Genomic DNA, 56,447 nt, shown 5'->3' with positions numbered 1-56,447 from the left:
CTTTTTCAATTCAGCCTTATAATAATCCGCTGCTTGCTGCATCACCTCCTGCAAACCCGGGATAACCTTAGCCCTCACCGCGTCCTCTGGGCGTGACTCCTGCGGCACGATCATGCCAACAGACTTCGCAAGCTCATGCACCGCTTCTACAAAACTGATGCCTTGATACTCCATCACAAAGCCCAGTGCGGAACCATGTGCACCGCAGCCAAAACAGTGATAAAACTGCTTGGTAGGACTCACGGTAAAAGACGGGGATTTTTCGTTATGGAACGGGCAACATGCAGAGTAATTGGCTCCCGCCTTCTTCAAGGGCACGCTACGGTCAATCACATCGACGATGTCGACGCGATTGAGCAACTCTTGAATAAAGGAATCAGGAATCATGAGTGAAAATAATAGCGCAAAAAAGCAAAAAAGGAGCTCGAAGCTCCCTTTTCAATACAACCGGGCAATTAGGTTCACGCAGCAAGCTTGGACTTGATTAATCCTGAAATCTTGCCCATATCGGCACGCCCAACCACCTTAGGCTTAATCGCCGCCATCACCTTACTCATATCCTTAATGCTGGCAGCTCCGGTTTCAGCAATAACACTATCAAGAATAGCATCCACCTCTTCGTCGGATAACGCTGCTGGCAGATACTCCTTCAAGACAGTGACTTCAAACTTCTCGACATCAGCCAGATCATGGCGATTGGCAGCTTCGTACTGCGTGATGGAATCACGGCGTTGCTTGAGCATCTTTTCGATCGCTTCAATTACTTGACCATCATCCAACTCAATACGCTCATCCACCTCACGCTGCTTGATCGCCGCCTGCAAAAGGCGAATAGCCCCGAGACGTGCACTATCTTTTGCACGCATCGCGGCTTTCATATCCTCGGCAACTTTTGCCTTAATTGTCACAGCAGTACTACCTAACGCTTAGTAAAGCTTGGTTGGCAGAGTCTGGCTGCGGATACGACGGTAATGACGCTTAACAGCAGCAGCAGCCTTACGCTTGCGCTCCCATGTTGGCTTTTCATAGAACTCGCGAGCGCGCAAGTCAGTCAGAAGGCCTGTTTTTTCAATCATGCGCTTGAAACGGCGCAGAGCCACGTCAAACGGCTCGTTCTCTTTTACACGTACGCTAGACATTTAAATCACTTTACCTTTGAGAAAGGGTGAAAAAGTTTGCTATTCTAGCGCCTCATTATTGTTTTATCAACATTATCCTGAAACTTATGTTAATTCTCGGCATCGAATCTTCCTGCGACGAAACCGGGCTTGCCCTGTACGACACGGAGCAAGGCTTGCTGGCACATGCATTGCACTCCCAAATCGATATGCATGCGGCTTATGGCGGCGTAGTACCAGAACTCGCTTCACGCGACCATATTCGCAGAGCCCTACCCCTGACACAACACGTCCTGGAAAAAGCCGGTAAATCACTCGCCGATGTAGACGGCATCGCCTACACGCAAGGCCCTGGCCTATCCGGTGCATTATTGGTCGGCACCAGCATTGCCGAATCCCTGGCCTTCAGTCTCAATGTGCCAACCATAGGCGTACACCATCTTGAAGGGCACTTGCTTGCCCCCTTACTTGAGCCTAACCCACCCGCATTTCCTTTTGTCGCCTTGTTAGTTTCAGGAGGCCACACTCAATTAATGCGCGTTTCCGCGATTGGTGATTATGAATTGTTGGGCGATACCTTAGATGATGCCGCAGGTGAAGCTTTCGACAAAACAGCCAAACTGCTGGGCCTCAGCTACCCTGGCGGCCCAGCAGTTTCAAAGCTTGCCAGCCTAGGACAACCCGGCACATACCAATTACCTCGCCCCATGCTCAATAGCGCAGATCTCAATTTCAGCTTCAGCGGTTTAAAAACCGCCGTACTTACACTCGTTAACCAACACAACCATACATTGGACGATGCCGCACGCGCCAATATTGCTCACGAATTTCAAGAAGCAGTCACCGAAGTGCTTACCAAAAAATGTATGAACGCATTACACAAAACCGGGCTAAAGCAATTGATTGTCTCAGGTGGCGTAGGTGCCAATGCGCGCCTGCGTGAACGCTTGAACATGGCAGCCAAGCGCAGGCAATATCAAGTGCACTATCCAAGGCTGGAGTTCTGCACTGACAATGGCGCTATGATCGCCTTTGCTGGCGCGATGCGGATGCAACACGCCAAGCAAACCGACCACAGCTTCACAGTCAGGCCACGATGGGATTTGGCAGAATTGACCAAGCCTTAAGCAAGCGAATCAAGGCTTTTTACTAAAACCAGATTCTGTACCGTCAAGCAATTTGCGGATATTGCTGCGATGGCGCCAAATCAGTAGAAGGGACAACACAAATACCACAATGATATATCCAACCTGAGTCAGCAACAGCCAGGCGAATCCTGGTGCCAAGGCCGCCGCCGTCAATGCCGCGAGCGATGAAAAGTGCGTCAAGGCGAACACCGCAACCCAGCTCAACAAAGCCAGCCCAGCCAATAATGGCGAGAATGCAAGCAAGACGCCCAAAGCAGTCGCCACCCCCTTGCCGCCCTTGAAACGATAGAACACTGGATACAAATGACCCAGAAATACCGCGAGGGCAATCCAGCAGATTACATCTGCCGGCAATGCATAATATTGCGCCAGCCAAACCGGCAACCAGCCTTTAGCCGCATCCCCGAGCAATGTTAGTAACGCTGCGAGCTTCTTGCCACTGCGCAATACGTTGGTTGCACCTGGGTTACCAGAACCGACAGTACGTGGATCAGGCAAACCAAAGGCCTTGCTCACCAATATGCCAAAAGAAATTGAGCCGAGAAGATAAGCGGCGATGACGAAAACTGCGTTATTCATGAAGATTGGATTAAAATTGAATTGCAGTATTCTATCAGCCCTCAAGCTCTAACGCAGGATCCCAGCCTTTATGGACATTATTTTTCTCAGCGAAGTCAAAGTTGAAACTCATTTGGGCGTGCCTGATTGGGAGCGGCTGGTCGCACAAACGATCATTCTCGACATTGAAATCGCCATGCCGCACAGCCACTCGTGCCAGACTGACGACATTACAGACACCATAGACTATGGCGTTGTGGTCTCTCGCATCCGAGAAACACTCACATCAAAGTCATTCAAGCTGGTCGAAGCACTGGCAGAACATATCTGCCAGCTCATCATGGGAGAATTCGGTGCACCATGGGTCAAATTACGCGTTGCCAAGCCAGGCATCTTACCGGGGTTGAAGGCGTTGGGAGTGGTAATAGAGCGCGGCAATCAGCACCCCTCTTAGCCTCGAGGGTGGTGCACCTGATGCAGCTGCTTCAAGCGCTCACGCGCAACATGGGTATAAATCTGCGTAGTAGAGATGTCGGCATGGCCCAGTAGCATCTGCACTACGCGCAGGTCGGCGCCGTGGTTGAGGAGATGGGTAGCAAAGGCATGGCGCAATACGTGGGGTGACAAGGAAACCTTGATGCCAGCAATAGCGGCATACCGCTTGATCAAATACCAAAAAGCTTGACGTGTCATGCCTTCGCCACGCTGGGTTACAAACAAGTGATCACTCAACCGCTGCTGCAGAATTGCCGGGCGCGCTTCTGCAAGATAGCGCGACAACCACTCCACCGCCTGTTCACCCAAGGGCACCAACCGGGTTTTGCTGCCTTTACCGGTAATACGCACCACCCCATCGGTTAAGCTAAGCTCTGTCACCTGCATACCAACTAGTTCCGAAACTCGTAAACCTGTGGCATACAAGGTTTCCAGCATGGCACGATCACGCAGACCAAGGTGCGTATTGTAGTCGGGGGAGTTGATGAGTTGCTCTACATCGTCCTCACTCAAGCTCTTAGGCAATGAGCGTGGTAATTTGGGCGACTCGAGGTGAAGACTGGGATCTACATTAATATGCGATTCCCGCAGGGCAAAACGATAAAAACGCCGTAGGCTAGCCACTAGGCGACTGATACTGCGCGGCTTGCTTTGGGGAAAGCGCAACGCAATAAAACCCTGGATATCCTCAGGCCCCGCTTGCAGCATGACTTTACCTTTATCCTGTTGCAGCCAAGTAGCAAATGCAGCAAGGTCTTGGCGGTAACTAGCCAGGGTGTTTTTTGCCAAGCCATCCTCCAGCCACAAATGGTCCAGAAAATGATCAAGCAGCGCCTCAGTAGTATCCATCGGCTTGCTCATGCTGCAACAACCAGCGTTTGATCTCCAGGCCTTTGGCATCGCCTTGCATGAAACCACCCAAGCCGCTCTTGGCAACAATACGATGACACGGAACCACCAAAGTCAGGTGGTTGGCACCGCAAACATTGGCAACTGCCCGCGGACCAGATCGTACACGCTCCGCAAGTTCACTATACGTCCACACTTTCCCCAGCGGAATCTCAACCATCGCCTGCCACACACGCTTCTGGAACAAGGTGCCTTGCAATAAGTAAGGAAAATCCAGCGGTACGGTCGCATCTTGTAAATATTGTGCAACCTGGCGAGCAACCTGCTGAACAAAAGGGTTGTCGCTACAAGATGCTGGCAACTCCATAGAGAGCAGGCGCATTCCCGTCACGTAGTCATTCGAGACATCAATACCTATTGCTCCGAATGGCGCTGCCACGACAGCATCAAAAGCGGGCTCTGACTTTGGTTTCATAGCAAGATCATAGAGGAAAATAGCGAGGTAGATAAAACTCGGCATCAAGAAAATAAAAAAGCCCCGAAAACCGGGGCTTTTTTGAACTACGAAAAACCAGACGCTTATTCTGCGCTGTTGGTTTCCTTGTTGCGCAGTTGCAGCTTTTCCTTGATACGTGCGGACTTACCGGAACGCTCACGCAAGTAATACAGCTTGCTACGGCGTACGTCACCACGGCGCTTCACTTCAATGCTAGCGATCAGTGGAGAGTAAGTTTGGAAAGTACGCTCTACGCCTTCACCAGAGGAGATTTTGCGCACGATGAATGAGGAGTTCAAACCGCGGTTGCGGATTGCGATCACAACGCCTTCGTATGCCTGCACACGCTTACGTGTACCTTCAACTACGTTAACACCCACCACAACAGTGTCACCGGGAGCGAAATCAGGGATGGTTTTGCCAAGACGGGCAATTTCTTCCTGTTCCAGTTGCTTGATGATATCAGCCATTTCTTGCTTCCTTTTAGTTATGGGAGTCTTGTTCCTGCTCTATTTCATTGAGCAGCCGAGATTCCTCTTTCGTCAACGACCTTGCGGCCAATAAATCCGGGCGTCTTGCCCGAGTTCGCGCCAGCGATTGTTTCAACCGCCAGCGCTTGATCTTTGCATGGTTACCGGAGAGCAATACTTCCGGCACCTTTTGCCCCGCATACTCCTCGGGGCGCGTGTAATGCGGGCAATCCAGCAATCCATCAGCAAAAGAATCTTCCTCTGCCGAGCCAGCATCACCCAAACTGCCAGGCAACTGCCTGATGATCGAGTCCAGTATCACCATGGCAGGAATTTCACCACCAGACAACACATAGTCCCCGATAGAGTATTCTTCATCGATCAGGGTAGACAGCAATCGCTCATCTACACCTTCATAACGACTAGCCAATAAAATCAGGCCCGGCACATCTTTCAACTGCATCACATGCTCATGCTTGAGCGGAATACCTTGTGGCGAGAGGTGAATCACTTTAGGATTTTCGACCCCACGCAATTGCTGCCTTGCCTTGGCCGCAGCGATCGCCTTTTCCAATGGCTCTGCCAGCATCACCATACCAGGTCCACCGCCATAAGGCCTATCGTCAATGGTACGATAATTATCTGTCGTGAAATCTCGGGGATTCCACAAAGCCAACTCATAAATCTTGCGTTCTTGTGCCCGGGAACTAATACCAAACTTGGTCAGCGCGTCAAACATTTCCGGGAACAACGTCACCACGTCAAACTGCGTGGCAGGCTTTTCCTGCGCCTGATCAGCATCGCTCAAAATTCAGCATCCCAATCCACCAGCATGGTCTTAGCGACTACATCCACCTCAAGCACGACCTGCCCGACAAACGGCACCAAACGCTCCCGATCACCCTTGACCACTAACACATCATTAGCACCAGTCGCGAATACATCGGCAATCTGACCGAAATCGACACCAGACTGATTACGCACTTGCAAGCCAATCAGGTCAGACCAGTAATACTCGCCCTCATCTGGCTCAGGTAATTCGTCTCGGCGTACCGCGACATGCATACCCTTGCAAGCGAAAGCCTGGTCACGGTCATCGACGCCTTCCAGCTTGACCAGCAGGAGATCGTTATGGACCTTGGCCTTTTCTACTTCATATGACTGCCATTGCTCAGGATATTTTGGATCAGCACGTCCCAGCAACCAGCGATCATAGTCAAACAGGCTATCGATATACTCGGTATCTGGCTGGACTTTTACCCAACCATAAACGCCATAAGGGGCGACGATGCGCCCCATAATGACTAATTCACTCACAGCTTGCTAATAACCGCTTGCACAGCGGTCCTTAAATTAAGCAGACTTTTGAGCTTGCTTAACCAAGCGGGCTACGCTCTCAGACAACTGAGCACCGTTGCTACGCCAGTGAGCGATACGCTCGCTGTTCAGACGCAGGCCTTCTTGGCCTTCTTTCGCGAGTGGGTTGTAGAAACCAACACGCTCAATGAAGCGACCATCACGACGGTTACGGGAATCAGCTACAACAACGCTGTAAAAAGGAGCTTTCTTCGCGCCACCGCGGGCGAGACGAATAATCACCATAATCTTGTTCTCTTTGGATTGGACTGAAAGGCGCGGATTTTACGTTATTTTTTATAGTCTTGGCAAGTCCATCATGCAGTTTTTGCTGTCGATGCATAACGCGTGGGATCAGCCAAGCCTGCTGCAATAAAGCCCTGACGCCGTAATCGGCAAGAATCGCACACACCACATGCATGTCCTTGCGCATCTGCCTGGTAGCAAGAAACAGTGATGCCATAATCAAGCCCTAGTGCAGTCCCCTGCTTCACGATTTGCGCCTTGGTCATTTCGATCAATGGCGCGTGGATGCTGATTGTACGGCCTTCAACAGCACTCTTGGTTGCAAGATTAGCCATGGCCTGGAAAGCACGAACGTATTCACCGCGACAATCCGGGTAACCAGAATAATCCAAGGCATTGACACCAATGAAAATATCACGCGCATCCAGTACCTCTGCCCAAGCCAACGCAAGCGACAACATAATGGTATTGCGCGCAGGTACATAAGTTACGGGGATCCCCTCCGCTGGTGCCTCAGGTACGGCAATTGAGGCATCGGTCAAGGCAGAGCCACCAAAAATCGATAGATCAAGCTTGACCGTTCGGTGCATGACAGCCCCCAGCGCCTGGGTAACACGCTCAGCCGCATCAAGCTCGGCGCGATGGCGCTGCTGGTAATCAAGACTCAAGCAATAGGCTTCATAGCCTTGACTGCGGGCAATCGCCAGCACAGTGGCCGAATCCAAGCCACCTGACAATAGCACGACGGCTTTTTTGCTCATGACGTTAATTCCTCAAGAATGGCTACCGAGTGGTAACCAGCTTTGATTATTTTCCCGGGGTCTCGCCCCAGAGAATTTTGTGCAACTGCACTTGCATACGCACTGGCAATTTATCTGCCAACACCCAGTCAGCAAGCTCTGCAGGCTTCACTTGGCTGTAAACCGGTGAAAAAATAACGGGACATTTCTCGTTGAGCGCATGTTCGGCCAGCAATTGCTTGGCCCACTCATAATCTGCTCGACTACAGAGCACGATCTTGATTTCATCATTAGGCTTGAGGCGAGAGAGATTATCCCAGTGATTTTTGGCGAGCTCGCCTGAATCTGGCGTTTTAATGTCCAGAATCACCGCCACGCGCTCATCAACACCATCCGTGGCGATCGCACCACCGGTTTCTAGCGAAACTTCATACCCAGCGTCACACAGTCGCTTTAACAGCTCCAGACAGCCTTTCTTTTGCGCCAGAGGCTCGCCCCCGGTCACACAGACATAGTGCGCACCGTAGCTGGCCACCTGTTCAAGGATAGCATCCAGTGTCATGTTGCTACCGCCCTTGAAGGCATACTCGGTATCACAATAGACGCAGCGCATCGGGCACCCAGTAAGGCGCACAAAAACGGTAGGCAGGCCTACACGCGATGACTCCCCTTGCAGGGAGTAAAAAATCTCATGAATACGTAACACAGGAAACTATCTGGACTTGATTGAGTCCAGCACATTCAGGCGTCGCTTGGCACTCGGCGCCAATTCGTGGCTGGGAAATTTCTCCAATAAACCACGCAAGGTTTTCTTGGCACCATCCACATCAGAAAGCTGGATCTGGCTATTGGCAATACTAAACAAGGCATCTGGCACCTTGTCGCTATTCGGAAACTGCGAAATCAGTTTCTGCTGGGTGCTAATGGAAGCCTTGTAGTTCTTCAATGAAAACTGGGCACTACCCAAGCCAAGCAATGCCTCTGCCGTCAGAGATGAGCCAGGATAGGCTTGCAGGAACTTGTTATAAGCGTCAAATGCCTCCTTGAATTTTCCAGATGCACTGAGCGCCTTGGCCGCATCCAGATCACGCGCTTCAGGATTGCCAGCACTACCACCATTCGAGGCAGGGGCTGCCCCCTCATCTGAACCAGCCTGCGCATGTGCAGATACACCGCCCTCTTCCAGCTTGCGTAAGCGCCCGTCAGTATCAGCATACAAATCACGCTGACGCTGCTGGGTATTGTCTACATTGTGATTGACCACCTCAAGATCACCCCTAAGGCGGCTAATTTCCTGATTGAGCCTATCTATTTGCCCCATCAGGTCCAGCATACCTTGGCTTTTTGCTTCCAAGGCCTGCTGGCTTTTCTTCAGCTCCGCTAATGCAGCTTGCGTTTCCTGGTGCTGGGTTTGTACCTGCTGTTGCAGATCTGCAATCTTTTTTCTTGCTTCATCATCCCCAAATAGCGCAGCCTGCGCGAGAAGAGGCAGAGAAAGAAAACCGACGACAACCAACACCAGTAAACGCTGCATCATGAATTACTCGCCTTGATATTGAAGTTCTACACGGCGATCTTGCTGCCAGCAAGTTTCGTCAGCGCAAGCAGCGTTAGCCTTTTCCTTGCCGAAGCTGACAGTCTCGATCTGTGCATCTTGTACGCCCAGCAGGTTCAACACCTTCTTGACGGCAACAGCACGGCGTTGACCCAAGGACAAGTTGTATTCACGTGTACCACGATCATCGGTATTACCTTGCAGGAACACCTTGGCATCACCATGTGAGCTCAGGTATTGCGCATGTGCCTCGATCAATGGGCGGAACTCTGCCTTGATCGCATCGCTGTCAAAGTCGAAATATACGTTGCGCTTGGACAAGATGTTGTTAGGATCCTTCAGCGGGTTGCTGGACAGAGAAGAGTCAGATACGCCACTGGTAGCAGAACCACTGGAGCTGCTGCTTTGTGTTGTAGCTGGACTCTTATCTTCAACAGCCGCTTGTGGAGTTTCTTTCACTGCCTTGCTTGAGCAAGCTGCCAACATCGCTGCGAGCAATACACTGATCACGATATTCTTGTTCACTTTGTTCTCTCCTTTAAATTATCTAAAGACACACATCAACTGTTACATCACTACAAACTTGCCTGTTGTTACAAAAACACCCGACGTACGCATAACGGCTATTTTCACAAAAACTTGCTTGTTATTCTTTACATCACCCTACTGGTTGATAATCGGCCCCCAAGCAGGCTCACGCACATCACCACCACTTTCGCTCAAACGCTGCTTGACGCGGCCATCAGCAGACACCGCGGCCAAGGCACCACGTCCACCGATGCGAGTAGCATGCAACAACATGCGGCCATTAGGCGCAAAACTGGGAGACTCATCCTTAGGGCCGTCGCTCAACACCTGCACCTGACCAGACTGGAGATCCTGTATCGCGACCTTAAACAGCCCGGCATCACGGCGGATATAAGCAAGAGACTTGCCATCTGGCGAAATACGCGGACTCACCACATAACCGCCCTCAAACGTCATGCGACTGGCATCGCCACCAGTGGCGGGCATACGGTAAATTTGCGGGCTACCGCCACGATCAGATGTGAAATAGATATAGCGTCCATCAGGCGACCAAGTAGGTTCTGTATCAATCGCAGTAGTGCGGGTCAACTGCTGCAAACCAGTGCCATCGGCATTGATGCTATATACCTGTGAATTGGCTGCATGCGTCAATACAATCGCCAGCTTCTTGCCATCAGGTGACCAGGATGGCGCACTGTTATTGCCCTTGAAATTGGCCAATACGGTGCGCTGACCGGAGACCAGTGACTGCACATAAACAATAGGCTTCTTCTTTTCAAAAGAAACATAAGCCAGCCTGCTACCTTCAGGCGACCACACCGGAGAAATGATAGGCTCGACAGAGGAAACTACGGTCTGCGGGTTATACCCATCAGAATCCGCGACTTGCAAGGCATAACGCCCGGCAGACTTGCTGACATAGGCAATACGGGTGGCAAACACACCCTGCTCACCTGTCAGTTTCTGGTAGATCACATCAGCAATCTTGTGCGCTGTCAGGCGCAGTTGGGCTGGCGTAATGTTGTACTCCATGCCCACCAATTGGTTTTGCTTGTAAACATCAAGCAGACGGAAAGACACCTTAAGACGATTGTCTGGTAATACTTCGACTTTACCTATCGTCAATGCCTGCGCCTGGATAGCTGCCCAATCAGAATAGCTCACTTGGCTGATATCGCTAGGCTGATTAGCAACACCACGTGTTTCCAGCACTCGAAACAAGCCGCTGCGCCGCAAATCGGCACTAATCACATTGGCAATCGTGTCTTGCTGGGCAGGGAGATTACCCTGCTGTGCAAACGGCACGATGGCAATCGGGATCTGCTGTGCTGCACCACCGACAATTTCCACCGTCAAGGCCGCATGCGCGCCATGGGTGAGACCAAATGACAGGAGAAAAACTAAGGGACTGAGAAATAAGCGTAATTTATTCATGAGGGTTTAGGGCGATAAAATAATGCAAAGTTCCCCGATAGCTAAGCGCACATTCTATCAAACTCCCGCCACATCTTGCCATGGGGCTCGACAAAACAATGCTTTCCAGCCGTCAATGATGTAACTATCAACTGATATGTGCTAACAATTCACACTTCCGCATCACAAAAGCAGCCAGCACCTCATCAGCCGCAATGATTAACCATCCTCATTAGGGCGGAATTTGAGCCTGAGATCGCGGAATCGCGAGAATAGTTCGGACTGAGCAGGGACAGGCAAAGGCTGAGCCTGCAATATTGCCCGCTCAATCGCCTCATCACAAGCTGGCAAGCCGCTGCTCTTCAATATGCGCGGCACACCAATAACCTCTCCCGTCGGCATCAGGCTAATGCCCACTTCCAACTCAGGCTTGCCCGTGCCACATAGCTGGCGGTTGACATTGCGCTTGATCTTGTCGCGAATCTGACCCAAGTATTTATCTATTTCACTCTGATTCACCACATTATCACCAGATTGAGTAGGCCCTTGTTTTTTAGCTGCCGCAGGCTGGGCGCTTTCTTCCAGTAATTGTTGCTGTAACTTCTTCAGCTCATCCAGCTTGACCTTATCCTCTTTCTTCGGCTCAGGCTTTACCGGTTCTGGCTTCTTTGGTTCAGGCTTGGGCTCCGGCTTTTTTGGTTCAGGTTTTTTTTCCGGCTTCACCACCTTTTTCTCGGGCTCCTTTTTTACCTGGATTTCAGCTTCAGGTTGAGGCTCTGGTGCTGGCTCGGGCTTTGGTTCAGGCTTAGGCTCTGGTTTGGGTTCCGGTTTTGGTGGCTCAGGAGTCGGCTGTGGCTGTGGTGGTTTAGTCACCGGCTGGGCAACAGGCAAGTTTTCCCAAAGTTCAACTTGTGCGACAGTCACTGGCTGATGAGTCTTCCAATCGAAAGACACAAACAACGCCCCCAGCAATAACAGATGGGTGAGCAGTGAAAGTGCCGCAGCGCGGACCTTGTAAGGATTTTTATTACGTGGCTTCATGCATCAATTGGCTGGCTTGAGCAACAACCCCACCTTGTACTGCTTGAGACTGTCCATCAAAGTCACCACCTTGTCATACTGGACATTCTTGTCAGCAGCGATCACGATCGCCCGATCAGGCGTTTGCTCGATTTGTGTCTTGACGGCAAACAGTAGCTCATCGCGCTGCAACACCTTGCCATCAAGCTCGGCACGACCATCCGCCTTGACAGTAATCACAACAGGGGCAGCCGCCTGCTTGAGGGCCTGGCCCACTTGGGGCAACTCGACCACCCCTGGATTAGTCATGGGCGCAGTCACCATAAAAATCACCAACAGCACCAACATCACGTCAATGTACGGCACGACGTTAATCTGGTTCATCAGGCGGCGTGATTTGCGACGACTCATCACACCCTCCTTAAGCCTTGCGTTGCAGGATATTGGTGAACTCTTCGATAAAACTCTCGTAGCGTACGGCCAAACGATCCACAGATGCCGTGAAGCGGTTATAGGCAATCACGGCAGGGATGGCAGCAAACAGGCCGATGGCCGTCGCCACCAATGCCTCGGCAATACCGGGTGCAACATGCGACAAGGTGGCCTGCGCCATATTGGACAACCCGCGGAAAGCATTCATGATGCCCCAGACCGTGCCCAGCAAACCGATGTACGGGCTGACAGAGCCAACAGATGCCAAGAATGGCAGGTGAGAATCCAGATCATCCATTTCGCGATTGTAAGCAGCGCGCATTGCCCGACGCGCACCCTCGGTGACATCGCTCACCTCCAGGCCGGATTGCCGCTTAAGGCGGGCATAATCCTTGAAGCCAGCCTCAAAAATGCTGGCCATACCCTGCGTGCTACGGCGACCGGAATTCACGCTTTCATAAAGCTGGTTGAGATCGCCACCCTTCCAGAACACACGCTCAAACTCTTCCGCATCACGATCAGCACTGCGAATAGCAAAAAACTTGATGAAGATATACCACCAAGAAATTAGCGATGTCAGCACCAGAATAGCCATCACCAACTGGGCGGGCACACTGGCACCCGCAATCAGCGAGATAAACGACATGTCTTCAGTAGGATTCATTCAAGCTCCATTGGGTTTGATCATGTAGACTGATCACTCAGGATCAATCATGTTGCGTACAACAGCCGGAATAATGACCGGCCTGAATTGTTCAGCATCAATACAGACGATATCAACCGTGGCCTCAGTCAGCAATTCATCGCCACGATAGATTTTCTGTTCAAATGTCATGAGACTGCGCCTAAAGTCCTTGAGTCGCGTCACGACTGCCAGCACATCATCAAAACGCGCGGGGCGGCGGTATTGTAGCGCAAGGCTACGCACCACGAACAAGACCCCAAGATCATCTCTTAGTTCCGCCTGCCCAAACCCCAGGCTACGCAAGAACTCGGTGCGCGCACGCTCCATGAACTTAAGGTAATTCGAGTGATAAACCACGCCACCACTATCGGTATCTTCGTAGTAGACACGAACCGGCCAACGGAACTCCCGGCTTGAACTCATTGCTGCCAAAGCTCTCCCGTGCCCAATTTTCCTGGCACTGCCAAACCGAAATGCTGATAAGCCTGCTGGGTGGCAATGCGCCCACGCGGAGTACGCATCAGGTAGCCTTGCTGGATGAGATACGGCTCAAGTACATCCTCGATAGTATCGCGCTCTTCGCCGATCGCCGCGGCGAGGTTATCCAGCCCCACCGGCCCACCATCGAATTTTTCCAGCACAGCCAACAACAGTTTGCGGTCCATCACATCAAAACCAAGCTTGTCGACATCCAGCATTTTCAATGCGGCATCGGCAATATCTGCACTCACGATGCCATCAGATTTCACCTGGGCATAGTCACGCACACGGCGCAAAAGCCGATTGGCGATACGTGGCGTACCACGCGAACGCCGGGCAATTTCCAACGCCCCCTGCTGCTGCATGGATACCTCAAGCAAGCCAGCAGAGCGATGTACGATGCGTGCTAGCTCTTCTGCCGTATAAAATTCTAGGCGCGAGACGATACCGAAACGGTCACGCAAAGGATTGGTCAGCATCCCTGCACGAGTAGTCGCCCCCACCAGCGTAAAGGGAGGTAAATCCAGGCGCACCGAACGCGCTGCTGGCCCTTCACCTATCATGATATCGAGGCGGTAATCCTCCATCGCCGGATAAAGAATCTCCTCGACCACTGGCGACAAACGGTGAATTTCATCAATGAAGAGCACATCATTGGGCTCAAGATTGGTCAGCAGTGCGGCTAGATCACCTGCTCGCTCAAGCACTGGGCCAGAGGTCTGGCGCATATTGACGCCCATTTCCTTCGCGATGATGTGCGCCAAGGTGGTCTTGCCCAGGCCAGGCGGGCCAAACAGCAGCACATGATCCAGCGCCTCGGAGCGCCCGCGTGCAGCGTTAATGAAGATTTCAAGCTGGCCGCGCGCCTTTTCCTGCCCGACATATTCGTCGAGCACCTTGGGGCGCAATGCGCGCTCCAGCGCTTCTTCCTGCGTGCCTTGGGTAGAGGGGGCGATTAAGCGGTCAGTTTCTATCATCAGGTGAAATATGGGTATACGTCAGATCAGTAGCTAATTGGCTATTGACATAATATCTGCATGATACAGAAAACCACGCAAGACTTCCCGCTTCATGATGAGCATAGGTGCCACTAGCTCTTAGCCAGCGACTTGAGGGCAAGCTTGATGCCTTCAGTCACCGAGGTATCAGCAGGCAATTGCTTCACGGCTGCCAACGCTTCGCGCTCGTTGTAACCTAGCGCCAGCAGGGCATTGAGCACGTCTCCACTGGCTGATTTAGCCTGATTCACACCGGCCAACGCAGCTCCGCCATCAATAGAAAACTTGTCCTTGAGTTCCAGCAGCAGGCGCTCGGCTGTTTTCTTGCCTATGCCAGGCACCTTGGTCAGCAACCCGGTTTCCTGCAAAGCCACGGCCTGAGCAAGATCATCAACAGAAAGGCCGCTAAGGATAGCAAGCGCTGACTTTGCTCCTATACCATTCACCTTGAGCAATTGTCGGAAAGTTGCACGCTCTTGCTCAGAACCAAAGCCATACAACAGTTGCGCATCCTCACGCACGATGAACTGGGTCAATAACACGACTTTTTCACCCGTGGCTGGCAGGTTATAGAAAGTACTCATGGGCACTTCGCATTCATAACCTACGCCATGACAATCAATCACCACCTGCGGTGGGGTTTTCTCAATCAGGATACCGCTTAATCTTGCAATCATATTAACCTGCCACCCTTTACCCTGAATCCTGCCGTTGCCAATTTACCCAAGCCCTGCCCACCATGTGCATGACAAATCGCACAAGCCAACGCATCTGCCGAATCTGGTCGGGGCAGGCCAGGCAGATTGAGCAAACGCTTGACCATCTCCTGCACCTGATCCTTCGCGGCATGGCCATTGCCAACCACGGATTGCTTGACTTGCAAGGCCGTGTATTCCGCCACCGGTAGATTCTGCAACACCAGCGCACTGATCGCAGCACCGCGCGCCTGGCCTAGCAACAAGGTGGACTGGGGATTAACGTTGACAAACACTTTCTCAATGGCAGCCTGCTGCGGCTGGTAGCTGGCGATCACTTCGGCAATGCTATCAAGGATGATCTTGAGCCGGGTTGGCAAATCCTCGATTTCACTGCCTTTGCCAGTAGTCGTCTTGATGGTGCCACTCGCAATATAGGCAAGCTTCTCGCCGGTTTTTTCAATCACTCCGAATCCCGTCAAGCGCAGGCCGGGGTCGATACCGAGGATGCGCGTTGTCATTACTCCTCGATCACGGCAGTCGTGTAGACATCCTGCACGTCATCGAGATCTTCCAGTGCATCCAGCAGCTTCTGCATCTTGGCACCGTCTTCACCACTAAATACGGTTTCGTTATCCGGCTTCATCGTCACTTCAGCCAATACCGGCTTCAGACCTGCCGCTTCCAATGCCTCTTTCACCGCTGTGAAGTCACCAGGTGAAGTAATCACTTCGATGCTGCCATCCTCATCTGCCACCACATCTTCCGCACCGGCTTCCAGTGCGGCTTCCATCACTTGATCTTCGCTAGTACCTGGCTCAAACACCAACACGCCGCAGTGCTTGAACATGAAAGAAACAGAACCATCAGTGCCGAGATTGCCGCCGTTTTTGCTCAAGGCATGACGCACATCAGCGACTGCGCGCTGCTTGTTATCGGTCAGGCAGTCAATAATGATGGCAGCGCCACCAATACCATAACCTTCATAACGGATTTCTTCGTAGTTGACGCCCTCAAGCTCGCCAGTACCACGCTTGATCGCCCGCGTGATGTTATCGGCAGGCATGTTCTGCTCCTTGGCTTCTGCCACGGCAGCGCGCAAGCGCGGATTGAAATTGAGATCACCGCCCGAGAGGCGCGCAGATACAGTGATTTCCTTGATCAGCTTGGTGAAAATCTTGCCACGCTTAGCATCCTGGCGACCTTTACGGTGCTGGATGTTGGCCCATTTGGAATGCCCTGCCATGTGTAAAATCCTTTGATTGCGAATTGTGCAAAAAACCTGACGGATTTTACCATAGAGGACTGGGTGAAAATAAGACATGCACAGCCCACTGATGCAGGCTGTGGATTGATTTAATCCTGACCCATGGCAGGGTCAACCTCTTTCTTGCGAGTCATACTCTGCAAAGAAATAATCAACAAGGCCGCGCCTATCAACAACATTCCCACCACCTCGCCATGGCTAGGCTCTTCGCCGAGTTGCATCCAGGCCGCGAGCACACCAATCACAGGCGCCAGCAGCGAAGTCATACTGGCAATACCGGCAGGCAAGTGCTGCAGGGCATAGAGCCAAAGCAGCCAGGCCAAGGCATTACACAGCACGGCATTGAATAGCACAGCGCCAATGAAGTTCATGCTCCAGTCTATCGGCGGAGCCGGCACGATAAAGGCGATCGCCACCAAGGGCAACGAGCCAAACAGCATCTGCCAGGCAGTGAGCGACATCAGGTCAAGGTCTGGCACCCGATGGTGCAACTTTTTGGCCACAATCACCGAGATTGCCCAGAATACCCCACCCAGTATCGCCAGCATCATGCTGAAAAGGTCAGCACCAAGATGCAGGGGGTCAAGGATAAACAGCAAGCCCATTACCGAAAATAGCGCCGCCAGCCACTGAATACCGCGGATTTTCTCACCCAACAATGGCCAGGCCAACACCATGACCCAGAACGGCATGGTGTAAGTCAGCACGGCTGTCTTGCCTGCTCCGCCTTCGACCAAGGCCCAGATGATCAGGCCTGTAAAGCCACAGGTCTGTAATACCCCAAGCCAGATCAGGGTGGGAAGCTCGCGGGGCTTGAGTGGCTTGCGCATCAATATCAGCAGCGCAAACAAGCACATGGCACCATAAAAAGTACGCATGGCACCAAACTGGAAAGCACCCGCATAATCCAGCGCATGCTTCATCACCACCCAGTTATAGCCCCACAGGATCGCCAGCAGCAGCAATGCTGCAAAGGCCTTCACCGTGGTCGAGGTTCCCGCGTTCATGTCGATTCCTGGCCCAGGGCCTTAAGTTAAGCTTTAATTCCAGATATGGCTGAATAGCTTCCAGTTGCCATCTGCCTGCTTCTTGTAAAGCAAATGCACATTACCATTGAAGCTCTGACGATTGCCTTGCGCATCAATGACGGCAGCACTCCAGTGACCACGCTGGAATGCCAGGTTGGCATCAGCCCCAGCCTCTAGCAACTCCAGCTTGTGATCAATGATGCCTTGGGCAATAGAGGTTTTCCAGAAACCCAACAGCGCTTCCTTGCCGGTAATTTGCGCCGCACCAGCAGGCAATACAGTTGCTGCATCATCGTAGAAAGATGTGACCAATGCATGATCCTTGGCATTAAAAGCGGCATCCCATGCTTGGTTAAGCTGCTGGGCCGTCGCCTTGAAATCGTTATTCGACATCGTGATTCCTTTATGGTCTAAAAATTAATTCCAGGTATGCGTGAGGATTTTCCAGCTACCGTCATCCTGCTTTTTGTAGAGGATATGCAAATTGCCGCTGAATTGTTGTGGTTCGCTATCTGCACTCTTAAGCACTGCGCTCCACTTGCCACGCTGGTACAACGTGTTACCAACAATACCGGTTTCGACATTGGTGATCTGGTGTTCAGCAAATCCCTTCGCAAACAAGCCGGACCAGAAATCAGCAATCGCCTTACTCCCTGTTACCTGCTCACCACCGGCAGGCAGCAAGCTGCCATTGGCATCGTAATAAGTCGCCAAAGTACCGGCAGAAGCTTGGGCAAACGCCTCATCCCATGCGCCATTAAGCTTATTGACGATGGCCTTGGCCTCTTCCTCGTTAGGCTTGGCATTGCATTGATACACTGCAACCGCAGCGACACTAACCAACGCCAGCAATACCACTGCCACTATCACCTTGCTGATCTTCATGATGGTGCTCCTCTCTTGAATAATATTGATATAAATACACTTACACTAACGCTGCCCCACTATTTGGCAACATCAAACGCCGCTATACCGACATTTAACTTGTGCAGAATGTCGTTAAGCACTGCCCGCTCTGCCTCACTCACGCCAGCCATACAATGCCGTAGACGCGTGTAATAATCCGGCATGACCTGATCCAGCTTCTCCTGCCCTTGCGCAGTCAGGCGTATCGATACCCGCCTGCGATCATCCGTATCGAAAATACGTTCAACCAGGCTATCGCGCTCCAGACCATCGAGCAAGCCAGTCATGGTGGCACGACTTACTCCCGCTTTTTCCGCCAGTACCGAAGGCAATGAAACTCCCTGGTCTTCGCGCATGAGCAAGATAAGCACCCACCAGCGCCCTTGCAGTAAACCATGCTGACTGAGACAAGCATCCAAAGCCAGTGAAAGATCACTAGCTACTCTTAATAAATGCAAAAAGGACGATACTGCACTGACATCCGCTTCTGGATAACGTGCAGAAAATTTATCAAGCACCGCTTGGCTGGGGAGGTCTCTAAGTTGCAACATGATTAGTCGAATTATAATTAGCCAGCTAATTATGTCAATCAAATCCAATACTATTCGGCACCTTCATGCCAGAGCAACCTGATGCCTGCACTGACATTCTGTTGCTGGCTCAACCATTTAACCCTGCATCAATAAGGTGTATATTGATCCCACGCCAATAAGAAAACGTAAGGAGGAGCCAACATGAAAACCGTGAGGCAAGTTCTGGAAACCAAAGGCAGCACCATTTATTCAGTATCACCAGAGAGCCTGGTTTATGACGCTTTGCTACTCATGGCTGAGCATCATATCGGCGCATTAGTCGTCATGCAGCGTGACAAAATGGTGGGTATCTTTTCCGAGCGTGATTACGCGCGTGAGGTAGTCATCAAGGGTAAAACATCCAAGACCACGACAGTAGGCGACATTATGTCAGTGCAACTCATCACGGTCAGTCCAGATGATACGGTTGACCACTGCATGAACCTGATGTCAGGCAAACGCATTCGCCATTTGCCAGTATTGGAGAATGATCAATTGATCGGGCTGCTCTCCATCGGCGATCTGGTAAAGGAAACCATTGCTTATCAAGAGTTCCTGATCAAACAATTGGAAAGTTATATCCAAAGTTAGCGATGGCTGCGCCCACCTAAGGGTGGACGCAGGCATTAACTGGATGTGTTCTGGCCTTCCCAAGCATTGTGCCCAGGATTTGCCGCAGCCTCCTCGGTTTCACGCATCAAGGTACGTTGCAAATCTTGCCGTGCACGTACGGTGTAAGACACCACCTGCTGCATATCGGTGTGGATAGGATGCACATCCCGCATCATTTTTTCATCACCCTGACGGAAGCGCCAAGCCTTGCCATAGGCATCGAACGGAGAATAGCCCATTTCCCGCAATGCCTTTTCTCCCAGGTGCACGGCACTCAGGAAAGTCTCCCGCACACAATCAATGCCGAGATCCATATAGTCGAAGGCATAGGTCCGGTTACGTGCACGCGCCAGGATTTTCACATCGGGATAGTATTCGCGCACATAACGTGCAGTCTCCAAGGCTTCCTCCGCGTCATCTATTGCCAATATCAACAATTTTGCGCGCGCAATGCCTGCAGCCCTCAAGACATCAGGCCGCGTAATGTCGCCGTAATATGCGCGATAGCCAAAACCACGCATCAACTCGATCTGGTTAGGGTCGTGCTCAATCACGGTAGGCTCTACGCCAACACTGGTCAACAGCCGGGTTATCACCTGCCCCACACGACCAAAACCCGCCACAATGACTGGACGTTCCTGGTCAAACTCGTCATGCCGCCCATCCTTGCGTCGCTGCTGCAAGCGACGTCGATATACCGCGTGAAACCCTAGCAACAGCAAAGGAGTGGTGACCATAGATACCGCCACCACTGAATTCAGCAATGCACCGTGTTCATAACGAATCACCTTGGCATCCAGTGCCGCGCCAAAGATCACAAAGGCAAACTCGCCGATCTGCGACAAAGTCACGGCAAACATGAGCCCTCCGGCATTATCCAGCTTGAATGCCTTGGCAAGACCGAACAGCAACAGCAACTTGAAAAGCACAAACCCCAGCGCCAAACCAATCACCAGCCCCGGCTGCTGCAACACCAAATCAAGGTTGACGGACATGCCCACCGAAATAAAGAACAACCCCAACAGCAGTCCCTTGAAAGGCTCTATATCCAACTCCAGTTCTTGCCGATACTCGGAATCCGCCAGCAAGACACCCGCAATGAAAGCGCCCAAGGCCATGGAAAGGCCAACCAACGTCATCAGGATGGAAACGCCAATAATGAGAAACAAGGCGAAGGCAATGAAAATCTCGCGCAACCCTGTGTTGGCGACGTACCGCAACACTGGTCGCAGCAGGTATTGCCCACCCAGCACAAGCAGTACAACCAAGGATACCGCCTTGAGAATGGCGAGCCAGTCCATGTGCACACCATGCGCAGTGTGAGCGCCCGGTGCGATCACCAGCAACAGGATCATGATAGGAATGACCGCAAGATCCTGGAATAACAGCACCGAGAACGCAGAGCGTCCAGACGGACGATTCAACGCCCCCTGTTCAGCAAGCACCTGCATGGCAATCGCCGTCGACGACATGGCTACCCCCATACCGACCACCAACGACAAGCGCCAATCCAAACCGAAAGCAATGCCAGCGGCATACACCAGCGCTGCGGTGATCACGACCTGCAAGCCACCCATGCCAAAAATCGGCATGCGCAAGGTCATCAACTTATCAGGCTCGATCTCCAGGCCGATCAAGAACAACATCATGACCACGCCAAATTCAGAAAAATGCATGACCGACTCGGTATCTGCCACCAAAGACAAGCCCCAAGGGCCGATCACGATGCCAGCAAACAGGTAGCCCAGCACAGAACCAAGCCCGATTCGCCGAAAAATAGGCACAGCCAGCACAGCAGCACCAAGGTAGATGGCACTTTCGAGCAACAAGGAGGGAATATGTACTTCAGCCATCAGGATGCCTCTAGCTTTGTATTGGCAGCTACCAAATACTCAGCCTCCTCCACCTGGAGGCTATCAACCTGCGGCGGTCTATTTGCCTCGGTTAGTTGCATCAACCATGCCGCATAATGAGCAGCATGCTCACGCAATGCCTCATCGCTCAAAGTATCTGCCGCCTGGGTCAGGAACGGCTGTAGATAGCGCATGTTGCATAACCGTGCTGTCTGCTCGAATGGCCGCAACAGCTCGGCGATGGAAAAGCAATTGTATCCACGCCTCTGATAAACGATTTCCGAACCGCCAGTGGAAACCACCTGCACCCAGGCCTTCCCTGTCAGCTTGGTGGCATGATCACCATATGCCCAGCCGTAACTCAGCACAGAGTCGAACCAGCTCTTGAGCAAGGCTGGGCAGGAATACCAATACATCGGATGCTGAAACACCAGCACATCGTGCTCATCGACCAGAGCCTGCTCGTGCTGCACATCAATCATCTGCTCTGGGTAGCGCGCATAAAGATCATGCACTTTAACGCCATCACATTGCCACGCCGACTCCAGCAAAGCGCGATTCACGCGAGAGCTTTCCAGCGCCGGATGCGCCACGATCACCAGCACACGCTGTTTCAAGGCTTATTCACCAATAATCTTGACCAAGACGCGCTTGTTGCGACGCCCATCGAACTCACCGTAAAAAATCTGTTCCCACGGGCCAAAGTCCAGCTGCCCGTCAGTCACTGCCACGACTACTTCACGTCCCATCACCTGGCGCTTCATATGCGCATCGGCATTATCTTCGCCAGTATCATTGTGGCGATAATTGCGAATAGGCTCATGCGGTGCAAGGCGTTCCAGCCATTCGCGGTAGTCATGATGCAAACCGGATTCATCGTCATTGATAAAGACGCTGGCAGTAATGTGCATGGCATTCACCAACACCATCCCTTCCCTGACGCCGCTCTCGCGCAAACAGGCCTCGACTTCGTGTGTAATGTTGATAAATGCCACGCGCGAAGGCGCATTGAACCACAGCTCTTTACGGTAACTTTTCATGGGTTTTGCCTTTAAAAATAGTAAGCCGGGAAATTATAGCCTGCCGCTGTTGTCATTGAGTGGTCTACCAGCATTTTTGCAATTACCGCGGATTTCAGTTAAAAGTAACCGATCGATTATTTTCGTTATCTATTCCATTTCATCAGTAAGGAGAAACAAGTGAGTGACAAGATTTTCATGCGCGTCGGTGAGGCCCTAGTAGCGGGAGGCCCTCCAGGGACGGCAGCAGAGCCTGAAGTCATCATAGGCGAGATGGACGGCCCTATGGGGACAGCCTTCGGCACGTTGCTCGGCGACCAAGTGAAAGGCCACTCCCGTGTACTTGCCATCCTCAACACCGACATTATGGTCCGCCCTGCCACCATCATGGTTAGCAAGGTCACCGTCAAGAACGAGCGCTATACCAACATCCTCATGGGCACCGTGCAAGCCGCGATCGCCAATGGTGTGCTGGATGCGGTGCGTAATGGCGACATCCCTAAGGAAAAAGCCAATGACCTCGGCATCATCGTCTCGGTCTGGCTCAACCCTATCGTGGTCGAACAAGACAACCTGGATCACAAGATCCTGTTTGATATCCACCGCAAGGCCACAGCCAACGCCATCCACAAGGCAATGAGCAACAAGCCGGATATCGACTGGCTGCTGGAAAACCAGGAGAAGATCGTCCACAAATATTTCCAGATGGGCCTGGACGGCAAAATATAAATAGCAAGAGGCAATTGTCATCCCCCATGCTATAAAGAACGCATCGGCAAGACTGAGATTGCCGATGCAATACCAGTCTTGTCACTGGCACTACCCTCAACAAAGGATGCTATGGCTGCAGCAAGTTTTCAGGTAGAGCAAACACCCCAGGGCGCAAAACGCATTGCCCTGCATGGTCAATGGTCCTTGCGCGACCTAGATAATGACTTTTCCCAGTTACGCCGGGCGCTCAAACCGTACTTTGCCGATGCCAAGATGCAGTGGGACCTGACCCAGGTCGAACAGCTGGATACCGCTGGTGCAGCAGTCTTATGGAATGGTTGGCAAGGCCAACTGGAAAACCGCGTTACGCTGACTGAAGAACAAGCCACCTTATTTGATACTTTGGCCAGCATTGCGGCCAAGGATGATCACAAGCCACCACGTTTTGACTGGCTTAGACTGATTGCCGGAGCCGGCAAACTGACGATGTTCCTCTCCAGCCATATCGTCGACTTCGTCAAGTTAATCGGGCTGTTGATATTGGAGTTAGGCTACCTCTTACGCCGGCCGCAGGATTTCCCTTGGCGCGAGTTCAGCGCCAATATTTACAAAAGCGGTGTAACAGCTTTACCCGTCACAGCGCTGCTTGGGTTCATGATTGGGATTGCCATGAGTTACCTGATGGCAACCCAGCTACGCACCTTTGGCGCAGACATCTTCATCGTCAACATTCTCGGGCTGGCCGTCATTCGAGAATTAGGTCCTATCCTCATGGCAGTATTGATCGCAGGGCGTTCTGGCTCTGCCATGGCGGCACAGATCGGCGTTATGCGCGTCACCGAGGAGATTGATGCACTGGCCACCATGGGCATTTCCCGCATTCTGCGTGTGGTGCTGCCCAAAGTGCTCGGACTCACTTTCATCGCTCCATTCCTGGTGATATGGACTTCTTGCTGGGCCTTGTTCGGCGGTGCGCTCTCTGCGAACCTTGAGCTAGGCCTTGGATTCCGCTTCTTCTTCGACTATCTGGCAGCGGTGGTACAACCGGTCAACATCACGCTCAGCATCATCAAGGGCTTCATGTTCGGCTTTATCGTCGCAGTCATGGCCTGCCACTTTGGCCTGCGCATTAAGCCAAATACCGAAAGCTTGAGCCGCAGCACCACCAGCTCAGTCGTCACGGCGATCACCTGCGTCATCCTGATCGACGCCGCTTTTGCCATTCTCACCAGCGGTATTGGGGTATAGGCACCCATGGCAGAGCATATGACAGAAAAACAGTTACACCCGATCTGTGAAATCAAGCAGGTCTGGACCGTGTTCGGTAGCAATGTTGTGCACCAGGATCTAGACTTGACTATCAATGCAGGTGAAATCGTCTCGCTGGTAGGCGGTTCAGGGAGCGGCAAGACCACACTGCTCAGGCACATTGTCGGCCTGACTCGCCCGACCAAAGGTGAGGTGCTACTTTTTGGCAAGAACCTGCATGCGATGGATCGTGTACCGCAACAACGCCTGATGAACCGGCTCGGCATGCTGTTTCAGCAAGGCGCACTGTTTTCCGCCTTGAGCGTATATGACAACATTGCTTTCCCGCTGCGTGAACTCAGGCAATTCGACGAAGCCACCATTCATCAATTGGTACTACACAAACTATCATTGGTAGAACTGGAGCTGGATACAGGCTCAAGGTTGCCTTCGCAGCTATCCGGCGGCATGATCAAACGTGTCGCTCTGGCACGTGCATTAGCGCTAGAACCAGAGCTATTGCTGCTGGACGAGCCAACTGCGGGGCTGGACCCGGACCGCAGCGAGAAATTTGTCGAATTGATCAAGAGCATCAAACATGCCCTAGGCTTGACGGTGATCTTCGTCACGCACGACCTAGACACCTTGGTATCACTCACCGACAAGGTCGCCGTGCTCGCTGACAAACGCATAGTCGCCAATTGCGGCCTGCGCGAGCTAGGTAATATTGACCATCCCTTTGTGCAACACTTTTTCCAAGGTGTACGCATTCGCTTGGAGAGAACTGGATAATTTATGGAAAATCGCGCTCACGCCCTTGCCGTTGGCATTGTTACCCTCATCCTGATCGGCATTCTCGCCTTTGCATTCTGGTGGATGAGTGGCACGCGCCAAGCATTCACGGAATACAAGATTATCTCGAAACAACCAGTGACCGGCCTCAGCCAGGAAGCCTCGGTAAAATTCCGTGGCGTCAATGTCGGCAAGGTATCCGATATATCGCTTGACCCCAACTCGCAATCATCGATCGAGATCACCATCCGCGTCGATGAAAAACTACATCTGACCAAGGACGCCTATGCAGAATTACGCGCGCAAGGGGTGACGGGGCTTGCCTATATCGATCTCAACGACCTGAATGACGATGGCGAACAACTGGCCCCTGGCTCGCTCATCACTATGCGCCCTTCGCTCATAGACCGCATTTCCGAGCGCGTGCCGCAGTTGGTGGACAAGGTAGAAGCGTTCGTCAACCACGGTGTCTCCACCATCGAGCAAGCCAACACTGTGATGCAAAGTATTGACGTACAAAGCCTGAACCAGACCCTTGCCAATCTTGAGCAGGCTTCATCCAAGCTAGGTGAAACGCTGGTATCTGCCAATGATGCCTTCGGCAAGGCCAGCAAATTCATGTCAGCACAAAATCAGCAGCACCTGACGCAAACATTGGATAACCTGCAACAAGCCACGCAGGCCGCCACACCCTTGCTCAATGAGCTAACCGCCACTGTGCAGGACATACGCGGCATGTCTGGTGACTTCCGCCAAAGTGTTAGCCTGATAGGTGACACGCTCAATAACGAAACCCTGCCTGGTATTAATGAACTGACAGTCACTGCCAATGACGATGCACGCCGTATCAGACGACTGTTGGATATGCTGGAAGAAAACCCGCAAAGCCTGATTTTTGGTAAACCGACGCTGCGCCCTGGCCCAGGCGAATCTGGCTTCAAACCCGCTCAATGAGGTATCCCATGCACATCACCCCACCTATTGCATTCCTGTTGCTGGCAACACTCGGTCTCAATGCCTGCGTCAGCTCAATCAAGCCTGAGACCAAGCAATTAGACTTTTATGATTTCGGCTTGCAATCTAATGAAAATCGCGTGAGTTTTGACCTGCCCATCGAGCAGCTGAGTGCCACGGATGCCATCCAACATAGCAATATCCGCTACCGCCTCAACGACAAGAATCCAACCCAGGTATTCGGCTATACAGAAAGCCGCTGGTCTACCTTGCCTGCTGAGTTGTTGCGTCAAAAGATTGTCAATGCGCCCTCTCACAATACAAGTTGTAACGTAAAACTGCAGATTGTGGCATTTGACCAGGTATTTGATAGCGCCAGCAGCAGCCATGGGGTAGTGCAGCTACAAGCCGGCCTGATTGACAGGCGCTCACGTAAACAACTCGCTTCCACCTTACTCTCCGCGCAGAGCGCTGCACAAAGTGCCGATGCCCGCGGGGGCGTTGCAGCATTGAATGTCGCCAGTACGCAAGCATTGCAGCAGGCCGCTGATTGGGCGAAGCAAACCAGTCAGTCGTTCAGTGAATGCCAATCCAGCACGCTGCCATGAGCCTCTTGAGCAGTTACCTGCAACATGACAGAGATCACAGTTTACCCAGTCTTCACTGACCTCAACGGCATAGGCCCAGATCCGGACCTTTCTCCATTGCCGGTTGTCGCCCGAGTGGGCCGCTATTCCAAGCACTGGCAGGTTGAAACTCATGCGCACCAGCGCGGACAATTGATGTTCGTGACTTCGGGCAGCATGCGCGTGCAAACACGCGATGGCTCCTGGATTACCCCCCCAGGCCGTGCCTGCTGGATCCCCAGCGCTGCGATGCATAGCGTCACCTATACGCAAATGTCAGAAATGCAGACTGTATTGATCTCTCCGAAGTGGCTGGACACCTTGCCTACACGCTGTTGCGTCATCAAGCTGACCCCGTTGCTACGCGAACTGGTCTCGCAGGCCGTGGCGATCAATAACCAGTATTCGCTTGATGGGCCTGAGCACAGATTAATGCGCGTGTTGGTCGACCAGATCAGTATTGCCCAGCAAGCGCCGCTTTTCCTGCCAGAAGGCCGCGATCAGCGTTTACGTCGCGTGACGGAACGCCTGCATCAGAACCCCGGTGATAATCGCAATATTGAAGAATGGTCGCAGCTTGCCGGAGCCAGCACACGGACGCTCGCACGCTTGTTCCAGAAGGAAACCGGCATGACGTTCTCCGCCTGGCGCCAACAGCTATGCCTGATCAGAGCCGTCGAGATGTTGATTGAAGGCGCCAGCGTCACCAATATTGCACTGGCGCTGGGTTATGAGAGCACCGCGGGTTTCACCAGTATGTTTTCGCGCTCAATGGGAGAGTCGCCAAGTAATTACCTGACGCGCTGGTCACAAGACAAACCAGCGTCGCAATAATCCTCACTGTAGACTAGCAGCAGTAGCCGGCGCTTCTTGCTCTTGCCAACCACCACCCAAGGCACGGATCAAATCCACGCTGGCACGTAACTGGCTGACATTGAGCGTCAACAGCGCACGCTGGGTATCCAAGGCCTGCGTTTGTGCCGAGGTAACCTCCAGGTAGTTGGCAGCCCCTTCACGATAACGGTTCATCGCAAAATCCATCGATTTCTGCGCAGCTTCTGCCGCTGCTCGCTCGGCATCCGCGGCAGATTGGTAATGGTTGAGGCGCGCCAGGTTGTCTTCCACCTGCTGAAAAGCTTCCAGCACTACACCGCGATAGCGCGCACCGGTTTCGTCCAGCATAGCTTCAGCCTGGGCGACCTGGGCTTTGCGCCGCCCACCATCAAAGAGCTGGAATAGCATACCGGGGCCAATCGACCAGAAATTACTAGGCGCACTCAACCAGTTCCCGGTAGAAACACTTTGGTAACCAAAAGCCGCGCTCAAGCTCAACGCCGGGAAGTACGCAGTTTTCGCCACGCCAATATTGGCATTGGCAGCCGTAACCCGCCGCTGTGCTGCGGCAATATCAGGCCTGCGCTGCAACAAGGTAGAGGGCACACCCAGCGGGATCTGCGGCAGGGCAATCACATCCTGCCGACTGGCGATAGCAAAGCTGGAGGGAGAGTCGCCAACCAGGGCTGCAATCGCATGCTCTACCACCGCACGCTGCGCTTTCACCTGCTCTAGCTGCGAACGTGTGGTTTCAAGCTGCGTTTGGGCACGGCTCACGTCTAGGCCAGGCACAATGCCAGCATCGTGGCGCGTTTTGGTAATCACCAATGCCTTGTCATTGGCTTGTACGGTCTCTGCCAGAATATGGAGCTGTTGATCCAAGCCACGCAACACGATGAAATTTTCTGCGAGCTGGGCCTGCAAACTCAAGCGCACCGATTCAAGATCAGCCGCGCGCGCGCCAGCCTCGGCCACCCCGGCTTTGACGGTGTTGCGTACACGCCCCCATAAATCCAGCTCATAATTAGCCTGCAAGCCTATGCTGTAGTTGGAGTAGGTAGGCGGGATAACTGCATTGGGTGGTACCAACGGGCGATGCTCAGAAACTCGGTTACGCCCAGCCTGCCCGTTTGCAGACAATGTAGGAAACAATCCAGCCCGGGCTTGCTCACTGTAAGCCAGCGCCTGCTGATAACGTGCCAGTGCCGCTGCAAGGTCTGGACTGTGTGCCAGCAGTTTCTCTTGCAATGCATCCAACTCTGCATCGCCATACAGTTTCCACCAAGCCCCACGAGGCAAATGATCAGCCGGCTGGGCAGGCACCCAAGGTTGCGCCTCTTTGTAGGCGCTGGCCACCGGCACTTCCGGCAATTTCAACTCAGGAGCAAACGAACAGCCTCCAAGCAATGCCGCCAGGCCTAGCAAAGCATATTGCCTGACGCTCATGACTGGCCTGCCCCTTGGTTAGCCTTCGTATTAGCGCGCACTTGCATGCCATCGGTAATATCATCGGGAGGGCTGTCTATCAGCTTATCGCCAGCTTCCAAGCCAGTGCTGATTTCCAGGGTTTTACCCAAATCACGCGCCACGGTGACTGTTTTCAGCACAACTTTGTCATGCTCACCCAGCGTGGCAACACGCAAGCCATCCTGGCGGAAGATGATGGCACTGGCCGGGATGCTCAACGTGGCTTGACTGGCAGGCAGCTCAATGCCAGCACGCGCAAACCCGCCAGGTAACAGCTCGCCCTCTTTGTTCGGTACCAAAAACTGGAACAGGGTGGTGCCAGAAGCCGCATCCACGGCCCGTGACGAAGCCACCAGGCTGGCAGAATATTCCACGCCTGGGCGGCCTGGAATCGTCACCTTTGCCAAGGTACCCTGCCCCAATGCTGGCGCATAGCTTTGCGGCACATTCACATAAAGGCGCAGTTTGCGCATATCAGACACCACGAATAGTGGTTGTGCAGCCTCACCCGCATTGATGAGGGCACCAATATCGGTATGACGTGCAGTCACGATGCCATCAAACGGCGCCACTAGCCTAGTGAAACCCTTATTGGCTTGGACGCGGTCCAGGTTTGCCTGGGCAGCTTGCAAGAGCGCCTGCTTGGCTGCGTAATCGCCCAGGCGCTCGTCGACTTCCTGCTTGGAGACAGAATCAGTGTTCAACATGGATTGCCAACGTTTGGCAGTAGTTCCCGCCAATTCGGCATTCACCTTGGCAGCCGCCACATCGGCCTTGGCCTGTAGCAACTGCTGGTCTAGGTCCGGGGTTTCAATCTCACCGAGCAATTGGCCAGCCTTGACCGGGCTACCAATATCCACATGCCATTGCTTCAAATAGCCATTCACACGCGCATAGATAGGTGCACGCGCAAATGCCTCAAGACGGGCAGGCAATTCCAGGGTGCTCACATTACTGCCCGGCACAGGCTCCACCAGGGTTACCGATGGAATGGACTGCTCATTCGTCCATTGCTTGAGGGCATCGCTTTCCTTGGCCCGTATCGTCAAACCATACGCCACCACTCCAATCGCCACCAGGGCAATGATCAAGCTGCCTCGACGCACGGTACGGCGCGGGGCACCAAGATCAGTAGAGCTAAAATCAGATGACATTTACTTCTCCATAACTCGAATTCTCGACAACGGGCTTGCGGTAATTGCGGTGAACAACGCTAAATACCACAGGCACAAAAATCAGGGTGGTAATGGTGGCAAACAACAGGCCGCCGATGACTGCGCGCCCTAGCGGTGCATTCTGCTCACCACCCTCGCCCAGGCCCAATGCCATCGGCGCCATCCCTATCATCATGGCCAGGGCAGTCATCAATACCGGACGGAAGCGTACAAAACCAGCTTCTATCGCGGCCTGGGTCGCATTTCCCAGCTCTGCCAAGCGCTCGCGTGCAAAGCTGATCACCAACACGCTATTGGCAGTCGCCACCCCCATACACATGATCGCCCCGGTCAATGCCGGTACGGATAACGGGGTAAAGCTTGCAAACAGCATCCAGACAATGCCAGCAATCGCCGCAGGTAAGGCACTGACGATCACGAATGAGTCACTCCATGATTGGAAGTTCACCACGATCAACAGATAGATCAGCGCAATCGCCCCCACCAATCCAAACAGCAGGCCAGAAAATGCATGCTCCATGGTTTCGACCTGACCCAGCAAGGCAACGCTAGAGCCCTTGGGTACCGTGTCGGCATGAGCATCCATGATCTGGCGTATCTCCTTGGCCACAGCACCAAGATCACGTCCCTGGGTAGTAGCGTTGATCTGCACCATAGGTTGAATGTCATATTGGCTAACCAAGGCGTTGGCATTGCTACGCGAGAAAGTCGCCAAGCCACCCAAGATTTGTGAGGTTGTGCCCGGCACACTGCCATTGATCGGCAGGTTTTCCAGCGCAGACAGGCTATCCATTTTGTATTGAGGCGTTTGCATCACGATAGGATAAGAAACCCCATTCGCCGGGTTCAGCCAGAAAGTAGGGGCTACCTGGCTACTACCAGCCAAGTTGACCACCATGTTATTGGTCACGTCACGTGTCGTCAGGCCAAGCTCCTGCGCCCGCACCCGGTCAATATCGACATTCAGCACCGGATTACGACGCGACTGCTGTATACGCACGTCAGCGATGCCGGGCACCTTGCGGATTTCCGCCACCAGCATGTTGGCATAATCAAAATTAGCCTGCAGGTTATTGCCACGGATTTGCAGGTCAATCGGTGCTGGAGAGCCAAAATTCAGGATCTGGCTGACGATATCCGCTGGAGGGAAGGTAAAGGTTGCATCCGGGAACAGGCGCGGTAGCTCCTCGCGCAAGCGCTTGACGTAAGCAGCGGTTGGCTGGTGCTCGCGACTCAAGGCGATCTGGATATCGCCATCCTGCACCCCCATGATGCCAGTGTTATTGTAGGCAAGGTTGATTGAGCTGATCGGCAAGCCAATGTTGTCGACGATAGTTTCGACCTCATGAGCCGGGATGATCTTGCGAATCTCGGATTGTATATTGGCAAACTTGGCTGCTGTTTCCTCAAGCCGCGTACCCACAGGCACGCGTACGTGCATGAGAATCTGCCCGCCATCCACCTCAGGGAAGAAATTACGCCCCAGGAACGGTACCAGCGCGAAACTCAGCAAGATAAATGCCATGAAACCCGCAATAAACTTGCGGCGATTGGCCAGCATCAATAGCAAGATGCCACGATAGCCTTCACGGAAATGCTCAAAACGCGCCTCAAAACCACGCTGGAACCTCACCAGAGGATTGCGTGACGGAGCCAACACCAGATTATTACCATGCAGGTCGGTATGCGGAGCATGCGGCTTGAGCAGGTATTTGGCCATGGTCGGCACCAAGGTGCGCGACAAGATGAAGGAGCTCACCATCGCGAACATCACCGCCTCTGCCATCGGCACGAACAGGAAGCGCGACACCCCTTCCAGGAAGAACATCGGCACAAACACAATACAAATACACAAGAGCGAGACAAACGCAGGCGTCACAATCTGTCGCGCGCCATCAAGAATCGCAGGTTCCACCGGCTTCCCCTGCTCCAGGTGCCAATTGATGTTTTCTATCGTCACCGTGGCATCATCCACGAGGATACCCACGGCGAGCGCAAGCCCACCCAGCGTCATGATATTGAGTGTTTCCCCCACCAAGGCCAAGCTGGCAATTGCACCCAAAATGGATAATGGGATGGAGATTGCGATAATCACCGTAGAACGCCAGCTACCCAGGAACAGCAGAATCATAATGCTGGTCAGCGCGGCCGCAATACAGCCCTCCAGCACCACGCCCTTGATCGCGGCGCTGACGAAAATCGATTGATCGTTGATGGGGCGGACTTCCAGCTCATCAGGCAAGGTTGGCCTGATTTCGTCCAGTTTGGACTTAATACCATCCACAATCGCGAGTGTAGATGTCGCACCATTCTTGAGCACCGACATCAATACCGAACGCGCACCATCCACATGCACCAGATTGGTCTGAGGTGGATTACCGTCACGCACCTGCGCCACATCGCGGATATACACCGTTGCACCATTGACCACCTTGACCGGTAGATTGCCCAGCTCTTCCAACGCCGATGGGGCATTATTGAGCTGTATCGTATATTCAAAATTGCCGATTTTCTGGGTACCGGCAGGCAAGATCAGGTTCTGTGCAGCAAGCGCATTCGCCACATCCTGGCCAGACAGCCCCCGCGCCTGCATGGCATCGGGGTCCAAGTCGATCTGCACTTGGCGTGACTTGCCACCGAATGGCCAGGGAATAGCTGCTCCCGGCACGGATACCAGCCGCACCCGCACCGCATTCATACCCAAGTCTGCAAGGTTTTGTTCTGTCAGCCCTTTGCCTGCCAGGGCAAGCTGCAAGATAGGCACAGTGGAAGCGTTATAATTGAGGATAAGCGGAGGCTGCGTCCCAGGCGGCAATAAGCGCAACATGGTTTGCGAGATCGCCGTCACCTGCGCATTCGCCGTTGCCACATCAACGCCTGGCTGGAAGAAAATCTTGACGATACCGAACCCAGCATAAGAATTAGCCTCGATATGCTCAATATCGTTGACTGTTGTCGTCAATGAACGCTGGAAAGGCGTCATGATGCGCCCGGTCATCTGATCCGGGGACATCCCGGCATATTGCCAAGCAACCGCAATCACGGGGATACGAATTTCCGGGAAAATGTCGGTGGGCATGCGCAATGCCGACAACACACCCACGATCAGAATGAGGATCGCCATGACCACAAAGGTATACGGGCGCCTGAGCGCGATTTTTACTATGCCTAACATACAGGATTTACCACACTGGATTCTTTTGACAGACTGATTTAGTCAACAATTATTTCAGAGATTATCAGCCTCGTGCTTAATGGAAACTGCCACTTTCTTGCTTGATCATGCCATTATGACCTGACTAGAAGTAAGGGGATTGAAGCAAAAGCCTAAAGTAAAAAGCCGCTGTTGAAAGCGGCTTTTTACTTTCTATTCTGTCACTTTATGATTTGTTGACCGGCAGATTGATCTTGCAATCATTGTAGTCATGCTTATAGCCGTCATCCAGCTTCGCACCCTCTCCCTCCAACACCAGTGTCGTAATGCTGTTGCTGTATGCCCCAGAGTCCGTCTTGTTCAGCAGGATTTCCCGATCGGGCAGGATCAACCAGGCAGCTTTGCCAGCATCCACCTGCTTCACGTAGAACTTGCGTCCTTTGTCGCATAAATATGGCGTGGAACCAGCAGGCCCACTGTGACGCACATCGCCCTCACCTCCACCAAATGGCCAGAAATTGAAACCACCACACGCAGACAAAGTAGCCAGCAACCCAATGACCAACACCGACCTAGCAACATTAACCCACATTTCCAAAGCACCTCATGTTCGTACTGCGTGACTACGCAAAACGTACAGTATAAACAATGCGGCTTTAGTTAGCCTAGCCAGCTTTGCACTCTGAAGAATAATAGTCCTTGACCTCGTCTACCCACATCGGCTCTGCAAGGCCAAACCCCTGCAAGCCATCACAACCAAGCGCCTGCAAAAAGGATTTTTGCTCATCGTTCTCGACCCCTTCTGCGATCACCTTAAAATTAAGCGTATGACCGAGATTGATGATCGCCGAGACAATAGCCTGGTCATCCATCAAGGTACCGGTACCCAGGTTGCTGATAAATGCCTTGTCTATCTTGAGCTCATTGGCTGGCAAGCGCTTGAGATATAGCAGGCTGGAATATCCTGTACCGAAATCATCAATCGAGATATTCACACCAAGCTGGGATAATTGATTCAATATCTCCAGTGTTTTCTTGGCGTTGTGCATCGCAACAGTTTCGGTAATTTCGAGCGTCAGGCAATGAGGCGGCAGCTCCCATCGGGCCAGTACCTGCCTGACCACATCCAGTAGCCGCTCATGCGAAAACTGCAAGGCCGATAGATTGATCGCGACATGCCATTTCTCGCAGCCCGAGCTGTACCACTCCTTCATTTGTCGACAAGCCGCATTGAGCACCCATTCGCCAATCGGGATGATCAAGCCAGACTTCTCAGCCAAGGAGACAAAATGATCAGGAAGCACCAACCCCAATGTCGGATGCTGCCAGCGTAATAGCACCTCAAACCCCACCACATGGTTATGCAAGTCAAACTTGGGCTGGTACATCAACACAAACTGCTGCCTTTCAAGCGCTGCCCCCAAATCCAACATCATGTCCAACCGTTCCCGCGTATCCAGGTGCATGGACATCTCAAAAACATGATAGCCATTACGGCCAGCACGCTTGGTGTAATACATGGCGGCATCTGCATTGATGGCAAGCTCGCGATAATTTGCCCCATGGTTGGGATACATGGCGATGCCAATACTGGTGGAGACATGCAATTCGCGCTCTTCAGTGTGAAAGGGCTGCCTGATCACCGAGACGATCTTGTTGGCAACAATACATGCCTCTTCGACATTGACCCTTTCAAGCAACACGACGAACTCATCCCCACCCATGCGCGCCACGGTATCATGCCCGCGAAGAATTCCATGTAGCCTGGTTGCTACCTCTACCAGCAAACTGTCCCCGACGTGATGCCCCAAGGAGTCATTGATGGTCTTGAAACCATCAATATCCACAAACAGCAAGGCAAATTGCTCCTGGTCGCGTTTTGCTCGGCTCAAGGCCTCTGCCACCTTGCTCTCCAACATCATTCGATTAGGCAGATTCGTCAGGTTGTCATGCAGCGATCGATGCAGTAGTTCCTTATTGGCTTGTTCCAATGATCTCGCTAAGTGGATAAACCGACTGATCCTGACTTCTAGCTTGGCATCCAGCAATGTCACGATAAAAGCCACAAACAGAATGCTCCCGACCCCTGCGATCACCATGATGCTCAGGTCATCCAAGTTAGTCCCGTTAGCAGCACCACAAACACTACCCAAAGGGAAGCTGGCTGCCGCCATGGCGGTGTAATGCATACCACCAATCGCAGCGCCCATCACCAATGCAGCACCCAACCTGGCAAACCATCCACGGTGAAATTTATGACGCAACTTGAAAGTGATCCACATCGCCGCCCCCGAGGCAGCAATAGCAATCAAGATAGATAAGATGACCAGCCAGGGATCATAGACAGGGATTGGATCCATTAACATGGACCACATGCCAAGATAATGCATGCTGGCAACACCCACCCCCATTAGGACCGCACTACCAGCTAAACGAGTCAAAGGTAAGGTTGGCCGAACAGCCTGGAATAGGGCAACCCCTGATGCAAGAATTGCTACTAGCAAAGAGAGCAGAGTAATGGCGGGATCATAACCAAGCGGAATATCAAGATGGAAGGCCAGCATGCCAATAAAGTGCATGGACCATATGCCAGCACCCAGAGTCGCCGCGCTCCCCCATAGCCACCATCGGGAAAGCTTCTCCCCTTTGGCGGGATTAACGCGCTCTGACATGGCTAATGCCGCATACGAAGCAAACATGGCAACGATGAGCGAAACTAACACGAGAGACTGGTTATAGCCTTCGCTCAGCATGATACGAAACCTCTCAAGATTGCCTTCAACGCAACTCCCTCCCAAGATTACGTTTGCTCAAACTCAAGTATTGAAGCCGTTGCTGGCACTATAGCGGAAAATGAAAAAAACGAAATCTCTTTTTTGAAGCTATTCCGCAAGTGTTACTTCTCCCGCCAAAGTTATATTGGAGGCAAATAGCGACTGCTCCACAAACCAATGCTATCTGCCACAAACTCAGATGCAGGACGCTCATAGACCATATGATCTGCATCCTCGATAGCGATCAAGCTCTTGGGATGGCTAGCCGCCTCGAATAGTGCGTGAGCATGCTGCATCGGTACCATGTCATCTCTCGGAGAGTGCATCATCAGCAAGGGGACGCCGATGCTACCTATCAGTCTCGCCATATCAAATTGGCGTGCATTGTCCACGAACTGCTGGCGCAAGGTGTAGCGCTGCCGATTCACCTCTATCTCGGTAGCGCCGTATTGTTCAATTTCCCCGGTTTTTCCCGACCCAATAATCGCCAGCACATGGGCAGGGCTACTAGGCGTGGCAATCGTGACGCAAGCCTTGACCTCATTGATTAGACGACTAGCGTTGATAGCAACCAAGCCACCAAAGCTATGGCCGATCAATAAATCTGGAGCCCGGACATGCAGTCGCAACCAGTCAGCTGCACTGACAAAATCCTGGGTCTGCGTATCCAGATTGGTCAAAGAAAAATCGCCTTCGCTCTGACCAACACCGGTGAAATCGATACGTAAGGACCCTATGCCATACTCGAGTAATCGGCGCGCGGTTCTGGTGGCAATCAAGATATCTTTTGCGCAGCCAAATGCAGGCGCAATCATCGCCATGCCACGTAACGGTGTCTCAGGCAGCTCTACTCTCGCTGCCAAGCCTAACCCATCCGGGTTATGAATAATGATATGTTGAGATTCCGTTAGCTTTGCCATACGGTCACATGCTGCCTTCTACAATCAGGTGCTGCATACTAGCACTGTTATTCGCGGTAAATAGCCATAAATCCATTGCCTTGAAATAGATCGCGATGATAGTGTCCCTACCATGATGAGCTTGAGCTAGGAGAATTTCATTGGGTAGTCGCTTGAATCTACAAGCCAAAGACAGCATTCGACGTTACCGTTTACGCACGTGGCTGGGATTACTCGTAATCATCGCTTTGCTGCCCATTCTGGGCTTGGCCATCCTGGCCGTCTGGCAAGTCACCGTACAAGACAAGAGTGCCAGTAAAACCCGCCTGCTGGATAGCGCACGCGCACTGGCACGATCCGTCGAAAATGACATCATCATCAACACGACCTTGCTAAAGTCACTCGCTGCGGCAAGCTACACCCACCAGACTAGTATTGAGCAACTACAAAGCTGGCTGGATCATGCCCAGCCCGGATTAGGACGCTTATACGTCGTATCCCCACACGAAAGGCTGACACCAACATCCGAGCATGATGAGCTACCTCCGGCAGAGTTTTTGCAATCTGCACTTGATTTCACGGATCGCAACCGACCAGTGATTTCCAACTTGTACTTCACCTCTCCTTTGCATGACCCAAAAATTGCATTGGGGATTGCCTGGCAGCACGAATCCATCCAACAAGTCCTGTATTTCGTTCTCTCCCCTCGACGGCTGCTGCAATTGGCGCCACAACTTGGTTCATCAGAGACCAGCTTGCTGATTGCCATCGTCGATGGCAATGGCAACATCATCGCGCGCTCACGTGACAATGACCGCTATGTCGGTCAATCTGTGCCAGACTGGGAAAAGCTCATGTCATTGCCAAGAAGTGAGAAGTTCTTTGAAGCCAAAACCAAGGAAGGCTCACATGTCATCTTTTCCTATGAGTTCCTTGCAGGCACTCCAGGCTGGGTTTTGGTAGTAGGAGAGCCTCTGCAAGCTTTTGATGCGCGATGGAAGAAACCCCTGATGCAGCTTGGCATTGGCGGCGGCATCATGTTGCTACTTGCACTATGGCTAACCAGCAAACTGTCTGGCTATATCCTGCGACCTATGCGCTCCTTAGCAAAAGAAGCTCGCGGCATTATTGATAACAAATACCAAGAGCTTTACAACACGGTCGAATACAGCTCATCTAGAATCCTGGAATTCGACTCCCTGCATGAAAGCATTATCGCCGCCCAAACCGCCCTCAAACTCAGTACCCAACAAGCAGAAAACAGCGAGCTAAAATACCGCACACTTGCTCACACGGGGGCTTTGACACTATGGGAAGCCAATGCAAAACAAGGCATCACTTCCATCACAGGCTGGCAGGAATTGACGGGCGCACCGAATGAGCACGCCTTGCGATGGAACTGGATAAAACGTGTTCATCCGGAAGATGTCAATGCCGTGCGCCAATGCCTTTCTTCCGACACTAATGACCTGGATTGTGAATTCCGTATCCTGACCGCTGACCAGACATGGCATTGGGTACGTGCCAAGGGCTCAGCCATCCCCTCGAAGAACACCTCACAAGGATGGATAGGCACATTGGAAGACATCCATGAGCGCAGAAAAATGCAGGAGCATGTGGCCCACTTGGCATTGCATGACGATCTGACCAAGCTACCCAACCGCACAGCATTGAACCAGCACCTGCAGCAGATGCTGTCACGCACAACACATGGCCATCAGTCTGGTATCTTGTTTCTGGACTTGGATTACTTCAAAGAAGTCAACGACACCCATGGCCATGAAACCGGGGATGCGCTGCTCACCGCAGTCAGCGCAAGATTATCGGCACTGGCACGCGACAATGACTTTATCGCTCGCCTTGGCGGTGATGAGTTTGTCGTGGTCTGTAGCCAGCTATCCTTTCAGGAAGAATTAGCGCTCATTGCAAAACGCATCATCCTGACACTCAGCCAGCCATTCAACCTGCAAGGCCTCACCATACACATCGGCGTGAGCATCGGGATCACCCTGCTATCAAATACCATGAGCGCCAACGAGCACCTCAAACAAGCAGATATTGCCCTATACAAAGCCAAGGAAAATGGCAAAAACTGTTATGTTTTTCACCATGAGATCAACATCGACTAAACAGCAGCTTACCTACTAACGACACCTAAATATCGACGCAAACATCATGCCCTCTGGGCATTGTGCTCAGTCACTATAGAAAAATGGTGCCGGAGATAGGAGTCGAACCTACGACCTTCGCATTACGAATGCGCTGCTCTACCAACTGAGCTACACCGGCATCGTGCATTGCATTTTATTACAAACCACTGACAGAATTCACTACTTGGGGAACCCCTCGATTATGTCAGTTGAAATGGAAATCTCACGCAGAAAACACAGCAAGCCTGCGACCAATGAGCCCATCGCACAAATAAACAACAGGGAAACCAGCCGCGACGGGTTCCAGCCCACCTCTGTAGCGGCAAACAAGGTAGCAATGACCACGCAGACCAGCAACGCTGCCAATGTAGATAAGCTAATAGCCAGATGAATCCAGCGCGAACGCTTGAGCAAGGTATGCATTTCCAGTGACTTCTGCTCATGGCTCCAGCCACCAGATTCATGCAATTCGCGAAACCGATCCACCACCCGCGCCAATCGGCTTGCCATCACGCCCAGCATGGCACCCGCACCGGTGAGCAAGAAAGCAGGCGCTACCGCCAACTGGATGACATTGGCAACACTCGCCACATTTAATACATCAGGCACGGGCAACATCAATGTTTCTCCTTGGAGCCAACCAGGCCGATCATCAGCCGTACAACCATATACACCACCCATGAAAACATGCGCTTGAACACATGTCGGCGCGACCAGTCCTCTGGCCGTACCTTGATGGATTTTTCTGCAATCGCTTTTTCCAGATCGGCCTTGAGTTCGGCATTGAACGCTTTATCCTGCACCAGGATATTGGCCTCGCGCGCCAGCAACAAGCTAAAAGGGTCGATGTTGGAAGAACCTACTGTCGCCCAGCGATTATCTGCTACCGCTACTTTGCTATGCATAAAGCTCGCACGATATTCGTAAATCTCGATACCATGCCGCAACAGCACACCATAGACTTCATGCGTGGCAAACATGAGCCAATACTCCATGCGCCCCTGCAACAATAGCCGTACACGCACGCCGCGCCTGGCGGCCTCGATCAAGGCCTGACGAAACTTCTTTCCCGGTACGAAATAAGCACTGGCAATGATGATGTCAGTACGCGCCTTGCCAATCGCCTTGAGATAAGCACGCTCAATATCACGGCGATGCAATACATTGTCGCGTACAACAAACGCAGCCCGCATACCATTACTGATAAAAGCAGGTGCGGGCAAATTGGGATAGGCGGCCACCTCTCGCAGATGCATCCAGGCCAATCGCCGCCACAGGTTGCGCACGCTCGCATGAATGCTGAACACCAATGGCCCATCTACGCGAACCGCATAATCCACACGGGGTGCATCGAGATTGCTAGGTACATTCATGTCATCAATGATATTAATGCCGCCAACGTAAGCATGCTGTCCATCAAACACCGAGACCTTGCGGTGCAAGCGCCTCAAGCGGCTACGTTTGAACGACCACGCAGAAATCTTGGGGCGGTAGAACATGACCTTGACGCCAAAAGCTTCGAGTTCCAGCACAAATGTCGGGGCTAACTTGCGGCTGCCAAAACCATCCAGGAGCAAGTGCACTGCCACACCACGTGCAGCGGCAGCCTTAAGCTTCTCCCCAATCATGAGGCCTGTATCATCCAGCTCATAAATATATGTCTGGATGTGGATCTCACGTTGAGCTGCCTCAATGGAGGCTGCCAGTGCCGGGAAAAATTCGGTACCGTTTCTGAGCAGGGTGATGTGATTACCGGCTTCCCAGCGCATCACACCCTCGAAAGCACCGCAGTGAGTGCAGCATGGTCAGATACCTTGACGAACTGCGGACCGGAATGCACTTCCACATGCCGTACATTAAAGCCGCGCACATAAATACGATCTAGCCTGAATACCGGCAGGAAGGACGGAAAACTGCGAGCAGGTTTGCCACCGTGATGCTCAAAGACTTCATGCAAATGCAGCCCATGTACCAGCTCCCGACCCGCCGTCATGCTCCAGTCATTAAAATCACCGGCAATCACTAGCGGCGCATCGGCAGGTACCATTTCCTCGATGCGCTCCCGCAACAGGCCGATCTGTTGCCGACGCCAGCGTGCAAATAGGCCCAAATGTACGCAAATACAGTGCAATGGCTGCTGCCAGCCGGGCACGGCAATTTCACAATGCAACAGGCCACGCTGCTCGCTATGGTGCGCGGAAATATCGGTGTTTTCGTATTTGGCAATGGGAAACTTGGACAGCAAGGCATTGCCATGATGCCCGGCAGGATAGACGGAATTCTTGCCGTATGCGTAATCGCTCCAGACCGCGTCAGCAAGAAACTCTACCTGCCCGTCCAGCGGCCAGGCGCTGAACCGACGACTGTGCTTGATATGCTGATCACGCACTTCTTGCAGAAAAACGATGTCTGCCTGCAGCTTGCGGATCAGCTCACGCTGCTCATGCAGGGCAAAGCGTGCATTGAAACTTGTCACACCTTTATGGATATTAAAGGTGGCAATACGCAGGACGTTCTGCAAGCCTAGCCCTTCATCAAGATGCGTCCAGCATGCGTTGCAAGGTCAGGCGCGCCAACTCGGCCTCGTGCTCAGGCACCCTGATCTGGTTAACCACATTACCTTCCACCAGGTTCTCCAGCGTCCAGGCCAAATGCTGGGGATCAATACGCGCCATAGTGGAGCATTCGCAGATCACGTGCGACATGAACTGCACGATCTTACCCTCTGGCTTCATCTGCTCAGCCAGGCGATTCACCAGATTCAACTCGGTGCCCACCAGCCAGCGCGTACCTGCAGGCGCGTCACTGACTGTTTTGAGGATGTACTCGGTGGAACCAACGTAATCAGAATTGAGGCAGACCTCGAATGGCGACTCGGGGTGCGAAATCACGATACCATCGGGATGCTCGGCACGGAAGCGTGTAATGTTTTGCTCGCGGAACATCTGGTGCACGGCGCAATGGCCTTTCCACAGCAGTATCTTGGCGTTCTTGATCTGCTCTTCCGTCAAACCGCCCATGGGAAGATCAGGATCCCACACTGGCATTTGCTCTAGTGGAATACCCATCTTGTAACCAGACCAGCGGCCCAGATTTTGATCAGGGAAGAACAACACCTTTTCACGTTGCTTGAAGCCCCACTCAATAATCTTTGTCGCATTGGTAGAGGTGCAAACGATACCACCATGCTCGCCGCAAAACGCCTTGAGGTCGGCTGCAGAGTTAATGTAGGTAATAGGTGTAATGGTCGCGTCAAAATCCAGCACTTTGGATAATTCGCGGCGGGAGCGCTCCACCTTGGCAAGATTCGCCATATCGGCCATGGAGCAGCCTGCAGATAAATCTGGCAGGATGGAAATCTGCTCAGGCCGGGAGAGGATATCCGCAACCTCCGCCATAAAATGTACACCAAGGAACACAATATATTGCGCGTCGGTCTCGGCAGCAAAACGGGACAATTTGAGCGAGTCGCCAGTGTAGTCAGCATGGCGATAGACGCTTTCCTGCTGATAGTGGTGCCCGAGGATTACCAGTTTTTTCCCAAGCTTTTGCTTGGCCGCAATAATGCGTGCCTGTAACTCAGCCTCCTGGGTTGCCTGGAAACGCTCAAACCTGATCGGCTCAGCGACGACGTTTTTTTCTGTTGTCTCTAGAGTTGCTTGCATAGCTGATATTTCACAATATTAAATGATGTCGCTCGCCCAGTTTGCGCAGGGCCTCGATATTCGTCCATGAAAACACGCGCTGCGCCGCTTCACGCCAATCCACCCATTCGTAAGCCACATGTTCACGCGGAGCGAGTTGGACAGCAACAGGCGCTGGTAATTCCAATCCAAAAATATGTTCGGTATTTTCCGTCACACCAGGGGCATAGCGAAAGCGCCAGTGCGGATATATTTCGTATACATGCGATAGTTGCCAATCCACCAATTTGTACTCGGTTGCATCCAGGCCAGTTTCTTCATGCACTTCGCGGATGGCAGCCGCCATGGGCTGCTCCAGCTCACCATTGGGCAGTTGCTCCAGACTACCCGTCACCGACTGCCAGAAACCGGGCTTATCCGCACGCTCCATGATAAGCACCTGTAAATCAGTGGTATGAATCAATACCAGCGCCGACACCGGGATTTTATAAACCGGCTGATGACTTTCCACTAATCGCCCTCGAACTCGCACAAGCTAAATGTCTTGTAGCCCAGTGTACGCAGCTTTCGCTCACCGCCCAGATCAGGCAGGCCGATAATAAAGGAACACTCAATCAAATTGCCCCCCAGCTTCTCAATCAACACAGCAGCAGCTTCCGCCGTGCCGCCCGTGGCAATCAAGTCATCCAGCAACAATATGTTTTCATTTGGGCTGATGGCATCGCTATGGATTTCCACACGGTCAGTGCCATATTCCAATGCATAGTCATGCCCCAGCACATCGCCAGGCAGCTTGCCCTTTTTGCGCACAGGCACAAACCCCACACCAAGCTCATAAGCCACCGCAGCACCAACAATGAACCCGCGCGACTCGATACCCACCACTTTATCAACCTGGGCATTGGCATAACGTGCAACCAGCGCATCCACCACTTGCCGCAAGCCATCGGCATCCTTGAGCAACGTAGTAATGTCGCGAAACTGGACACCGGGCTTGGGGTAATCGGGAATAGTGCGGATGAGTGACTTGATGTTCATTTACGTCACTATCTACCGACTGATACAAAAATGAAATCGCGCTAGACTGGCAAGGCGCGCACTCGCAGACAGTACATCAAGTACGGCACGAGTTTGCAACGCTGCCAGCACAAGCGATTTCATATTATGCAGCAGGGTTCTGCTGACGCACGCGGATATGCAACTCGCGCAACTGCTTTTCGTCGACTTCGTTGGGCGCATTGGTCATCAGGCATTGCGCGCGCTGGGTCTTGGGGAAGGCAATCACGTCGCGGATGGATTCGGCACCGGCCATCAGGGTGACCAGACGGTCGAGACCGAAGGCGAGGCCGCCGTGCGGTGGGGCACCATATTGCAGGGCGTCGAGCAGGAAGCCGAATTTCTCCTGGGCTTCTTCTTTGCTGATCTTGAGCGCGTCGAACACCTTGGACTGCACTTCCTGCTTGTGGATACGCACGGAACCGCCGCCGACTTCCCAGCCGTTGAGCACCATGTCATACGCTTTGGACAAGGCGGCACCGGGGTTGGTGGTGAGCAGGTCTTCGTGACCATCCTTGGGACTGGTGAAGGGGTGGTGCAGCGCGACCCAGCGGTCGGCTTCTTCGTCGTGTTCGAACATGGGGAAATCCACCACCCACAGCGGTGCCCAGGCACGGCCATCAACATGGCCTTTTTCGTGGCCGACCTTGGTGCGCAGAGCGCCCAGGGCTTCGTTCACCACTTTGGCCTTGTCGGCACCGAAGAACACGATGTCGCCATTTTGCGCACCGGTGCGGTCAATAATGGCTTGCAGTGCGTTGACGTGGATGTTCTTGACGATAGGGCTTTGCAGGCCTTCTTCGTTGAGCTTGGTGATGTCGTTGATCTTGATGTAAGCCAGACCTTTGGCACCGTAGATCTTGACGAACTCGGTGTAGGCGTCGATCTCGGAGCGGCTAATGGCAGCGCCATTGGGCACGCGCATGGCGGCCACGCGACCACCGGCCATATTGGCGGCACCGGCGAACACCTTGAAATCCACATCTTTCATGATGTCAGTCAGCTCGGTGATTTCCAGGGTCACGCGCATGTCGGGCTTATCGGAGCCGTATTTGTTCATGGCTTCGGAGAATGGCATGCGCGGGAACTGCGCAGGCAGATCAATGTTCTGCACGCTCTTGAACATCTTGCGGATCATGTCTTCCACGATGTTCATGATCTCTTCTTCGCCGAGGAAGGAGGTTTCAATATCGACCTGGGTGAATTCAGGCTGGCGGTCCGCACGCAAGTCTTCGTCGCGGAAACACTTGGTGATCTGGAAGTAACGGTCAAAGCCCGACACCATCAGCAGCTGCTTGAACAGCTGGGGCGATTGCGGCAATGCAAAGAACTGGCCGTGATGCACGCGCGATGGCACCAGGTAATCGCGGGCACCTTCCGGGGTGGAGCGGGTCAGCATAGGCGTTTCGACTTCAATGAAGCCGTTGCTGTCCAGATGGTCACGCAGGGTCTTGGCCACGCGGTAGCGCAGCATCATGTTTTTTTGCATGGCGGGGCGGCGCAGGTCGATGTAGCGATGCTCCAGGCGCACCATTTCGCTCAGATTGTCGTCGTCCAGCATGAACGGTGGCGTCAGCGATGCATTGAGAATCTCGATCTCGGTCGCCAGCATTTCCACTTCCCCGGTCGGGATGTTGGCATTCACAGTACCTTCAGGACGCGCACGCACCTTACAGACCACTTTCAGCACGAACTCACTGCGCACGGTTTCAGCCAGGGCAAATGCCGCAGGCGTATCAGGATCAATCACGATCTGAGCCATGCCTTCACGATCACGCAGGTCAATGAAAATCACGCCACCATGGTCGCGACGGCGATGTGCCCAGCCACAGAGGGTAACGGTCTGGCCAATATGTTCACGGTTCAGGTGACCGCAGTAATGAGTACGCATAACTATTTTCTTGTAGGCTATAACTTAAGGTTAAAAGGTCAAGGCTTGGCTTTGCCGGCTGGCGCAACCACTCCCATGGAAATAATGTATTTCAAGGCTTCATCCACACTCATATCCAGCTCCACCACATCCGCCTTGGGCATCATCAGGAAAAAACCGGAAGTTGGGTTAGGCGTGGTAGGGATATAGACGCTCACGTATTCACCCTGGAGGTAATTCGCCACATCGCCGCCTGGCTGTCCGGTCAGGAAGCCGATCGTCCAGCTACCTTGACGTGGATATTGCACCAGCAGGGCCTTGCGAAATGCTTGGCCAGAATCAGAGAACAAGGTGTCCGACACTTGCTTAACACTGTAGTAAATGGACTTGACCACCGGCACACGTGCCAGCAATGCTTCCCAGAACTGGATAATACGCTTGCCGAAGAAGTTGGTCGCGATGACACCAGTGCCAAACACGATCAGCAAGGTCAGGATTGCGCCGATACCGGGGATCGCACGCCCAAACTGGGCCTCAGGGCGCCAAGCAACGGGTAGCAACAACAGGCTCTGGTCCATCAGCCCAATCAATGTGCTCAATACCCAGATGGTGATGCACAACGGCACCAGCACCAGTAGTCCAGTAATAAAGTAACTTTTCATGGCAGCTCTAACGTGAAGGCAAATGGACTACATTAATGGCAGGCACATCCTGTGCCACAGGCAGCGGGGGCTACTTCCTCAGATTTCTTCGCAGGGCTTCCGCCCTTGAAGTCAGTTGCATACCAGCCCGAGCCACTGAGTTGGAAATTCGGTGCAGAGACCTGCTTCTCGAAGGTTTCCTTTGCACATGCCGGACATACGGTCGTGCCAGCCTCGCTGACCTTACGCATCAGCTCCGCTTTATGACCACAACTGCTACATTGATAATCGTAAATAGGCATCGTCACACCCCCGAAAAAACGAAATTATACCCGAATGCACGCTGGCTAAGATATGGGGCCAACCATGCCTGATGAAAACCTTGCTCAGCTAATTAAATGAATTCGCAATAGAAACCCCTGGCAAAGGGTGCGCCCGAACCAAATCGCAACACTGTTGCAAATATACAATTCAGAACATTATAATGCTGCAAAAAATTATAGTTCTTACGTTGCGACCCAACCCATTCTACTTAAAGAAAAATCTGCGGCCATGCCCATCAAACAACGTCTTCAGTATCTCTTGCCCTTACTAATGTCCGCTACTTATCCGAGCTATGCCGCAGAGCCTGCCGAGAACTCGGGCGTGCTAGAAGAAGTCACCGTCAAAGCATCAAGCACGAGCAAGACAAACAACTACTACCAGAGAGATGCTGGTGCTTCGACCAGAACTGATACACCGCAACAGGAAACCTCGCAAGCAGTCAAAATCATTTCGCGCCAGGCGCTGGATGATATCCAGGCAACACGTGTCGCTGACACGTACGATTTGGTAAGTGGTGTCAGCCGTCAGAACAATTTTGGTGGTTTATGGGATAACTTCGCCATCCGTGGCTTTGCCGGGCATGAAAACACCGGCCCCGCCATGCTACGCAATGGCTTCTCAGGCAACCGTGGCTACAATCCGCCGCGCGATACCGCCAATACAGAACGTGTGGAATTTCTCAAAGGCCCGGCGGCTGCGCTGTATGGCAACAGTGAGCCTGGAGGCACGCTCAACGTGGTCACCAAGAAACCGCAATTCAAAGCCAGCAATGTGGCTGAAATCTATGCAGGCAGCTATGACAGCTATCGTAGCTCCATCGACTCCACAGGACCTATCACGGAAAATCTGGCTTATCGCATGATTGTCGCAGCAGAAGACAATGGTGGTTTTCGTGATTATGTCGATAGCAAGCGCCTGCTGATTGCCCCATCCTTCACCTGGTTGCTCGGCCCTGCCACCTCGCTCACCTATGAACTGGAATACCTCAAGCACCAACTGCCCATGGATCGCGGCATTCCATTGCGCGACATCAATGGCAACCGCCTGCACAACATCAAGCGCGAGCGCTTCCTGGGAGAGCCGAATACAGGCGACTTCAAGATGGAAGCCTATACCCACCAATTAACGCTGGATCATGAGTTTTCTGATCAATGGCGTGGTCGTGCTGGTATCGTTTATAAAGACAACTCAACCGATGGCGGATCGCTGGAAACCATCCCGGCACTCAACCGCATCAGCCCGAATGGTGACGTGCAACGTCAATGGCGCATTCGCGACTACCAATCCACCGACTTATCTGTCCAGGCCGATCTGAATGGCAAATTTAAAACTGGCAGCATCAGCCACGACTTCCTCGTGGGTATGGAAGCCTATCGTTTCCACAATGATCAATATATGGTGTCAATGCGCAATGGCACAGACTGGAACACCAACATCTACAACCCTGTGTATGGCTTTACCCAACCTTCATTGAACCAGTTCAGCATCGCTACCAACTTTTACGAGAAACAGACCGACGTTGCGCTGTTTGTACAAGACCAACTCAGCCTGACAGAAAAATGGAAGCTGATGGGTGGTTTGCGCTTTGAATCGTATAGGCAGAACCTCAACGACAAGCGCACCGACAGCATCTCCAAGCAAGATCACTTCGTAACTTCGCCACGAGCTGGTCTAACGTATATCGTCAATCCAGAAATCTCGCTCTATACATCATGGAGCCGCTCATTCCGCCCCAATGCAGGTGTGGCAGGAGGAAGTAGTTTTGGTGTTGATGCCGCAGGCAGTGGTTTTGATCCAGAACGTGGCCGCGCGTTTGAAGTTGGCATGAAATACCAATCCACCGACCAGCGCCTAGGGGGAAGCATTGCCGCTTTTGACATCACAAAACAGAATGTACTGACCACAGACCCTGGTGACGTACTAGGCAGATCAATTGCCGCAGGTGAAGTGCGTAGCCGTGGATTGGAAATTGACCTGAGCGGTCAAATTACTGATCACCTGCGTGCAATTGCCAGCTATGCCTACACCGATAGCTATCTTGGCAAAGACCTCAAAGTCACCCCGATTACCACATTGCTGCCAGATGGTATTGTGCAGGCAGGCTCCCGCCTATCCAACATCCCCAAGCACTCCGCCAATGCCTTACTCATGCACGAACAAACCCTGGCCAATGGCGGCAAGCTAGGGCTGGGTGGCGGCTTCACTTATGTTGGCAAACGTGCCGATAGTACCGAAGACATCTTTGAACTGCCTTCGTATGTCACGGTACGGCTAACGACGTATTGGCAAATCGACCCAAAACTACGACTATCGTTTGACGTCACTAACTTGTTTGACCGTGAATACTATGCCAGCTCCTACAACAGTACCTGGGCATTACCCGGGGCACCACGCATGATGACACTCGGCCTGCAAGCCAAGTTTTAAGCCCACTATGAAGTTGTCTATTTTCCGCGCCTTGCTGCGCAAGAGATGGTTGTCTGGCGCATTGATCATGGCCAGCGTGGCTATCCACAACCCAGCCTGTTCAGCAGGCACCACTCCTGCCAAGACCAGCCTCAGCATGGTAGGTCCATGGGAGCTCAGTTCACTGGAACCTTCACGCACAGGCTATATGTTCCAGCGCATGCAAGTGGCTGAAACGCTCGTGGGTGTGGATGTGAACGGTCGCGCTGTTTCTGGGCTTGCCCAGCAATGGAAAGTATCTGCTGACCAGCTACGCTGGCGCTTTGTTCTACGTCCAGGCGCAAAGTTTCATGATGGCACCATGGTCACGCCAGCCAGCGTAGCGCAGAATCTGCAACGTGCCTGGAAGCAGGCCGGTGGTGTGCTTTACATGGCACCGATCACGGCCATCAGCGAAACAGCCGATGGCATCAGCATTACGCTGGCAAAGCCTTATGCCCGGCTGCCCATGTTGCTGGCGCATAGCACCACCATTATCCTGGCGCCTACTGCCTATGGCAGCAATGGCAGGGTCGCGCACATGATAGGCAGCGGCCCCTATCAGTTGGTGCACCATGTCTTGCCACAGCAACTGGATTTCGCGCTTTCGCCTTATTGGAATGGCAAGCAACCTCATATCCGCACGGTGCGCTATCTTTCTGTCAGCAGATCAGAAACGCGTGCCCTGATGGCTGAATCACACCAGGCAGACCTGGTGTTTGGCTTTGACCCTGCCAGCCTGCAACGCCTACGCCATAACCCAAAAGTAGTCTTGCAAGAGGCCGATGTCGCCCGCACCATCGTGCTCAAGCTCAATAGCGGCCATCGCTGGCTCAACACGCCGGCCTCCAGGCAGGCACTGAGCCTTGCCATCAATCGCACCGGGATCGCCAAGGGCATCTTGCGTACGCCTGAATTAGCGGCAGAGCAGTTCATGCCGCCCAGCATGCACGGCTGGTATCAGGCAGATGCTGATTTCCCCAAACTGGGCACCGATCTTGAAAAAGCCCGCGGATTACTCACGGCACAAGGCTGGAAACCGGGGAAAGACGGAATTCTGCAAAAAGATGGCGAGCGCTTTGCGCTGACATTGACTGCCTTCCCAGACCGCCCGGAGCTGCCGATTGTTGCCACTGCCTTGCAGGATCAATTCCGCCAGCTCGGCATAGACGTCAAGCTCGTGGTGACTAACTCCAGCGAGATTCCCCTCGGGCATCGCCGCGGCACGCTGGATATGGGCCTATTGGCACTGAACTTCACGGTAGTGCCTGACCCATTCATTGCCATGAACCAGAACTTCAACAAGCATGGCGGCGACTGGGGCGCGATGCAGTGGGACAACACCACCGTGCCAGCCCTGCTGGATAAACTGGCCACCAGCACCGACGAGCAGGCCAACCAGCGCTATCAGCACGATATTATGCTCACCTTGCAGCAAGAGCTGCCCGCCATTCCTATCACGTGGTATCGCTTGCCTGTTGCCGTGCACCCCGAGTTGCGTGGCGTCAAGGTGGACCCACTCGAACAATCCTATTACCTCACCGATATGTACTGGCCTGCCAGCGCTCATCAACCATGATCCATACCATTAGCCTATTATTACTACGCCGCTTGATGCAGGCCTTATTGGTCGCCCTGCTGGTCAGCACACTATCGTTCTTCCTGATGCATCACCTGTCAGGTGATCTTGCCTTCCGCATTGCCGCAGGACGTTATGGTTACGACATGGTCACGGCTGCCGCTGCTGATGCCGTGCGCATCGAACTGGGGTTGGACAGGCCGATATGGCAAGGCCTGCTCATGCACTGGCAAGCATTGCTGCACCTTGACTTGGGCAATTCCTACATCACCAGCGCCCCAGTCATCGAGGAAATCCGCGTGCAATTTGGTCACACACTAGTCCTGGCGCTGGCTGCACTGCTGCTCTCAGTAGTCATTGCGTTACCAATCGGGCTGTTGTCCGGCCTCCATTCCGGTGGATGGCTAGACAGGATCACCATGGGATGCTCACTCGCCCTGCGCGCATTGCCGCCTTTCCTGCTTGGCATCCTGCTGATTTTGCTGATGTCCAGTCAGCTTGGGCTCACCAACGCCGCCAGTGCCAGCCATGAACATGGCGGGCTACTGTTACCCGCCTTGACCCTGGCGCTGAGCCTGGCCGCCGTATCCTCCCGCGTGGCACGCGATGCCATGGTCGCCGTGCGCGGCTCGGCCTATTTCCAGTTTGCACGTAGCAAGGGCCTCACCGACCTGCAAGCCCTGCTACGCCACGGCATCCGCAATGCAGCAGTACCGGTGATTGCCTATCTGGGCGTGCAGCTGATCTTCCTGATGGAAGGCGTGATCGTGATTGAAAGCCTGTTTGCCTGGCCTGGTATCGGCCATGCCCTGGCCCACGCCGTCTTCGGGCGCGATATTCCCATGATCCAGGGCACAGCGATTGTGATGGGCTTACTGTTTGTGTTCTGCAACACCCTGGTGGATATGGCCTGCGTGCTGGCAGACCCACGCCAGCGTTACATAGCACAACACAAGGTGGCGGCATGATGCACTATTGGCAATCTCTCCCACTCTCTCGTCGCGCAGGCATCAGCTTGCTATCCCTGATCATACTGGCTGCCATCCTGGGCCCCTTACTCATGCCTGACGCCATCTCGCAAAACCTGGACAATGTGTTGCTAGCGCCCAGCTGGCAGCAATGGCTGGGTACAGACCACCTGGGGCGCAGCATGCTGGCCAGGTTGGTACATGCCTTGCAGCTCTCATTTGGCCTGGCACTGGTCTCCGTGATTTCCGCCGCACTCATCGGCATCAGCCTGGGGCTGCTTGCAGCGTGGCGTGGCGGGTGGGTTGAAGCAGCACTCACCAGTATTGCAGATGCGGTCATGACCCTGCCTGTGCTGCTGGTCGTATTGTTGTTTGCCGCGTTTGCCCAGGGAGAATTCTGGTCGCTTTATCTCGGGCTTTCATTTGCCTTATGGGTAGAATATTTTCGCGTCAGCCGTGCCAGCATCAAGGCCACGCTGCTGAGCAGCCCAGTGGAATCTGCCCGCATGCTGGGATTTAGCAATAGCTATATCGTACGCAAGCACTTGCTGCCTGAATTGGCACCCATGATTGCCACCCTCATGCTATTCGGCATTTCCAGCGCCATTCTCGCGCTGGCAGCACTGGGATTTGTTGGCGTTGGCTTGCGCCCGCCGACGCCCGAACTCGGTGTCATGATGATAGAACTATTCCCGTATTACCAAGAGGCACCATGGCTGATTGCTGCACCAGTCATCACACTCGCGCTCATTATGCTGTCGCTGGCACTGCTATCCGGCAAGAAGGAGGCGATATGAGCCGGCATGAATTACAGGTGACAGACCTCGCCGTCACAGACCGCTATGGCAATAGCCTGGTGCAACCATGCAGCTTTACATTGGCACCAGGTGCTGCGCTCACGATCATCGGTGAAAGCGGCTCTGGCAAGTCGCTGCTGGTGCAGGCCATCATGGGCACACTGGCCCCGGCGCTTAACTCCACAGGCCAAATCAGGCTGGGCAATGCATCCACGGCATCAACCAACGCCGAGCTGCGGCGCCCCTGGTGGGGACACTCACTGGCGCTACTGCCGCAGGAGCCCTGGCTGGCGCTTGACCCCACCATGCCTGCAGACCGACAAGTCGCTGAATCCTATCAATTGATCGCACGGCCTGGCCTAAGTCGTGCCCAAGCCATGGCCAACGCCCGTGCAGACTTGCAGGCGCTAGGCGTCAATACCGGTGCCCAGCGCTATCCCTTTATGCTATCTGGCGGGATGGCACAGCGCGTTGCCTTTGCCGCCACGCGTGCAGGCGGTGCCCCCATCGTGATCCTGGATGAACCAACCAAAGGCCTGGACGAAGAGGCGCGTGCCAGCCTGCTGGATATCCTGCACACATTCATAGCCCAAGGCGGCAGCGTGCTCACCATCACGCATGACCTGCATGTAGCCCGCAGCCTGGGCGGCGAGGTGATGGTCATGAAGGAAAGCGCGGTACTGGAACAGGGCACTGCCACTAGCGTGCTGCAAACACCAAAACATGCCTACACGCAGGCATTGCTGGCGGCAGACCCAGAACACTGGCAGCTACCGTTATCCGCACCCGCCACCGGCACTGCCATCCTCTCCGGGCAAGGCTTGAGTAAACGCTTTGGCGATCATACGTTGTTCAAAGAACTGGACATTACCATCCATGCTGGTGAGCGCATTGCCATCAATGGCCCGAGTGGAGCTGGTAAAACCACGCTGGGCAATATGCTATTGGGGTTGGTAAAACCGGATAGCGGCCTGGTGACACGCGCCAGTGGCCTCGCTCAGATCAAGCTGCAAAAATTGTATCAAGACCCGGTGTCGGCATTTGCCCCGAGGCTGCCACTCAAGCAGGCATTTGCCGACCTGATCAAGCAGCAGGGCCTTAATCCAGCCGAACTACCGATGTTGCTTGACCGACTGGGCCTTGATGCCGCACTGCTTGAACGCCTGCCCAGCCAGGTATCCGGGGGAGAGCTGCAAAGACTGGCACTGGCACGCATCCTGATGCTATCCCCAGCACTGATTTTTGCGGATGAGCCGACTTCCAGGCTGGACCCCATCAGCCAGCAAATCACCATGCAGTTGCTGCTGGAATCTGCGGCGGAACGTGATTGCGCCATCTTACTGGTGACACACGACCGCGCCCTGGCGCAACACACCATGCAGCGCCAATTGCAGATTTCACCAGTGGTATAAAGACACCTGTGACATGCAGGCAAACTTGAGTCGTTGCGATGATCGCCGCAACGACTCGTACCTGCATCAGGCCAGTTGCTCCATCAGCGCCTCGTGAATGTCGAAAATATCACCAACAATGCCATACTTGGCGATGGTAAAAATCGAAGCTCCAGGGTCGGTATTCACCGCAACGATGCTACCGACATGCTTCATACCTGCCATATGCTGAATGGAACCGGAAATCCCCATCGCCACATAAAGTTTGCAAGCACTCACAACCTTGCCAGATTGCCCCACTTGGCGCGATTTTGGTAGCCATCCGGCATCGGCGATCGGGCGTGAACAGCACAGCGTGGCGTCCAACTCATCGGCCAACTCACGGAAGTCTTCCACGTTGACTTCTTCGCCAATGCCTCTGCCTATCGAGACGATGAAATCGGAAGTGGTGATATCCACATCGCCATCATTGGCAGGCTCGATAAAGCCCAATGGTCGGCTACGTGCAGTCAGCGCGGTGCAATTTTCTACGCTCAACTTGGGAGCCGCAACCTCTTCTACCGGCTTGAACACACCGCTGCGTAGTGTGAGCAACACACACGCCTTGCCAGGAAAATCTACCTCTACATTCACTTTCTGGTTATAGCCCCCACGTGTTGCCTGCAAGGAACCGTTGTCATACGCGAGCTTGAACACATCCGTGGCATAACCAAAGTCACCTTTCACAGCCACTGCTGTTGCATACCCAAGTGAGTCCACACTATGTGGCAACAACACAACAGCAGGCTGATACGACTCGATGATCCGGCTTACAGCTTGCTCGGCAAGCTCAGGCTCGAACTCATCGACACTGGTCTGGCAGGCGATAATTTCCTCCACGCCCGCCCACTGCAACTGGGTCGACAGCAACTCCGCCTTGGCTCCCACCAGAGCTACCAGTACACGATCATCGGGCGAGGTTTTCAGTTGCTGTGCCGCAGTGATCAATTCCAGCGTCACCGCTCGTATTTCGCCACGCCTATGTTCCGCCACTACCAATATCGTGCTCATGCTGCCACCCCTTTGTACTCATTGATGATTTCAATCAACCTAGCTGCCTGCTCTGCCACTGTGCCTTCTATCATTTGCGCCCGGCCCTTGATTGGTACTTCCATGCGCAACACACGTGACAAGGCGGCACCCTCACCTACTGCATCTGTAGCCAATCCCACATCGTTCAATGACAGGGTTTCAATCGGCTTGGCTGCCGCCTGCTTGATACCGCGCAGTGAGGCATAGCGCGGCTTGTTGATACCCAGCTGCAGGGTCATGACCGCAGGTAAATCAATTTCCACTTCCTGCAGCATCCCGGCCTCCAGTTCGCGCTTGACGCGCGCCACGCTGGCACCGGGCTGGTATGCCAGGTCAGCCACCACGGCCGCATGCGGCCAATCCAGCGCTGCTGCCAGTGCCATGCCAGTAGAAGCGTGGGATTGATCCGATGATTGCACCCCGGCAAACACCAGGGCTGGAGATTCCTGCTTTACCACCTGCGCCAGCAAGCGGCCTATGGCCATCGAGTCTGACCCTTCAATTGCTTCATCCCAGATACGGATAGCACGATCCGCACCCTTGGCCAGGCATTTACGCAAGCTTTCTTCCACGCGCTCAGGGCCAACGGAAACTGCAATCACCTCAACGGGCTCACTGGAAGCCTCCTTGATTTTCATGGCCTCTTCCAGGGTATAGTCGTCCCATTCATTGAGGTCATAGGTCAGGAAATCCTCATCAACATCCAGGCCATCGTCACGGATTTCAAAATCATCCTCCAGAGCGGCCACTTGCTTCACTGCTACTACGATCTTCATTACAACCTCCTGTCAAAATAGGATGGATGGGTGGCACTGATTAATCTTGTCGCCAGCCATTGATACAACGCAAACCGCACCCGGTAATCCGGGTCATCCCGCAAGCCCCATTTGTCCTGCACAGTCAGTTGAGGACAGGACACCAGCATCAGGCGATGAAGGTAATAAGGGTCTTCCAGCAAGGGCAACAAGGTATTGCGGGTTGCCTGGGGATTGAGGATGACGCCGCGCCGGATATCCATGTCGTCCGCATGCGCAAGCTTGCGCAATATAGGCTGCGGAGTGTGCATATTCACTGCAACGCCTGCCAACACGTCCACCGCACTATCACCCGCCATCCTGACCAGCATGGAAGTGGTAGCCGCAGCCTGATACGCCACTGCGGAACGCACCCAACTACGAGCGTCATGAGCCAGTGTTTTCAACAGCATGACCGGGCATTGCGGGTTGCGCGCCACGGCGCGGCGCACATCCTCGTCAATATCTAGCGCCAGCTTGTTCAGCAGCTCATGGCTGACAACCGGGTTACGCGCCAGCCATTGTCTGACCCAGGAGTCTGTAT

The 56,447-nt window shown here is 53.2% G+C and carries 63 protein-coding genes and 1 tRNA gene (2 of these 64 only partly in view); 15 read left to right on the top strand and 49 right to left on the bottom strand.

The window, feature by feature from the left end; all coding sequences use genetic code 11:
* The 3 genes from dnaG to rpsU form a co-directional block, all read right to left on the bottom strand.
* Positions 1-387: the 5' portion of a DNA primase gene (gene dnaG, locus LG202_RS12805; RefSeq protein WP_230348758.1), read on the bottom strand. It extends 1,344 nt beyond the left edge of the window; 387 of the gene's 1,731 nt are visible here — the first part of the coding sequence; it begins with the start codon at positions 385-387; its stop codon lies off the left edge, out of view.
* A 74-nt stretch (positions 388-461) separates the two neighbouring features.
* Entirely contained in the window at positions 462-908 is a 447-nt protein-coding gene (locus tag LG202_RS12800; RefSeq protein WP_230348757.1) for a GatB/YqeY domain-containing protein, read from the bottom strand.
* 18 nt (positions 909-926) lie between these two features.
* A complete protein-coding gene (gene rpsU, locus LG202_RS12795; protein ID WP_025870166.1) occupies positions 927-1,139 on the bottom strand; it encodes a 30S ribosomal protein S21 in 213 nt (70 codons plus the stop codon).
* A gap of 86 nt (positions 1,140-1,225) precedes the next feature.
* On the opposite strand from rpsU, the gene tsaD reads away from it, so the two are divergent.
* Positions 1,226-2,245 carry a tRNA (adenosine(37)-N6)-threonylcarbamoyltransferase complex transferase subunit TsaD gene (tsaD, locus tag LG202_RS12790; RefSeq protein WP_230348756.1) on the top strand — a complete coding sequence of 340 codons (1,020 nt, stop codon included), beginning with the start codon at positions 1,226-1,228 and terminating at the stop codon, positions 2,243-2,245.
* Positions 2,246-2,254: 9 nt separating this feature from the next.
* On the opposite strand, the gene plsY is transcribed toward tsaD, so the two are convergent.
* Positions 2,255-2,845, bottom strand: coding sequence for a glycerol-3-phosphate 1-O-acyltransferase PlsY (gene plsY / locus LG202_RS12785; protein WP_230348755.1), 591 nt, complete (start codon positions 2,843-2,845; stop codon positions 2,255-2,257).
* Positions 2,846-2,915: 70 nt separating this feature from the next.
* Between plsY and folB the strand changes: the two genes are divergently transcribed.
* Positions 2,916-3,278 (top strand): dihydroneopterin aldolase, encoded by a 363-nt coding sequence (gene folB / locus LG202_RS12780; protein WP_230348754.1) that lies wholly within the window; start codon positions 2,916-2,918, stop codon positions 3,276-3,278.
* On the opposite strand, the gene xerD is transcribed toward folB, so the two are convergent.
* The 23 genes from xerD to LG202_RS12665 form a co-directional block, all read right to left on the bottom strand.
* On the bottom strand, positions 3,275-4,180 hold the full coding sequence (xerD, locus tag LG202_RS12775; RefSeq protein WP_230348753.1) for a site-specific tyrosine recombinase XerD: 906 nt from the start codon (positions 4,178-4,180) through the stop codon (positions 3,275-3,277). The genes folB and xerD overlap by 4 nt on opposite strands.
* Positions 4,155-4,643, bottom strand: a complete 489-nt coding sequence (locus tag LG202_RS12770; RefSeq protein ID WP_230348752.1) for a methylated-DNA--[protein]-cysteine S-methyltransferase — start codon at positions 4,641-4,643, stop codon at positions 4,155-4,157. The genes xerD and LG202_RS12770 overlap by 26 nt, the downstream gene beginning before the upstream one ends.
* A 104-nt stretch (positions 4,644-4,747) precedes the next feature.
* A complete protein-coding gene (rplS, locus tag LG202_RS12765) occupies positions 4,748-5,134 on the bottom strand; it encodes a 50S ribosomal protein L19 (protein WP_230348751.1) in 387 nt (128 codons plus the stop codon).
* Positions 5,135-5,147: 13 nt separating this feature from the next.
* A complete protein-coding gene (gene trmD, locus LG202_RS12760; RefSeq protein ID WP_230348750.1) occupies positions 5,148-5,942 on the bottom strand; it encodes a tRNA (guanosine(37)-N1)-methyltransferase TrmD in 795 nt (264 codons plus the stop codon).
* Positions 5,939-6,433: a ribosome maturation factor RimM gene (gene rimM / locus LG202_RS12755; RefSeq protein ID WP_230348778.1), complete on the bottom strand. Its 495-nt coding sequence runs from the start codon at positions 6,431-6,433 to the stop codon at positions 5,939-5,941. The genes trmD and rimM overlap by 4 nt, the downstream gene beginning before the upstream one ends.
* 54 nt (positions 6,434-6,487) lie before the next feature.
* Entirely contained in the window at positions 6,488-6,736 is a 249-nt protein-coding gene (gene rpsP, locus LG202_RS12750; RefSeq protein WP_230348749.1) for a 30S ribosomal protein S16, read from the bottom strand.
* A 71-nt stretch (positions 6,737-6,807) separates the two neighbouring features.
* Entirely contained in the window at positions 6,808-7,497 is a 690-nt protein-coding gene (queC, locus tag LG202_RS12745; RefSeq protein ID WP_230348748.1) for a 7-cyano-7-deazaguanine synthase QueC, read from the bottom strand.
* Between the two features lie 46 nt (positions 7,498-7,543).
* Positions 7,544-8,182 (bottom strand): 7-carboxy-7-deazaguanine synthase QueE, encoded by a 639-nt coding sequence (gene queE, locus LG202_RS12740; protein WP_230348747.1) that lies wholly within the window; start codon positions 8,180-8,182, stop codon positions 7,544-7,546.
* 6 nt (positions 8,183-8,188) lie between these two features.
* Complete coding sequence (locus LG202_RS12735; protein ID WP_230348746.1) at positions 8,189-9,013, bottom strand: YbgF trimerization domain-containing protein; 825 nt, start codon at positions 9,011-9,013, stop codon at positions 8,189-8,191.
* 3 nt (positions 9,014-9,016) lie between these two features.
* The gene (gene pal, locus LG202_RS12730) at positions 9,017-9,556 is read right to left on the bottom strand and encodes a peptidoglycan-associated lipoprotein Pal (protein WP_230348745.1); all 540 of its coding nucleotides are present in this window, start codon (positions 9,554-9,556) and stop codon (positions 9,017-9,019) included.
* Positions 9,557-9,694: 138 nt separating this feature from the next.
* Entirely contained in the window at positions 9,695-10,993 is a 1,299-nt protein-coding gene (gene tolB, locus LG202_RS12725; RefSeq protein ID WP_230348744.1) for a Tol-Pal system beta propeller repeat protein TolB, read from the bottom strand.
* 198 nt (positions 10,994-11,191) lie between these two features.
* On the bottom strand, positions 11,192-12,013 hold the full coding sequence (locus LG202_RS12720) for an energy transducer TonB (RefSeq protein WP_230348743.1): 822 nt from the start codon (positions 12,011-12,013) through the stop codon (positions 11,192-11,194).
* A gap of 3 nt (positions 12,014-12,016) precedes the next feature.
* Positions 12,017-12,403 carry an ExbD/TolR family protein gene (locus LG202_RS12715; protein ID WP_230348742.1) on the bottom strand — a complete coding sequence of 129 codons (387 nt, stop codon included), beginning with the start codon at positions 12,401-12,403 and terminating at the stop codon, positions 12,017-12,019.
* A gap of 10 nt (positions 12,404-12,413) precedes the next feature.
* Positions 12,414-13,088 carry a protein TolQ gene (gene tolQ, locus LG202_RS12710; RefSeq protein ID WP_230348741.1) on the bottom strand — a complete coding sequence of 225 codons (675 nt, stop codon included), beginning with the start codon at positions 13,086-13,088 and terminating at the stop codon, positions 12,414-12,416.
* A gap of 33 nt (positions 13,089-13,121) precedes the next feature.
* Positions 13,122-13,532, bottom strand: coding sequence for a tol-pal system-associated acyl-CoA thioesterase (gene ybgC, locus LG202_RS12705; protein WP_230348740.1), 411 nt, complete (start codon positions 13,530-13,532; stop codon positions 13,122-13,124).
* A complete protein-coding gene (ruvB, locus tag LG202_RS12700) occupies positions 13,529-14,566 on the bottom strand; it encodes a Holliday junction branch migration DNA helicase RuvB (protein WP_230348739.1) in 1,038 nt (345 codons plus the stop codon). Before ruvB ends, ybgC begins: the two co-directional genes overlap by 4 nt.
* A gap of 113 nt (positions 14,567-14,679) precedes the next feature.
* Complete coding sequence (ruvA, locus tag LG202_RS12695) at positions 14,680-15,264, bottom strand: Holliday junction branch migration protein RuvA (RefSeq protein ID WP_230348738.1); 585 nt, start codon at positions 15,262-15,264, stop codon at positions 14,680-14,682.
* Positions 15,261-15,803, bottom strand: coding sequence for a crossover junction endodeoxyribonuclease RuvC (gene ruvC, locus LG202_RS12690; protein WP_230348737.1), 543 nt, complete (start codon positions 15,801-15,803; stop codon positions 15,261-15,263). The genes ruvA and ruvC overlap by 4 nt, the downstream gene beginning before the upstream one ends.
* Positions 15,803-16,528 (bottom strand): YebC/PmpR family DNA-binding transcriptional regulator, encoded by a 726-nt coding sequence (locus LG202_RS12685; protein WP_230348736.1) that lies wholly within the window; start codon positions 16,526-16,528, stop codon positions 15,803-15,805. Before LG202_RS12685 ends, ruvC begins: the two co-directional genes overlap by 1 nt.
* A 110-nt stretch (positions 16,529-16,638) precedes the next feature.
* Positions 16,639-17,556 (bottom strand): DMT family transporter, encoded by a 918-nt coding sequence (locus LG202_RS12680; protein WP_230348735.1) that lies wholly within the window; start codon positions 17,554-17,556, stop codon positions 16,639-16,641.
* Positions 17,557-17,589: 33 nt separating this feature from the next.
* Entirely contained in the window at positions 17,590-17,970 is a 381-nt protein-coding gene (locus LG202_RS12675; protein ID WP_230348734.1) for a YybH family protein, read from the bottom strand.
* Between the two features lie 24 nt (positions 17,971-17,994).
* Positions 17,995-18,462: a YybH family protein gene (locus LG202_RS12670; RefSeq protein WP_230348733.1), complete on the bottom strand. Its 468-nt coding sequence runs from the start codon at positions 18,460-18,462 to the stop codon at positions 17,995-17,997.
* Between the two features lie 59 nt (positions 18,463-18,521).
* The gene (locus tag LG202_RS12665) at positions 18,522-19,034 is read right to left on the bottom strand and encodes a MarR family winged helix-turn-helix transcriptional regulator (protein ID WP_230348732.1); all 513 of its coding nucleotides are present in this window, start codon (positions 19,032-19,034) and stop codon (positions 18,522-18,524) included.
* Between the two features lie 183 nt (positions 19,035-19,217).
* On the opposite strand from LG202_RS12665, the gene LG202_RS12660 reads away from it, so the two are divergent.
* The gene (locus tag LG202_RS12660) at positions 19,218-19,646 is read left to right on the top strand and encodes a CBS domain-containing protein (RefSeq protein WP_230348731.1); all 429 of its coding nucleotides are present in this window, start codon (positions 19,218-19,220) and stop codon (positions 19,644-19,646) included.
* Between the two features lie 35 nt (positions 19,647-19,681).
* Here the strand turns inward: LG202_RS12660 and LG202_RS12655 are convergent, their stop codons facing one another.
* Genes LG202_RS12655 through LG202_RS12645 form a run of 3 tightly spaced genes read right to left on the bottom strand, consistent with a single transcriptional unit; the run spans position 19,682 to position 22,560 of the window.
* Positions 19,682-21,520 (bottom strand): monovalent cation:proton antiporter-2 (CPA2) family protein, encoded by a 1,839-nt coding sequence (locus LG202_RS12655; protein ID WP_230348730.1) that lies wholly within the window; start codon positions 21,518-21,520, stop codon positions 19,682-19,684.
* Positions 21,520-22,137, bottom strand: coding sequence for an NAD(P)H-dependent oxidoreductase (locus tag LG202_RS12650; RefSeq protein WP_230348729.1), 618 nt, complete (start codon positions 22,135-22,137; stop codon positions 21,520-21,522). Before LG202_RS12650 ends, LG202_RS12655 begins: the two co-directional genes overlap by 1 nt.
* A gap of 3 nt (positions 22,138-22,140) precedes the next feature.
* Positions 22,141-22,560 carry a secondary thiamine-phosphate synthase enzyme YjbQ gene (locus LG202_RS12645; RefSeq protein ID WP_230348728.1) on the bottom strand — a complete coding sequence of 140 codons (420 nt, stop codon included), beginning with the start codon at positions 22,558-22,560 and terminating at the stop codon, positions 22,141-22,143.
* A 159-nt stretch (positions 22,561-22,719) separates the two neighbouring features.
* Between LG202_RS12645 and fae the strand changes: the two genes are divergently transcribed.
* The 6 genes from fae to LG202_RS12615 all read left to right on the top strand — a co-directional run bounded on the left by fae (position 22,720) and on the right by LG202_RS12615 (position 27,704).
* A complete protein-coding gene (gene fae / locus LG202_RS12640; RefSeq protein ID WP_230348727.1) occupies positions 22,720-23,268 on the top strand; it encodes a formaldehyde-activating enzyme in 549 nt (182 codons plus the stop codon).
* Between the two features lie 111 nt (positions 23,269-23,379).
* Positions 23,380-24,498 carry an ABC transporter permease gene (locus LG202_RS12635; protein ID WP_230348726.1) on the top strand — a complete coding sequence of 373 codons (1,119 nt, stop codon included), beginning with the start codon at positions 23,380-23,382 and terminating at the stop codon, positions 24,496-24,498.
* An 18-nt stretch (positions 24,499-24,516) separates the two neighbouring features.
* Positions 24,517-25,290, top strand: a complete 774-nt coding sequence (locus tag LG202_RS12630) for an ATP-binding cassette domain-containing protein (RefSeq protein WP_230348725.1) — start codon at positions 24,517-24,519, stop codon at positions 25,288-25,290.
* Positions 25,291-25,293: 3 nt separating this feature from the next.
* Complete coding sequence (locus LG202_RS12625) at positions 25,294-26,244, top strand: MlaD family protein (RefSeq protein WP_230348724.1); 951 nt, start codon at positions 25,294-25,296, stop codon at positions 26,242-26,244.
* Between the two features lie 8 nt (positions 26,245-26,252).
* Positions 26,253-26,852: an ABC-type transport auxiliary lipoprotein family protein gene (locus LG202_RS12620; RefSeq protein WP_230348723.1), complete on the top strand. Its 600-nt coding sequence runs from the start codon at positions 26,253-26,255 to the stop codon at positions 26,850-26,852.
* A 24-nt stretch (positions 26,853-26,876) separates the two neighbouring features.
* Positions 26,877-27,704, top strand: a complete 828-nt coding sequence (locus LG202_RS12615) for an AraC family ligand binding domain-containing protein (protein ID WP_230348722.1) — start codon at positions 26,877-26,879, stop codon at positions 27,702-27,704.
* 3 nt (positions 27,705-27,707) lie between these two features.
* Here the strand turns inward: LG202_RS12615 and LG202_RS12610 are convergent, their stop codons facing one another.
* The 6 genes from LG202_RS12610 to LG202_RS12585 all read right to left on the bottom strand — a co-directional run bounded on the left by LG202_RS12610 (position 27,708) and on the right by LG202_RS12585 (position 37,194).
* Entirely contained in the window at positions 27,708-29,150 is a 1,443-nt protein-coding gene (locus LG202_RS12610) for an efflux transporter outer membrane subunit (protein ID WP_230348721.1), read from the bottom strand.
* Positions 29,147-30,325: an efflux RND transporter periplasmic adaptor subunit gene (locus tag LG202_RS12605; protein ID WP_230348720.1), complete on the bottom strand. Its 1,179-nt coding sequence runs from the start codon at positions 30,323-30,325 to the stop codon at positions 29,147-29,149. The genes LG202_RS12610 and LG202_RS12605 overlap by 4 nt, the downstream gene beginning before the upstream one ends.
* Complete coding sequence (locus tag LG202_RS12600; protein WP_230348719.1) at positions 30,315-33,521, bottom strand: efflux RND transporter permease subunit; 3,207 nt, start codon at positions 33,519-33,521, stop codon at positions 30,315-30,317. The genes LG202_RS12605 and LG202_RS12600 overlap by 11 nt, the downstream gene beginning before the upstream one ends.
* Before the next feature lie 205 nt (positions 33,522-33,726).
* On the bottom strand, positions 33,727-34,092 hold the full coding sequence (locus tag LG202_RS12595; protein WP_230348718.1) for a hypothetical protein: 366 nt from the start codon (positions 34,090-34,092) through the stop codon (positions 33,727-33,729).
* Positions 34,093-34,165: 73 nt separating this feature from the next.
* Positions 34,166-36,253: a putative bifunctional diguanylate cyclase/phosphodiesterase gene (locus LG202_RS12590; RefSeq protein ID WP_230348717.1), complete on the bottom strand. Its 2,088-nt coding sequence runs from the start codon at positions 36,251-36,253 to the stop codon at positions 34,166-34,168.
* A gap of 161 nt (positions 36,254-36,414) precedes the next feature.
* Positions 36,415-37,194: an alpha/beta hydrolase gene (locus LG202_RS12585; RefSeq protein WP_230348716.1), complete on the bottom strand. Its 780-nt coding sequence runs from the start codon at positions 37,192-37,194 to the stop codon at positions 36,415-36,417.
* A gap of 140 nt (positions 37,195-37,334) precedes the next feature.
* On the opposite strand from LG202_RS12585, the gene LG202_RS12580 reads away from it, so the two are divergent.
* The gene (locus tag LG202_RS12580) at positions 37,335-39,302 is read left to right on the top strand and encodes a diguanylate cyclase domain-containing protein (RefSeq protein WP_230348715.1); all 1,968 of its coding nucleotides are present in this window, start codon (positions 37,335-37,337) and stop codon (positions 39,300-39,302) included.
* A gap of 84 nt (positions 39,303-39,386) precedes the next feature.
* Here LG202_RS12580 and LG202_RS12575 read toward each other — a convergent pair.
* The 10 genes from LG202_RS12575 to LG202_RS12530 all read right to left on the bottom strand — a co-directional run bounded on the left by LG202_RS12575 (position 39,387) and on the right by LG202_RS12530 (position 46,836).
* Positions 39,387-39,462, bottom strand: a tRNA-Thr gene (locus LG202_RS12575).
* A 41-nt stretch (positions 39,463-39,503) separates the two neighbouring features.
* Positions 39,504-39,941 carry a DUF2721 domain-containing protein gene (locus tag LG202_RS12570; protein ID WP_230348714.1) on the bottom strand — a complete coding sequence of 146 codons (438 nt, stop codon included), beginning with the start codon at positions 39,939-39,941 and terminating at the stop codon, positions 39,504-39,506.
* A complete protein-coding gene (gene clsB / locus LG202_RS12565; protein WP_230348713.1) occupies positions 39,941-41,092 on the bottom strand; it encodes a cardiolipin synthase ClsB in 1,152 nt (383 codons plus the stop codon). The genes LG202_RS12570 and clsB overlap by 1 nt, the downstream gene beginning before the upstream one ends.
* Positions 41,092-41,844: an endonuclease/exonuclease/phosphatase family protein gene (locus tag LG202_RS12560; RefSeq protein WP_230348712.1), complete on the bottom strand. Its 753-nt coding sequence runs from the start codon at positions 41,842-41,844 to the stop codon at positions 41,092-41,094. The genes clsB and LG202_RS12560 overlap by 1 nt, the downstream gene beginning before the upstream one ends.
* Before the next feature lie 13 nt (positions 41,845-41,857).
* Positions 41,858-42,988, bottom strand: a complete 1,131-nt coding sequence (gene nadA / locus LG202_RS12555) for a quinolinate synthase NadA (protein ID WP_230348711.1) — start codon at positions 42,986-42,988, stop codon at positions 41,858-41,860.
* Between the two features lie 10 nt (positions 42,989-42,998).
* On the bottom strand, positions 42,999-43,478 hold the full coding sequence (gene nudB, locus LG202_RS12550; protein ID WP_230348710.1) for a dihydroneopterin triphosphate diphosphatase: 480 nt from the start codon (positions 43,476-43,478) through the stop codon (positions 42,999-43,001).
* On the bottom strand, positions 43,478-44,005 hold the full coding sequence (locus LG202_RS12545; protein ID WP_230348709.1) for an adenine phosphoribosyltransferase: 528 nt from the start codon (positions 44,003-44,005) through the stop codon (positions 43,478-43,480). The genes nudB and LG202_RS12545 overlap by 1 nt, the downstream gene beginning before the upstream one ends.
* A 124-nt stretch (positions 44,006-44,129) precedes the next feature.
* The gene (gene aspS / locus LG202_RS12540; protein WP_230348708.1) at positions 44,130-45,914 is read right to left on the bottom strand and encodes an aspartate--tRNA ligase; all 1,785 of its coding nucleotides are present in this window, start codon (positions 45,912-45,914) and stop codon (positions 44,130-44,132) included.
* A gap of 38 nt (positions 45,915-45,952) precedes the next feature.
* Positions 45,953-46,555, bottom strand: coding sequence for a DUF502 domain-containing protein (locus LG202_RS12535; protein ID WP_230348707.1), 603 nt, complete (start codon positions 46,553-46,555; stop codon positions 45,953-45,955).
* Between the two features lie 32 nt (positions 46,556-46,587).
* Positions 46,588-46,836: an FmdB family zinc ribbon protein gene (locus tag LG202_RS12530; protein ID WP_230348706.1), complete on the bottom strand. Its 249-nt coding sequence runs from the start codon at positions 46,834-46,836 to the stop codon at positions 46,588-46,590.
* 250 nt (positions 46,837-47,086) lie between these two features.
* Here LG202_RS12530 and LG202_RS12525 point away from each other — a divergent pair, with 250 nt between their 5' ends.
* The 5 genes from LG202_RS12525 to LG202_RS12505 are packed head-to-tail and all read left to right on the top strand — an operon-like array spanning position 47,087 to position 54,059.
* Entirely contained in the window at positions 47,087-49,285 is a 2,199-nt protein-coding gene (locus LG202_RS12525) for a TonB-dependent siderophore receptor (RefSeq protein WP_230348705.1), read from the top strand.
* A 7-nt stretch (positions 49,286-49,292) separates the two neighbouring features.
* Positions 49,293-50,882 carry an ABC transporter substrate-binding protein gene (locus LG202_RS12520; protein WP_230348704.1) on the top strand — a complete coding sequence of 530 codons (1,590 nt, stop codon included), beginning with the start codon at positions 49,293-49,295 and terminating at the stop codon, positions 50,880-50,882.
* Positions 50,879-51,850 carry an ABC transporter permease gene (locus tag LG202_RS12515; RefSeq protein ID WP_230348703.1) on the top strand — a complete coding sequence of 324 codons (972 nt, stop codon included), beginning with the start codon at positions 50,879-50,881 and terminating at the stop codon, positions 51,848-51,850. The genes LG202_RS12520 and LG202_RS12515 overlap by 4 nt, the downstream gene beginning before the upstream one ends.
* Positions 51,847-52,647, top strand: a complete 801-nt coding sequence (locus tag LG202_RS12510) for an ABC transporter permease (RefSeq protein WP_230348702.1) — start codon at positions 51,847-51,849, stop codon at positions 52,645-52,647. Before LG202_RS12515 ends, LG202_RS12510 begins: the two co-directional genes overlap by 4 nt.
* Entirely contained in the window at positions 52,644-54,059 is a 1,416-nt protein-coding gene (locus LG202_RS12505) for an ABC transporter ATP-binding protein (RefSeq protein ID WP_230348701.1), read from the top strand. Before LG202_RS12510 ends, LG202_RS12505 begins: the two co-directional genes overlap by 4 nt.
* A gap of 66 nt (positions 54,060-54,125) precedes the next feature.
* On the opposite strand, the gene LG202_RS12500 is transcribed toward LG202_RS12505, so the two are convergent.
* The 3 genes in view from LG202_RS12500 to LG202_RS12490 are tightly spaced (each overlapping or abutting the next) and all read right to left on the bottom strand, a layout consistent with a single transcriptional unit that may run on beyond the window.
* The gene (locus tag LG202_RS12500; RefSeq protein ID WP_230348700.1) at positions 54,126-55,088 is read right to left on the bottom strand and encodes an electron transfer flavoprotein subunit alpha/FixB family protein; all 963 of its coding nucleotides are present in this window, start codon (positions 55,086-55,088) and stop codon (positions 54,126-54,128) included.
* Positions 55,085-55,885 carry an electron transfer flavoprotein subunit beta/FixA family protein gene (locus LG202_RS12495; protein ID WP_230348699.1) on the bottom strand — a complete coding sequence of 267 codons (801 nt, stop codon included), beginning with the start codon at positions 55,883-55,885 and terminating at the stop codon, positions 55,085-55,087. Before LG202_RS12495 ends, LG202_RS12500 begins: the two co-directional genes overlap by 4 nt.
* Positions 55,885-56,447: the 3' end of a hypothetical protein gene (locus tag LG202_RS12490; protein WP_230348698.1), read on the bottom strand. Its footprint extends 868 nt past the window's final position; only the last 563 of its 1,431 coding nucleotides appear in the window; its start codon lies beyond the right edge, outside the window — the gene reads right to left on this strand; it ends in the stop codon at positions 55,885-55,887. Before LG202_RS12490 ends, LG202_RS12495 begins: the two co-directional genes overlap by 1 nt.

The sequence above is a fragment of the Methylobacillus methanolivorans genome, assembly GCF_054588515.1.
This window is presented reverse-complemented; position numbering and strand designations above follow the sequence as displayed.

What these genes read in the sequence shown, in the direction of transcription:
- rpsU (WP_025870166.1), bottom strand. Translation starts at nt 1,139, where the DNA reads ATGTCTAGCGTACGTGTAAAAGAGAACGAGCCGTTTGACGTGGCTCTG.
- tsaD (WP_230348756.1), top strand. Translation starts at nt 1,226, where the DNA reads ATGTTAATTCTCGGCATCGAATCTTCCTGCGACGAAACCGGGCTTGCC.
- plsY (WP_230348755.1), bottom strand. Translation starts at nt 2,845, where the DNA reads ATGAATAACGCAGTTTTCGTCATCGCCGCTTATCTTCTCGGCTCAATT.
- folB (WP_230348754.1), top strand. Translation starts at nt 2,916, where the DNA reads ATGGACATTATTTTTCTCAGCGAAGTCAAAGTTGAAACTCATTTGGGC.
- xerD (WP_230348753.1), bottom strand. Translation starts at nt 4,180, where the DNA reads ATGAGCAAGCCGATGGATACTACTGAGGCGCTGCTTGATCATTTTCTG.
- LG202_RS12770 (WP_230348752.1), bottom strand. Translation starts at nt 4,643, where the DNA reads ATGAAACCAAAGTCAGAGCCCGCTTTTGATGCTGTCGTGGCAGCGCCA.
- rplS (WP_230348751.1), bottom strand. Translation starts at nt 5,134, where the DNA reads ATGGCTGATATCATCAAGCAACTGGAACAGGAAGAAATTGCCCGTCTT.
- rimM (WP_230348778.1), bottom strand. Translation starts at nt 6,433, where the DNA reads ATGGGGCGCATCGTCGCCCCTTATGGCGTTTATGGTTGGGTAAAAGTC.
- rpsP (WP_230348749.1), bottom strand. Translation starts at nt 6,736, where the DNA reads ATGGTGATTATTCGTCTCGCCCGCGGTGGCGCGAAGAAAGCTCCTTTT.
- queC (WP_230348748.1), bottom strand. Translation starts at nt 7,497, where the DNA reads ATGAGCAAAAAAGCCGTCGTGCTATTGTCAGGTGGCTTGGATTCGGCC.
- LG202_RS12735 (WP_230348746.1), bottom strand. Translation starts at nt 9,013, where the DNA reads ATGATGCAGCGTTTACTGGTGTTGGTTGTCGTCGGTTTTCTTTCTCTG.
- tolB (WP_230348744.1), bottom strand. Translation starts at nt 10,993, where the DNA reads ATGAATAAATTACGCTTATTTCTCAGTCCCTTAGTTTTTCTCCTGTCA.
- LG202_RS12720 (WP_230348743.1), bottom strand. Translation starts at nt 12,013, where the DNA reads ATGAAGCCACGTAATAAAAATCCTTACAAGGTCCGCGCTGCGGCACTT.
- LG202_RS12715 (WP_230348742.1), bottom strand. Translation starts at nt 12,403, where the DNA reads ATGAGTCGTCGCAAATCACGCCGCCTGATGAACCAGATTAACGTCGTG.
- tolQ (WP_230348741.1), bottom strand. Translation starts at nt 13,088, where the DNA reads ATGAATCCTACTGAAGACATGTCGTTTATCTCGCTGATTGCGGGTGCC.
- ybgC (WP_230348740.1), bottom strand. Translation starts at nt 13,532, where the DNA reads ATGAGTTCAAGCCGGGAGTTCCGTTGGCCGGTTCGTGTCTACTACGAA.
- ruvB (WP_230348739.1), bottom strand. Translation starts at nt 14,566, where the DNA reads ATGATAGAAACTGACCGCTTAATCGCCCCCTCTACCCAAGGCACGCAG.
- ruvA (WP_230348738.1), bottom strand. Translation starts at nt 15,264, where the DNA reads ATGATTGCAAGATTAAGCGGTATCCTGATTGAGAAAACCCCACCGCAG.
- ruvC (WP_230348737.1), bottom strand. Translation starts at nt 15,803, where the DNA reads ATGACAACGCGCATCCTCGGTATCGACCCCGGCCTGCGCTTGACGGGA.
- LG202_RS12685 (WP_230348736.1), bottom strand. Translation starts at nt 16,528, where the DNA reads ATGGCAGGGCATTCCAAATGGGCCAACATCCAGCACCGTAAAGGTCGC.
- LG202_RS12680 (WP_230348735.1), bottom strand. Translation starts at nt 17,556, where the DNA reads ATGAACGCGGGAACCTCGACCACGGTGAAGGCCTTTGCAGCATTGCTG.
- LG202_RS12675 (WP_230348734.1), bottom strand. Translation starts at nt 17,970, where the DNA reads ATGTCGAATAACGATTTCAAGGCGACGGCCCAGCAGCTTAACCAAGCA.
- LG202_RS12670 (WP_230348733.1), bottom strand. Translation starts at nt 18,462, where the DNA reads ATGAAGATCAGCAAGGTGATAGTGGCAGTGGTATTGCTGGCGTTGGTT.
- LG202_RS12665 (WP_230348732.1), bottom strand. Translation starts at nt 19,034, where the DNA reads ATGTTGCAACTTAGAGACCTCCCCAGCCAAGCGGTGCTTGATAAATTT.
- LG202_RS12660 (WP_230348731.1), top strand. Translation starts at nt 19,218, where the DNA reads ATGAAAACCGTGAGGCAAGTTCTGGAAACCAAAGGCAGCACCATTTAT.
- LG202_RS12655 (WP_230348730.1), bottom strand. Translation starts at nt 21,520, where the DNA reads ATGGCTGAAGTACATATTCCCTCCTTGTTGCTCGAAAGTGCCATCTAC.
- LG202_RS12645 (WP_230348728.1), bottom strand. Translation starts at nt 22,560, where the DNA reads ATGAAAAGTTACCGTAAAGAGCTGTGGTTCAATGCGCCTTCGCGCGTG.
- LG202_RS12635 (WP_230348726.1), top strand. Translation starts at nt 23,380, where the DNA reads ATGGCTGCAGCAAGTTTTCAGGTAGAGCAAACACCCCAGGGCGCAAAA.
- LG202_RS12630 (WP_230348725.1), top strand. Translation starts at nt 24,517, where the DNA reads ATGACAGAAAAACAGTTACACCCGATCTGTGAAATCAAGCAGGTCTGG.
- LG202_RS12625 (WP_230348724.1), top strand. Translation starts at nt 25,294, where the DNA reads ATGGAAAATCGCGCTCACGCCCTTGCCGTTGGCATTGTTACCCTCATC.
- LG202_RS12620 (WP_230348723.1), top strand. Translation starts at nt 26,253, where the DNA reads ATGCACATCACCCCACCTATTGCATTCCTGTTGCTGGCAACACTCGGT.
- LG202_RS12615 (WP_230348722.1), top strand. Translation starts at nt 26,877, where the DNA reads ATGACAGAGATCACAGTTTACCCAGTCTTCACTGACCTCAACGGCATA.
- LG202_RS12610 (WP_230348721.1), bottom strand. Translation starts at nt 29,150, where the DNA reads ATGAGCGTCAGGCAATATGCTTTGCTAGGCCTGGCGGCATTGCTTGGA.
- LG202_RS12605 (WP_230348720.1), bottom strand. Translation starts at nt 30,325, where the DNA reads ATGTCATCTGATTTTAGCTCTACTGATCTTGGTGCCCCGCGCCGTACC.
- LG202_RS12600 (WP_230348719.1), bottom strand. Translation starts at nt 33,521, where the DNA reads ATGTTAGGCATAGTAAAAATCGCGCTCAGGCGCCCGTATACCTTTGTG.
- LG202_RS12595 (WP_230348718.1), bottom strand. Translation starts at nt 34,092, where the DNA reads ATGTGGGTTAATGTTGCTAGGTCGGTGTTGGTCATTGGGTTGCTGGCT.
- LG202_RS12590 (WP_230348717.1), bottom strand. Translation starts at nt 36,253, where the DNA reads ATGCTGAGCGAAGGCTATAACCAGTCTCTCGTGTTAGTTTCGCTCATC.
- LG202_RS12585 (WP_230348716.1), bottom strand. Translation starts at nt 37,194, where the DNA reads ATGGCAAAGCTAACGGAATCTCAACATATCATTATTCATAACCCGGAT.
- LG202_RS12570 (WP_230348714.1), bottom strand. Translation starts at nt 39,941, where the DNA reads ATGTTGCCCGTGCCTGATGTATTAAATGTGGCGAGTGTTGCCAATGTC.
- clsB (WP_230348713.1), bottom strand. Translation starts at nt 41,092, where the DNA reads ATGCGCTGGGAAGCCGGTAATCACATCACCCTGCTCAGAAACGGTACC.
- nadA (WP_230348711.1), bottom strand. Translation starts at nt 42,988, where the DNA reads ATGCAAGCAACTCTAGAGACAACAGAAAAAAACGTCGTCGCTGAGCCG.
- LG202_RS12545 (WP_230348709.1), bottom strand. Translation starts at nt 44,005, where the DNA reads ATGAACATCAAGTCACTCATCCGCACTATTCCCGATTACCCCAAGCCC.
- aspS (WP_230348708.1), bottom strand. Translation starts at nt 45,914, where the DNA reads ATGCGTACTCATTACTGCGGTCACCTGAACCGTGAACATATTGGCCAG.
- LG202_RS12535 (WP_230348707.1), bottom strand. Translation starts at nt 46,555, where the DNA reads ATGAAAAGTTACTTTATTACTGGACTACTGGTGCTGGTGCCGTTGTGC.
- LG202_RS12530 (WP_230348706.1), bottom strand. Translation starts at nt 46,836, where the DNA reads ATGCCTATTTACGATTATCAATGTAGCAGTTGTGGTCATAAAGCGGAG.
- LG202_RS12525 (WP_230348705.1), top strand. Translation starts at nt 47,087, where the DNA reads ATGCCCATCAAACAACGTCTTCAGTATCTCTTGCCCTTACTAATGTCC.
- LG202_RS12520 (WP_230348704.1), top strand. Translation starts at nt 49,293, where the DNA reads ATGAAGTTGTCTATTTTCCGCGCCTTGCTGCGCAAGAGATGGTTGTCT.
- LG202_RS12515 (WP_230348703.1), top strand. Translation starts at nt 50,879, where the DNA reads ATGATCCATACCATTAGCCTATTATTACTACGCCGCTTGATGCAGGCC.
- LG202_RS12510 (WP_230348702.1), top strand. Translation starts at nt 51,847, where the DNA reads ATGATGCACTATTGGCAATCTCTCCCACTCTCTCGTCGCGCAGGCATC.
- LG202_RS12505 (WP_230348701.1), top strand. Translation starts at nt 52,644, where the DNA reads ATGAGCCGGCATGAATTACAGGTGACAGACCTCGCCGTCACAGACCGC.
- LG202_RS12500 (WP_230348700.1), bottom strand. Translation starts at nt 55,088, where the DNA reads ATGAGCACGATATTGGTAGTGGCGGAACATAGGCGTGGCGAAATACGA.
- LG202_RS12495 (WP_230348699.1), bottom strand. Translation starts at nt 55,885, where the DNA reads ATGAAGATCGTAGTAGCAGTGAAGCAAGTGGCCGCTCTGGAGGATGAT.